The 57,671-nt window shown below is 37.0% G+C and carries 55 protein-coding genes, 1 tRNA gene, 2 pseudogenes and 1 riboswitch (1 of these 59 running past the window's edge); of the genes and pseudogenes, 30 read left to right on the top strand and 28 right to left on the bottom strand.

Features of this window, described 5'->3' with window-relative positions; all coding sequences use genetic code 11:
- From FE813_RS06550 to purE, 6 genes are all read right to left on the bottom strand, one after another.
- Positions 1 to 345: the beginning of a DUF4198 domain-containing protein gene (locus FE813_RS06550; RefSeq protein ID WP_139989940.1), read on the bottom strand. 492 nt of this gene lie to the left of the window's left edge; the window shows 345 of its 837 coding nt (coding positions 1-345); its start codon is at positions 343 to 345; its stop codon lies off the left edge, out of view.
- A 155-nt stretch (positions 346 to 500) separates the two neighbouring features.
- The gene (gene uspE / locus FE813_RS06545) at positions 501 to 1,430 is read right to left on the bottom strand and encodes a universal stress protein UspE (protein ID WP_139990034.1); all 930 of its coding nucleotides are present in this window, start codon (positions 1,428 to 1,430) and stop codon (positions 501 to 503) included.
- Positions 1,431 to 1,564: 134 nt separating this feature from the next.
- Positions 1,565 to 2,338, bottom strand: a complete 774-nt coding sequence (gene fnr / locus FE813_RS06540) for a fumarate/nitrate reduction transcriptional regulator Fnr (protein WP_048953226.1) — start codon at positions 2,336 to 2,338, stop codon at positions 1,565 to 1,567.
- A 256-nt stretch (positions 2,339 to 2,594) separates the two neighbouring features.
- On the bottom strand, positions 2,595 to 3,785 hold the full coding sequence (locus FE813_RS06535; RefSeq protein ID WP_139989939.1) for an amino acid aminotransferase: 1,191 nt from the start codon (positions 3,783 to 3,785) through the stop codon (positions 2,595 to 2,597).
- Between the two features lie 139 nt (positions 3,786 to 3,924).
- Positions 3,925 to 5,013, bottom strand: coding sequence for a 5-(carboxyamino)imidazole ribonucleotide synthase (gene purK, locus FE813_RS06530; protein WP_139989938.1), 1,089 nt, complete (start codon positions 5,011 to 5,013; stop codon positions 3,925 to 3,927).
- 69 nt (positions 5,014 to 5,082) lie between these two features.
- Positions 5,083 to 5,577: a 5-(carboxyamino)imidazole ribonucleotide mutase gene (purE, locus tag FE813_RS06525; protein WP_139989937.1), complete on the bottom strand. Its 495-nt coding sequence runs from the start codon at positions 5,575 to 5,577 to the stop codon at positions 5,083 to 5,085.
- A gap of 170 nt (positions 5,578 to 5,747) precedes the next feature.
- Here purE and FE813_RS06520 point away from each other — a divergent pair, with 170 nt between their 5' ends.
- The 6 genes from FE813_RS06520 to FE813_RS06495 all read left to right on the top strand — a co-directional run bounded on the left by FE813_RS06520 (position 5,748) and on the right by FE813_RS06495 (position 14,120).
- Positions 5,748 to 5,996: a type II toxin-antitoxin system HicA family toxin gene (locus FE813_RS06520; protein WP_005653200.1), complete on the top strand. Its 249-nt coding sequence runs from the start codon at positions 5,748 to 5,750 to the stop codon at positions 5,994 to 5,996.
- Positions 5,993 to 6,337 carry a type II toxin-antitoxin system HicB family antitoxin gene (locus FE813_RS06515; protein ID WP_065264798.1) on the top strand — a complete coding sequence of 115 codons (345 nt, stop codon included), beginning with the start codon at positions 5,993 to 5,995 and terminating at the stop codon, positions 6,335 to 6,337. Before FE813_RS06520 ends, FE813_RS06515 begins: the two co-directional genes overlap by 4 nt.
- A gap of 53 nt (positions 6,338 to 6,390) precedes the next feature.
- Positions 6,391 to 9,000 (top strand): aminopeptidase N, encoded by a 2,610-nt coding sequence (pepN, locus tag FE813_RS06510; RefSeq protein ID WP_139989936.1) that lies wholly within the window; start codon positions 6,391 to 6,393, stop codon positions 8,998 to 9,000.
- 198 nt (positions 9,001 to 9,198) lie between these two features.
- Positions 9,199 to 11,469, top strand: a complete 2,271-nt coding sequence (gene metE / locus FE813_RS06505; RefSeq protein ID WP_139989935.1) for a 5-methyltetrahydropteroyltriglutamate--homocysteine S-methyltransferase — start codon at positions 9,199 to 9,201, stop codon at positions 11,467 to 11,469.
- Positions 11,470 to 11,654: 185 nt separating this feature from the next.
- Positions 11,655 to 11,879 (top strand): ESPR domain-containing protein, encoded by a 225-nt coding sequence (locus FE813_RS06500; RefSeq protein WP_139989934.1) that lies wholly within the window; start codon positions 11,655 to 11,657, stop codon positions 11,877 to 11,879.
- Positions 11,880 to 11,930: 51 nt separating this feature from the next.
- Positions 11,931 to 14,120 carry a YadA family autotransporter adhesin gene (locus tag FE813_RS06495; protein ID WP_139989933.1) on the top strand — a complete coding sequence of 730 codons (2,190 nt, stop codon included), beginning with the start codon at positions 11,931 to 11,933 and terminating at the stop codon, positions 14,118 to 14,120.
- 330 nt (positions 14,121 to 14,450) lie between these two features.
- Here the strand turns inward: FE813_RS06495 and metF are convergent, their stop codons facing one another.
- Positions 14,451 to 15,332: a methylenetetrahydrofolate reductase gene (gene metF, locus FE813_RS06490; RefSeq protein WP_139989932.1), complete on the bottom strand. Its 882-nt coding sequence runs from the start codon at positions 15,330 to 15,332 to the stop codon at positions 14,451 to 14,453.
- Positions 15,333 to 15,642: 310 nt separating this feature from the next.
- Here metF and rplM point away from each other — a divergent pair, with 310 nt between their 5' ends.
- The 4 genes from rplM (at position 15,643) to FE813_RS06470 (ending at position 17,744) form a co-directional block, all read left to right on the top strand.
- Complete coding sequence (gene rplM, locus FE813_RS06485; protein WP_005628896.1) at positions 15,643 to 16,071, top strand: 50S ribosomal protein L13; 429 nt, start codon at positions 15,643 to 15,645, stop codon at positions 16,069 to 16,071.
- Positions 16,072 to 16,087: 16 nt separating this feature from the next.
- Positions 16,088 to 16,480 carry a 30S ribosomal protein S9 gene (gene rpsI, locus FE813_RS06480; protein WP_005631594.1) on the top strand — a complete coding sequence of 131 codons (393 nt, stop codon included), beginning with the start codon at positions 16,088 to 16,090 and terminating at the stop codon, positions 16,478 to 16,480.
- Positions 16,481 to 16,653: 173 nt separating this feature from the next.
- The gene (gene sspA / locus FE813_RS06475; RefSeq protein ID WP_005633569.1) at positions 16,654 to 17,292 is read left to right on the top strand and encodes a stringent starvation protein SspA; all 639 of its coding nucleotides are present in this window, start codon (positions 16,654 to 16,656) and stop codon (positions 17,290 to 17,292) included.
- Positions 17,292 to 17,744 carry a ClpXP protease specificity-enhancing factor gene (locus FE813_RS06470; protein ID WP_139989931.1) on the top strand — a complete coding sequence of 151 codons (453 nt, stop codon included), beginning with the start codon at positions 17,292 to 17,294 and terminating at the stop codon, positions 17,742 to 17,744. The genes sspA and FE813_RS06470 overlap by 1 nt, the downstream gene beginning before the upstream one ends.
- Before the next feature lie 35 nt (positions 17,745 to 17,779).
- On the opposite strand, the gene dxs is transcribed toward FE813_RS06470, so the two are convergent.
- From dxs to xseB, 3 genes are read right to left on the bottom strand one after another with little or no spacing between them, the layout of a single operon-like run.
- On the bottom strand, positions 17,780 to 19,657 hold the full coding sequence (gene dxs / locus FE813_RS06465) for a 1-deoxy-D-xylulose-5-phosphate synthase (RefSeq protein ID WP_139989930.1): 1,878 nt from the start codon (positions 19,655 to 19,657) through the stop codon (positions 17,780 to 17,782).
- A gap of 53 nt (positions 19,658 to 19,710) precedes the next feature.
- A complete protein-coding gene (gene ispA / locus FE813_RS06460) occupies positions 19,711 to 20,601 on the bottom strand; it encodes a (2E,6E)-farnesyl diphosphate synthase (protein ID WP_139989929.1) in 891 nt (296 codons plus the stop codon).
- Positions 20,601 to 20,840 (bottom strand): exodeoxyribonuclease VII small subunit, encoded by a 240-nt coding sequence (xseB, locus tag FE813_RS06455; RefSeq protein WP_005628882.1) that lies wholly within the window; start codon positions 20,838 to 20,840, stop codon positions 20,601 to 20,603. Before xseB ends, ispA begins: the two co-directional genes overlap by 1 nt.
- A gap of 157 nt (positions 20,841 to 20,997) precedes the next feature.
- Here xseB and thiI point away from each other — a divergent pair, with 157 nt between their 5' ends.
- From thiI to moaE, 5 genes are all read left to right on the top strand, one after another.
- On the top strand, positions 20,998 to 22,449 hold the full coding sequence (gene thiI / locus FE813_RS06450) for a tRNA uracil 4-sulfurtransferase ThiI (protein WP_139989928.1): 1,452 nt from the start codon (positions 20,998 to 21,000) through the stop codon (positions 22,447 to 22,449).
- A gap of 163 nt (positions 22,450 to 22,612) precedes the next feature.
- A riboswitch (molybdenum cofactor riboswitch) is annotated at positions 22,613 to 22,754 on the top strand.
- Positions 22,743 to 23,756 (top strand): GTP 3',8-cyclase MoaA, encoded by a 1,014-nt coding sequence (gene moaA / locus FE813_RS06445; RefSeq protein ID WP_139989927.1) that lies wholly within the window; start codon positions 22,743 to 22,745, stop codon positions 23,754 to 23,756. (Overlaps the previous riboswitch by 12 nt.)
- A 30-nt stretch (positions 23,757 to 23,786) precedes the next feature.
- Positions 23,787 to 24,269 (top strand): cyclic pyranopterin monophosphate synthase MoaC, encoded by a 483-nt coding sequence (moaC, locus tag FE813_RS06440; protein WP_111407402.1) that lies wholly within the window; start codon positions 23,787 to 23,789, stop codon positions 24,267 to 24,269.
- Between the two features lie 9 nt (positions 24,270 to 24,278).
- The gene (moaD, locus tag FE813_RS06435; RefSeq protein WP_048953209.1) at positions 24,279 to 24,524 is read left to right on the top strand and encodes a molybdopterin synthase sulfur carrier subunit; all 246 of its coding nucleotides are present in this window, start codon (positions 24,279 to 24,281) and stop codon (positions 24,522 to 24,524) included.
- Between the two features lies 1 nt (position 24,525).
- Entirely contained in the window at positions 24,526 to 24,978 is a 453-nt protein-coding gene (gene moaE, locus FE813_RS06430) for a molybdopterin synthase catalytic subunit MoaE (protein ID WP_139989926.1), read from the top strand.
- A gap of 42 nt (positions 24,979 to 25,020) precedes the next feature.
- Here the strand turns inward: moaE and trpA are convergent, their stop codons facing one another.
- The 4 genes from trpA to FE813_RS06410 all read right to left on the bottom strand — a co-directional run bounded on the left by trpA (position 25,021) and on the right by FE813_RS06410 (position 28,559).
- A complete protein-coding gene (gene trpA, locus FE813_RS06425) occupies positions 25,021 to 25,827 on the bottom strand; it encodes a tryptophan synthase subunit alpha (RefSeq protein ID WP_139989925.1) in 807 nt (268 codons plus the stop codon).
- The gene (gene trpB, locus FE813_RS06420) at positions 25,827 to 27,023 is read right to left on the bottom strand and encodes a tryptophan synthase subunit beta (RefSeq protein WP_139989924.1); all 1,197 of its coding nucleotides are present in this window, start codon (positions 27,021 to 27,023) and stop codon (positions 25,827 to 25,829) included. Before trpB ends, trpA begins: the two co-directional genes overlap by 1 nt.
- Before the next feature lie 17 nt (positions 27,024 to 27,040).
- The gene (locus FE813_RS06415) at positions 27,041 to 27,799 is read right to left on the bottom strand and encodes an SDR family oxidoreductase (protein WP_139989923.1); all 759 of its coding nucleotides are present in this window, start codon (positions 27,797 to 27,799) and stop codon (positions 27,041 to 27,043) included.
- A gap of 175 nt (positions 27,800 to 27,974) precedes the next feature.
- On the bottom strand, positions 27,975 to 28,559 hold the full coding sequence (locus tag FE813_RS06410; RefSeq protein WP_139989922.1) for an FMN-dependent NADH-azoreductase: 585 nt from the start codon (positions 28,557 to 28,559) through the stop codon (positions 27,975 to 27,977).
- A gap of 285 nt (positions 28,560 to 28,844) precedes the next feature.
- Here FE813_RS06410 and FE813_RS06405 point away from each other — a divergent pair.
- Positions 28,845 to 29,441, top strand: a pseudogene (locus FE813_RS06405) (TGS domain-containing protein); the annotation flags it as partial.
- Positions 29,442 to 29,514: 73 nt separating this feature from the next.
- Here FE813_RS06405 and FE813_RS06400 read toward each other — a convergent pair.
- Positions 29,515 to 32,295, bottom strand: a complete 2,781-nt coding sequence (locus FE813_RS06400) for a M16 family metallopeptidase (protein ID WP_139989921.1) — start codon at positions 32,293 to 32,295, stop codon at positions 29,515 to 29,517.
- A 104-nt stretch (positions 32,296 to 32,399) separates the two neighbouring features.
- Positions 32,400 to 34,721, bottom strand: a complete 2,322-nt coding sequence (locus FE813_RS06395) for a TonB-dependent receptor plug domain-containing protein (protein ID WP_235898356.1) — start codon at positions 34,719 to 34,721, stop codon at positions 32,400 to 32,402.
- A 450-nt stretch (positions 34,722 to 35,171) separates the two neighbouring features.
- Here FE813_RS06395 and thrS point away from each other — a divergent pair, with 450 nt between their 5' ends.
- From thrS to recD, 10 genes and pseudogenes are all read left to right on the top strand, one after another.
- Positions 35,172 to 37,103: a threonine--tRNA ligase gene (gene thrS / locus FE813_RS06390; protein ID WP_139989919.1), complete on the top strand. Its 1,932-nt coding sequence runs from the start codon at positions 35,172 to 35,174 to the stop codon at positions 37,101 to 37,103.
- Between the two features lie 61 nt (positions 37,104 to 37,164).
- Entirely contained in the window at positions 37,165 to 37,977 is an 813-nt protein-coding gene (locus tag FE813_RS06385) for a D-hexose-6-phosphate mutarotase (RefSeq protein WP_139989918.1), read from the top strand.
- A 129-nt stretch (positions 37,978 to 38,106) separates the two neighbouring features.
- Positions 38,107 to 38,652 carry a translation initiation factor IF-3 gene (gene infC, locus FE813_RS06380; RefSeq protein WP_444546724.1) on the top strand — a complete coding sequence of 182 codons (546 nt, stop codon included), beginning with the start codon at positions 38,107 to 38,109 and terminating at the stop codon, positions 38,650 to 38,652.
- A 210-nt stretch (positions 38,653 to 38,862) separates the two neighbouring features.
- Entirely contained in the window at positions 38,863 to 39,060 is a 198-nt protein-coding gene (gene rpmI, locus FE813_RS06375; RefSeq protein WP_005596065.1) for a 50S ribosomal protein L35, read from the top strand.
- A gap of 65 nt (positions 39,061 to 39,125) precedes the next feature.
- Complete coding sequence (gene rplT / locus FE813_RS06370) at positions 39,126 to 39,479, top strand: 50S ribosomal protein L20 (RefSeq protein ID WP_005596075.1); 354 nt, start codon at positions 39,126 to 39,128, stop codon at positions 39,477 to 39,479.
- 333 nt (positions 39,480 to 39,812) lie between these two features.
- A pseudogene (locus FE813_RS06365) lies at positions 39,813 to 40,097 on the top strand (tetratricopeptide repeat protein); the annotation flags it as partial.
- A gap of 58 nt (positions 40,098 to 40,155) precedes the next feature.
- The gene (locus FE813_RS06360) at positions 40,156 to 40,758 is read left to right on the top strand and encodes a hypothetical protein (RefSeq protein WP_118855048.1); all 603 of its coding nucleotides are present in this window, start codon (positions 40,156 to 40,158) and stop codon (positions 40,756 to 40,758) included.
- Between the two features lie 118 nt (positions 40,759 to 40,876).
- Complete coding sequence (locus FE813_RS06355) at positions 40,877 to 41,536, top strand: tetratricopeptide repeat protein (RefSeq protein WP_139989917.1); 660 nt, start codon at positions 40,877 to 40,879, stop codon at positions 41,534 to 41,536.
- Positions 41,537 to 41,630: 94 nt separating this feature from the next.
- Positions 41,631 to 45,266 (top strand): exodeoxyribonuclease V subunit beta, encoded by a 3,636-nt coding sequence (recB, locus tag FE813_RS06350; protein WP_139989916.1) that lies wholly within the window; start codon positions 41,631 to 41,633, stop codon positions 45,264 to 45,266.
- Positions 45,266 to 47,188: an exodeoxyribonuclease V subunit alpha gene (recD, locus tag FE813_RS06345; RefSeq protein ID WP_139989915.1), complete on the top strand. Its 1,923-nt coding sequence runs from the start codon at positions 45,266 to 45,268 to the stop codon at positions 47,186 to 47,188. The genes recB and recD overlap by 1 nt, the downstream gene beginning before the upstream one ends.
- A gap of 46 nt (positions 47,189 to 47,234) precedes the next feature.
- On the opposite strand, the gene ybaK is transcribed toward recD, so the two are convergent.
- Complete coding sequence (gene ybaK, locus FE813_RS06340; RefSeq protein ID WP_139989914.1) at positions 47,235 to 47,711, bottom strand: Cys-tRNA(Pro) deacylase; 477 nt, start codon at positions 47,709 to 47,711, stop codon at positions 47,235 to 47,237.
- 58 nt (positions 47,712 to 47,769) lie between these two features.
- Between ybaK and FE813_RS06335 the strand changes: the two genes are divergently transcribed.
- Both FE813_RS06335 and FE813_RS06330 read left to right on the top strand, forming a co-directional pair.
- The gene (locus FE813_RS06335) at positions 47,770 to 48,723 is read left to right on the top strand and encodes an oxidoreductase (RefSeq protein ID WP_118845285.1); all 954 of its coding nucleotides are present in this window, start codon (positions 47,770 to 47,772) and stop codon (positions 48,721 to 48,723) included.
- 25 nt (positions 48,724 to 48,748) lie between these two features.
- Positions 48,749 to 49,105, top strand: coding sequence for a DsrE/DsrF/TusD sulfur relay family protein (locus FE813_RS06330; protein WP_005631701.1), 357 nt, complete (start codon positions 48,749 to 48,751; stop codon positions 49,103 to 49,105).
- Between the two features lie 109 nt (positions 49,106 to 49,214).
- Here FE813_RS06330 and FE813_RS06325 read toward each other — a convergent pair.
- From FE813_RS06325 to ftnA (FE813_RS06315), 3 genes are all read right to left on the bottom strand, one after another.
- Positions 49,215 to 49,300 (bottom strand) — tRNA-Leu (locus FE813_RS06325).
- A gap of 147 nt (positions 49,301 to 49,447) precedes the next feature.
- A complete protein-coding gene (gene ftnA / locus FE813_RS06320; RefSeq protein ID WP_139989913.1) occupies positions 49,448 to 49,942 on the bottom strand; it encodes a non-heme ferritin in 495 nt (164 codons plus the stop codon).
- A gap of 15 nt (positions 49,943 to 49,957) precedes the next feature.
- Positions 49,958 to 50,446: a non-heme ferritin gene (ftnA, locus tag FE813_RS06315; RefSeq protein ID WP_048953195.1), complete on the bottom strand. Its 489-nt coding sequence runs from the start codon at positions 50,444 to 50,446 to the stop codon at positions 49,958 to 49,960.
- A gap of 635 nt (positions 50,447 to 51,081) precedes the next feature.
- On the opposite strand from ftnA (FE813_RS06315), the gene FE813_RS06310 reads away from it, so the two are divergent.
- Together FE813_RS06310 and FE813_RS06305 are read left to right on the top strand one after the other, a co-directional pair.
- Positions 51,082 to 51,432 (top strand): hypothetical protein, encoded by a 351-nt coding sequence (locus FE813_RS06310; RefSeq protein ID WP_053087830.1) that lies wholly within the window; start codon positions 51,082 to 51,084, stop codon positions 51,430 to 51,432.
- A 227-nt stretch (positions 51,433 to 51,659) separates the two neighbouring features.
- The gene (locus tag FE813_RS06305; protein ID WP_044231924.1) at positions 51,660 to 51,854 is read left to right on the top strand and encodes a hypothetical protein; all 195 of its coding nucleotides are present in this window, start codon (positions 51,660 to 51,662) and stop codon (positions 51,852 to 51,854) included.
- Between the two features lie 108 nt (positions 51,855 to 51,962).
- Here FE813_RS06305 and FE813_RS06300 read toward each other — a convergent pair whose 3' ends face one another.
- From FE813_RS06300 to FE813_RS06265, 8 genes are all read right to left on the bottom strand, one after another.
- The gene (locus tag FE813_RS06300; protein WP_139989912.1) at positions 51,963 to 53,099 is read right to left on the bottom strand and encodes a type II secretion system protein GspD; all 1,137 of its coding nucleotides are present in this window, start codon (positions 53,097 to 53,099) and stop codon (positions 51,963 to 51,965) included.
- Entirely contained in the window at positions 53,096 to 54,139 is a 1,044-nt protein-coding gene (locus FE813_RS06295) for a zonular occludens toxin domain-containing protein (protein ID WP_139989911.1), read from the bottom strand. The genes FE813_RS06300 and FE813_RS06295 overlap by 4 nt, the downstream gene beginning before the upstream one ends.
- An 8-nt stretch (positions 54,140 to 54,147) precedes the next feature.
- Positions 54,148 to 54,441: a DUF2523 family protein gene (locus FE813_RS06290; protein ID WP_005639346.1), complete on the bottom strand. Its 294-nt coding sequence runs from the start codon at positions 54,439 to 54,441 to the stop codon at positions 54,148 to 54,150.
- A gap of 9 nt (positions 54,442 to 54,450) precedes the next feature.
- Positions 54,451 to 56,187: a hypothetical protein gene (locus tag FE813_RS06285; protein ID WP_235898349.1), complete on the bottom strand. Its 1,737-nt coding sequence runs from the start codon at positions 56,185 to 56,187 to the stop codon at positions 54,451 to 54,453.
- Positions 56,141 to 56,371, bottom strand: a complete 231-nt coding sequence (locus tag FE813_RS06280) for a hypothetical protein (protein ID WP_102704450.1) — start codon at positions 56,369 to 56,371, stop codon at positions 56,141 to 56,143. The genes FE813_RS06285 and FE813_RS06280 overlap by 47 nt, the downstream gene beginning before the upstream one ends.
- A 34-nt stretch (positions 56,372 to 56,405) precedes the next feature.
- Positions 56,406 to 56,672 (bottom strand): hypothetical protein, encoded by a 267-nt coding sequence (locus FE813_RS06275; RefSeq protein ID WP_005639342.1) that lies wholly within the window; start codon positions 56,670 to 56,672, stop codon positions 56,406 to 56,408.
- Complete coding sequence (locus tag FE813_RS06270) at positions 56,669 to 56,998, bottom strand: DNA-binding protein (protein ID WP_005639340.1); 330 nt, start codon at positions 56,996 to 56,998, stop codon at positions 56,669 to 56,671. The genes FE813_RS06275 and FE813_RS06270 overlap by 4 nt, the downstream gene beginning before the upstream one ends.
- Positions 56,999 to 57,037: 39 nt before the next feature.
- The coding region (locus FE813_RS06265) for a phage/plasmid replication domain-containing protein (protein ID WP_258038688.1) at positions 57,038 to 57,671 on the bottom strand (634 nt) is incomplete at its 5' end.

Below are 57,671 nucleotides of genomic sequence, written 5' to 3'. Positions count from 1 at the left end.
ATTTTCCATTTTCCAACCTTCTGCATTTTGTGACCAGAATGTTGGTTTGTATGTTGCTGTTACCCAGTAAGAGCCATTAGTTAAAGGTTTACTTGATTGATATTGGTAATTTTCTCCTTTTTGAACCAGTATTTGTTTTTCGCCATCTTGACTGATAACTTCCATTGGCGCAAAAATTTTTAAACGAGCTTCAGGAATTTTTTCTACATAAGGATAGTGACCATATCCCATATTAGCCTTTAATATACTATCTGATGGAATTTGAGCAGGAACATCAACCCAAAGATCATGTGCTTGGGCGATACTTGCAAATGCAAGTAAGCTTGCAATAAGTGTTTTTTTCATTTTTTGTCCTTAAATTAAAAGGAGAGAGAAATAATTTTATGGATTCTAAATGAAAACAAATCTTATTTAAATGGATTGTGTAGAAAAAGTGTGGATTTGTGATCTAAATCACAAAAGTGCGGTAATATTTTCCGCACTTTTATGTGTGAGATGAATTATTCATCCTTTTTAGATGGTTTGATACCTAAGAGATTACAACTTAATTTACTTATAACATGTTCTGCAGTATTACCAAGTAAGGCGGCAGATAGTCCTGTACGACCCACAGTGCCAAGGATAACTAGCTCTGCTTCAATTTCTTTAGCTACAGCAGGGATAACCTCCTCAGGGAAACCTTCACGTACATGAGTATGATCTTCTGCTATACCAAATTGTTGTCGTAAGGCTTTCATATTAATAAGATGTTGGCCTCGAATACCATTTTCATAACCTGATGTGTTAAATTCAGGTAAGTCAATGGCCATGTTGATTGGTGTTGAAGGGTAGGCTGCAACTAAATGCACATTGCCACGATTTAAGTTTTCAGCTAATGACATACCAGTTTCAACAAGTTCTAGATTAAATTCATTTTGATATTCTTGTTCGCCTGAAACATTTACCGCTACTAAAATACGGCGTTGATGTTTCCAGTCGCCATCGCGTACCATTAATACAGGAATCGGGCATTTACGTAGTAATTGCCAATCAACTGGCGTGAAAATTAGAGAAGTAAAACTTTCTTGATCTTTTGTATATTTCACTACAAGATCATAATCATTATTTTCAACTTCTTCTTTTATCGCCTCTGCCTCATTACTGTGCCAAACAATGTGAGATTGTAATTCAATTTCTGGATCAGCATATTTATCTAAGTAATATTGTACAGCATGATGATGCTTTTCAATCACCTGACGATGCATTTCAGAACGTTCTTCTGAAGAAAGTAAGGCAGACATTTCATAAGACAAATCATATACAGATAAAAGGGCGGTAATTTTTACTTTTGTTTCATTTTTTTGTTCTTTCGCTAAACGAACAGCACGAGCAAGAGCATATTGTTTTTCGTTTTCAGGATTAAGAACAACTAGGATATTTTTAAATTTCATCATAACCTCCGAAGCTTTTCATAGAATAAAAAAGAATCTTTAGAATGGCAAGGTGTGAGAGATAAAAAGGTGATCTTATTCTAAGATTATTTTTATCTATGTAAAAAAGGCGTGAATTTGCACGCCTTTTTTCATTATTCAACCATTGTAATTTTGGTTTTATTTGTTCCAGTTAACTCAATCAAACCGTCAATATCATTAATAGTAATATATTTTCCTTGTACGGTGAGGATACCCAATTTTTGGAAACGACCTAATAAACGACTAATAGTTTCAACAGTTAAACCGAGATAATTTCCAATATCGCCTCGAGTCATGGTTAAACGGAATTCTTTAGCTGAAAAACCACGAGCAGAGTATCGTTTAGAAAGATTATGAATAAAAGCAGCCAAGCGTTCTTCCGCATTCATTTTAGACAGTAATAAAATCATTTCTTGATCACTTTTAATTTCATTACTCATTAAGCGTAAAATTTGTTGGCGTAATTTTGGCATTTTACCGGCTAAGTCATCCAAAATATCATAAGGAATTTCGCATACCATTGCAGTTTCTAATGCTTGAGCAAAACTTGGATGTTGCATTTGGGTAATTGCATCAAACCCCACTAAATCACCAGGTAAGTGAAAAGAGGTAATTTGTTCTTCACCAGATTCACTAATGGTATAGGTTTTTATGGTGCCAGAACGAATAGCGTAAATAGAATTGAGTGTGTCACCGGCTTTATAAAGTACTTGGGATTTTTGAATGGGTTTTTTTCGTTCGATAATATTATCAAGCTGATCTAATTCGTGTTCGTTCAGTGTAAAAGGGATACAAAGTTGGCTAATACTGCAATCCTGGCAATGAATAGCACAACCTCCCGATTGAATCCGGCGTCCTGCCTTGGTTTCTGCAACGAAATTCTTCATGTAAACCTCAAATATTTCGAGAAATTAGTGTAAAATTGATCTAACGCAAAAAAGTATACCACTAATTAGTCATATAAAGAAGAGTAAATCATCAATGCCTGCTGAGAAATTAACCAAAAAACGTTTGATTCAAATTTTGATTATGTTGTGCATTCTTATAATCGCATTTGTTTGTCGATATTTTTGACATTGAGGGATATTGGTAAAGAATAAGGGCTAAATTTTTTAAATTTTAGCCCTCTTAAACTCAAGATGATTAAAGCACTTTCACAATACTTTCACATAAATAACGAATATTGTCTTCAGTAATACCCGCTACATTGATTCGGCCAGAACGAACAGCGTAAATGGCGAACTCATCTTTTAAGCGGTCCACTTGTTCTGGTGATAAGCCGCTGAAAGAGAACATACCGTTTTGTTCCATGATAAAGCTGAAATCTTGTTCTGCACCATATTCTTTTAATAACTGAACGAATAAATGACGCATTTTTTTGATGCGTTCACGCATTTCAGTTAATTCATTTTCCCATTCTTGGCGAAGTTGTGGATCATTTAATACTGTTGCTACGGTCGCCCCACCGTGAGATGCCGGGTTAGAGTAGAGTGTGCGAATAATTGATTTCACCTGTGTTAATGCGGTCGATGCAATTTCTGTATTTTCTGCCACAAGGGTAAAGGCACCTACACGCTCATTGTATAAACCAAAGTTTTTCGAGAATGAACTTGCGACTAATAATTCTTTGTGGTTTGCCGCAAAAGCACGTAAACCGTAAGCATCTTCATCTAAGCCATTGGCTAAACCTTGATAAGCAAAGTCAAAGAGTGGCAACCAACCGTTTTTCTCTGAAAGTGCGGCTAATTCTTGCCATTGTTCAGGAGTTGGGTCAATACCAGTCGGATTATGGCAGCAACCGTGTAAAAGCACCACATCACCTTCGCTTGCTTGGCTTAAATCTTCGAGTAAATTTTCCCAATCAAGGGCTTTGCGTTCAGCATCATAATAGCGATATTCACGAATTGTCATGCCTACCGCATTGAAAATGGCATTGTGATTTGGCCATGTTGGGGTGCTGATCCAAACATTTTGTGCTTTGGTTTGACGTTTAATAAATTCAGCCGCAATGCGTAATGCGCCTGTTCCGCCTAAACTTTGTACTGTTCTTGCACGATTAGATTTGATTACTTCAGAATCTTTACCGAAAAGTAGTGCTTTTGTTCGTTCGTTATAATCCGCAATACCATCGATAGTCAGATAATTCTTCGTTTTTTCCTTATCAAATAAGCGTTTTTCGGCTTCTTTTACTGCACGCATAATCGGGGTTGTGCCTTGCGCATCTTTATAAACGCCAATGCCCAAATTGATTTTATTTTCGCGAGTTTCGGATTTGAATGCTTCGCCTAAGCCTAAGATTGGATCGGCTGGTGCCGCTTTGATATGTTCAAACATAGCTTTTCCTTATGTATGTGTTGTGTGGTGGATAATTTTATACTTCAGCCGTTTTATTTTATCAAGAAAGATTTTTATAAAAATTAACCGCACTTTGATATTTTTAAATATTCATCAAAAAGTGCGGTCATTTTTTACATTATTTTAGTTTTTCAATCGCCCAATTTAATCCCGATTGATAATCTTCTGGTAACTCAGTGCGAAGTTTTTCTAATTGTTGAATAATGACCGCTCTATTTGGATGAGAAAGATTGATATGCCCAACCTTACGCCCAGCTCTCACTTCTTTACCGTACCAATGAAGTTGTGCAAACGGTGTATTGAGCCATTTTGGATTATGGTGTGTGCCGATTAAATTCACCATTACACTTGGGGCGAATGTTTGTAATTCTGGCGTTGGCAAATCGAGCAGCGCACGTAAATGTAATTCAAATTGGCTAATCGAGCATCCTAGTTGTGTCCAATGCCCACTGTTATGTACGCGAGGCGCAAGTTCGTTAATCAGTAATTTGTCGCCTACAACAAAACATTCCATTGTCATCACACCAATATAGTCTAGCTTATCCATAATTTTGCTGAGCATGGCTTCCGCTTGTTTTTGTTGTGCGGATTGTTGAGGAAATGCACTATCAACCACACTGTAACGCAAAATACCGTTTTGTTGCAGATTATGTGTAACGGGATAAAAACGTTTTTCACCATTTTTAAATCTTGCGCCTACAATAGAAATCTCATAATCGAAAGGAATAAATTTTTCTGCGATCACTTCACCGAATAAGTCATCGGTGATGTCCGCTTTGTTTTCATCGCTGATAATCCATTGACCACGCCCATCATATCCGCCTGTTCTACGTTTGACGACGACTTTCTCGCCAACGGTTTGGAAAATATCATTCCATTGCGTTTTATCTTTTAATAAACACCAAGGCGAGGTCGAAAGATTCAGTTCATCTAGCAAGGATTTTTGAGTAAAACGATCGGCCAATAATCCAAATACATGTTGATTGACGAAGTTTTTATGATTGCCGAGTAATTCAGTCAAAGGCGTTTTTTCCCAGCGTTCAATTTCCGCCGTGATGATTGCATTTTCAGGTAAGTCAAAAACTGGCGCATTGAAGGCTAAAGGTTCAACATAAATATCTAAAGGTGCGCCTGCGTAACGTAACATTCTGCCGAGTTGTCCGTTGCCGAGTACATAAACGGTTGGATATAAGGTGGAGTTTTGCATAATATTTCTCGTTAAATTTACGAAAAAAACAACCGCACTCTAGAAGTGCGGTCAGATCTGAAGATATTTTTATGTGCGTGGATCGGGATTATCCAATACAGCATGAGTTTGGTTTTCACGGAAAGATTGCAAGCGTGAAAGTAATTCTGCATCCCAACTTGCTAGAATTTGTGCAGCCAACAATCCAGCATTTGCCGCACCCGCAGGGCCAATTGCTAATGTTCCGACAGGAATCCCTTTTGGCATTTGCACAATTGAATAAAGGCTATCTATGCCACTTAACATAGAACTTTTTACTGGTACACCCAGCACTGGTACGAGGGTTTTGGCTGCGATCATACCGGGTAAATGTGCCGCACCACCTGCACCAGCAATAATCACTTTGTAACCATTTTTTTGTGCATTTTCGGCAAATTCAAAAAGTTTATCAGGCGTACGATGAGCCGAGACGACTTCCACATGATAAGGTACTTTTAATTCATCTAAAATCTGAGTTGCCTCTTGCATGGTAGCCCAATCGCTTTTGGAACCCATTACAACGGCAATTTGTGCAGTTTTTGACATGCTATTTTCTCAATTTTTTAATTAAAAACGTGGCGTAGAATAGCATATCTTACATACATCAAGCAAACGTTTGCTATCTGCGTAGGTAGTATCTAGTCTTATTTTATAATTATTTGATTTTTAAATTTTAGTAACTATACTTGATACCAAATTAATGGGCGATAGTTTATATGGGACGAACTGAAAAATTATTAGATAAGCTCGCACAATCAAAATCTACATTTAATTGGAATGAATTAGTATCTTTGTTAGCTCAACAAGGTTATGAAAAGCGAGAAATGGCCGGTTCTCGAGTGAGATTTTATAATAGAACGCTCGAGCATACGATTTTGTTACACAAGCCTCACCCTGAAAATTATATTAAAGGCGGTGCTTTAAAGTCAGTGAAAGAATCATTAAAACAGGTAGGTATTCTATGAAGTTATTAAATTATAAAGGTTATGTAGGCACGATTGAGGCGGATTTAGAAAACAATATATTGTTTGGCAAACTTGCTTACATTCGTGATTTAGTGACTTACGAAGCAGAGTCATTATCTGAGCTAGAAAAAGAATTTCGTCAATCTGTTGATTTATATTTACAAGATTGTTTGGAATTAGGTAAAGAACCGAATAAGCCTTTTAAAGGTGTATTTAATGTACGAATTGGCGAGGAATTACATAGAGAAGCTACGATCATAGCAGGTGAGCGTTCGCTTAATGCTTTTGTGACGGAAGCGATTCAAGAAAAAATTTTTCGTGAAAAACCAAGTTTAAGATAACAAAACGTAACGATATCATATTCACATTTTCTTTCTTCAAAGTAGGGCAAATTATGTTAGCCAAAGCAAAATATAGAAAAGATTACAAACAACCTGATTTTACGGTCACAGACATTTATTTAGATTTTCAACTCGATCCTAAACATACTGTGGTGACGGCAACCACAAAATTCCAACGCTTAAATGATGAAGCGACTTCTTTACGTTTAGATGGGCATAGCTTCCAGTTTTCTTCTATTAAATTTAATGGTGAGCCATTTTCTGCCTATCAACAAGATGGCGAGAGTCTAACGCTCGATTTAAAAGGCAAAAGTGCGGAAGAATTTGAACTTGAAATTGTGACCTTCCTTATACCAGCCGAAAATACTTCATTACAAGGGTTATATCAGTCTGGTGAAGGCATTTGTACGCAATGTGAGGCGGAAGGTTTCCGTCAAATCACTTATATGCTTGACCGTCCTGATGTGTTAGCGCGTTATACAACTAAAATTACCGCAGATAAAGCCAAATATCCATTCTTACTTTCTAATGGTAATCGCATTGCAAGTGGTGAATTAGAAGATGGTCGCCATTGGGTAGAATGGAACGATCCATTCCCGAAACCAAGCTATTTATTTGCTTTAGTGGCGGGTGATTTTGATTTATTACAAGATAAATTTATTACTAAAAGTGGACGAGAAGTTGCATTAGAGCTTTATGTAGATCGCGGCAATCTTAACCGTGCAAACTGGGCAATGGAAAGTCTGAAAAAAGCGATGAAATGGGATGAGGATCGCTTTAATTTAGAATATGACCTCGATATTTACATGATCGTTGCTGTCGATTTTTTCAATATGGGCGCAATGGAAAATAAAGGGTTAAATATCTTTAACTCTAAATTTGTGTTAGCCAATCCACAAACGGCAACAGATGAGGATTATCTTGCCATTGAAAGTGTGATTGCACACGAATATTTCCATAACTGGACAGGCAATCGTGTGACTTGCCGAGATTGGTTCCAATTAAGTTTGAAAGAAGGTTTAACGGTTTTCCGCGATCAAGAATTTTCTTCAGATACGGGTTCTCGAGCAGTCAATCGCATTAATAATGTGAAATTTTTACGCACCGTGCAATTTGCCGAAGATTCAAGTCCAATGTCACACCCAATTCGCCCTGAAAAAGTGATTGAAATGAATAACTTTTATACCGTAACCGTATATGAAAAAGGGGCAGAAGTCATTCGTATGTTGCATACTTTATTAGGGGAGCAAGGCTTCCAAAAAGGGATGCAACTTTATATTGCTGAAAACGATGGCAAAGCGGCAACTTGTGAAGACTTTGTTTCTGCCATGGAACGGGCAAATGACCTCGATTTAAACCAATTCCGCCGTTGGTATAGCCAATCGGGTACACCAGAATTATTGATTAGCGATGCCTATGACGAAAAAACGCATACTTATCGTTTAACAGTTTCTCAATCCACACCGCCAACCGCCGATCAAATGGAAAAAGTGAATTTACATATTCCATTAAAAGTGGCGCTTTATGATGCTAACGGCACGAAACAAATGCTACAACATAATGGCGAATTGTTGAGTGATGTATTAAATGTTACTGAAAAAGACCAAGTCTTTGAGTTTCATGGCATTTATGGTCGCCCTGTTCCCGCATTGCTATGTGATTTTTCTGCGCCAGTAAAACTTGATTATGATTATAAAACGGAACAGTTATTAGGCTTGCTGAAATTTGCAGATAATCAATTTATCCGTTGGGATGCGGCTCAGATGTTATTTGCGCAAGAATTACGTCGTAATGTTGTGCGTTTCCAACAAGGCGAGGCGTTAGAAATTTCGTCTGAAATGTTGACCGCACTTTCTCATGTTCTCAACCATTATGAGAAAGATATTGAATTGGCAACCTTAATTCTCACGCTGCCAAAAGAAATGGAATTTGCCGAAGGTTTCAAAACCATCGATCCTGATGGCATTTCAGCCGCAAGAGCATTTATGCAAGCGCAAATTGCCGAGACTTTAAAAGATGATTTCTTGCGTGTTTATACCCATATTCGTCTTGATGATTATCAAGTTATGCAACAAGACATCGCCTTACGTGCAATGCGTAATCTTTGCTTAACTTATTTGGCTTACACCAATTTGGGCAACAATCTAGTACAAAAACACTACAATAATGCGAATAATATGACAGATACATTGGCTGCATTAAGTGTTGCGACTAAAGCGGCATTACCTTGCAGAGATGCGTTGTTAGCTGATTTTGAACAAAAATGGCAACACGATGGATTAGTCATGGATAAATGGTTTGCATTACAAGCCACTCGCCCAGATGAAAATGTATTGGAAATTATTCAGTTATTAATGGATCACCCAAGTTTTAACTTTAATAATCCAAACCGTTTACGTTCATTAGTAGGTAGCTTTGCAAATCACAACTTAAAAGCATTCCACAACGTAAGCGGATCAGGCTATCGTTTCTTAACGGATGTGTTAATCCGGTTAAATGAAAGTAACCCGCAAGTGGCAGCACGTTTAATCGAGCCATTAATTCGTTTTTCTCGCTTTGATGCTCAACGTCAAACGCTCATGAAACGAGCTTTAGAACGCCTAAGCATTGTAGAAAATCTTTCAAAAGATTTATTTGAAAAAATTGAGAAAGCGTTGCAGTAAAAGTGCGGTAAATTTTGCGATAGTTTTGGGGCATTTAGTATGCCCCTTTGTTTTATATGTGGTTTTAATATTAATTTATTTCATGCAAATCCTGAAAATAATAAGTTTGCATAATACACTGAGATGACGCATTCTATACCCGTACAGACGTTTAGCCGTCTAAATGATTAAGAAGATTACTTTAAAACGGGAGTTATTATGACAACATCACACATCTTAGGCTTTCCTCGTGTAGGGGCAAAACGTGAATTAAAATTTGCACAAGAACGTTATTGGCGTAAAGAATTAGCCGAGCAAGATTTATTAGATTTAGCAAAAGCATTGCGTGAAAAAAACTGGAAACATCAAGCCGCGGCGAATGCAGATTTCGTTGCCGTGGGCGATTTCACGTTCTACGATCATATTTTAGATTTACAAGTGGCAACAGGGGCAATTCCTGCTCGTTTTGGTTTTGATAGCCAAAATTTAACCCTTGATCAATATTTCCAACTTGCACGCGGTAACAAAGATCAATTCGCAATTGAAATGACCAAATGGTTTGATACGAACTATCACTATCTTGTGCCTGAGTTCCAAAAATCGACCGCTTTCAAAGCAAATCCAGCACATTATGTAAATCAAATCCGTGAAGCAAAAGCGTTAGGCTTAAACTTTAAACCTGTGATTGTTGGCCCATTAACATTCTTATGGTTAGGTAAAGAAAAGGGCGAAGCATTTAACCGTTTCGATTTATTAAATCAATTAGTGCCTGTTTATGTTGAAATCTTAAACGCATTAGTGGCTGAAGGAGCGGAGTGGATTCAAATTGATGAACCTGCATTAGCATTAGATTTACCTGCAGAATGGGTTGAAGCCTATAAATCTGTGTATGCTGAATTAAGCAAAGTGAACGCAAAATTATTATTAGCCACTTATTTTGGTTCCGTTGCACAACACGCTGAGTTATTAAAAGCCTTACCTATTGCAGGCTTGCATTTAGATTTAGTGCGTGCGCCAGAACAACTTGCAGCCTTTGAAGATTACAGCAAAGTGTTATCAGCTGGCGTGATTGAAGGTCGTAATATCTGGCGTGCAAACTTAAACAAAGTGTTAGATGTATTAGAGCCATTAAAAGCAAAATTAGGCGAGCGTTTATGGATTGCACCAAGCTGTTCATTATTGCACACCCCATTTGATTTAGAAGTGGAAGTACAATTAAAAGAAAAAAATACCGCACTTTATAGCTGGTTATCTTTCACGCTACAAAAAGTGGAAGAATTAAATGTATTAAAACAAGCCTTAAATAATGGCAGAGCCTCTGTTCAAGCGGCATTAGATGCAAGCCAAGCGGCAGCAGATGCACGCGCAACCTCAAAAGAAATTCATCGTCCTGAAGTGGCTGAGCGTTTAGCAAACTTGCCAAAAGGTGCGGATCAACGTAAATCGCCATTTGCAGAACGTATTGTTAAGCAAAATGCGTGGTTAAATTTACCGCTTCTACCAACTACAAACATTGGTTCATTCCCACAAACGACTGAAATTCGTCACGCCCGTGCAAGTTTCAAAAAAGGTGAATTATCCCTTGCAGATTACGAAGCGGCAATGAAAAAAGAGATCGAATATGTGGTACGTCGCCAAGAAGAATTAGACTTAGATGTGTTAGTTCACGGCGAAGCAGAACGCAACGACATGGTGGAATATTTTGGGGAATTATTAGACGGTTTCGCATTCACTAAATTTGGTTGGGTACAAAGCTATGGTTCACGTTGTGTAAAACCACCAGTGATTTACGGTGATGTAACCCGCCCAGAGCCAATGACAGTACGTTGGTCTCAATATGCACAAAGCCTCACAAACCGCGTAATGAAAGGGATGCTCACAGGCCCTGTGACTATTTTACAATGGTCATTCGTGCGTAACGATATTCCTCGTTCAACCGTATGTAAACAAATTGGTGTGGCATTATCTGATGAAGTGTTAGATTTAGAAGCAGCAGGCATTAAAGTTATCCAAATTGATGAGCCAGCCATTCGTGAAGGGCTACCACTTAAACGTGCAGATTGGGATGCATACTTACAATGGGCAGGCGAAGCATTCCGTTTAAGCTCAATGGGCGTGCAAGATGATACGCAAATTCACACTCACATGTGTTATTCCGAGTTTAACGACATCTTACCTGCCATTGCCGCATTAGATGCAGACGTAATTACCATCGAAACCTCTCGTTCAGATATGGAATTATTAGATGCCTTCGTGAAATTCAACTACCCGAATGACATCGGTCCAGGTGTGTATGATATCCACAGCCCTCGTGTACCAACCGCAAGTGAAATTGAACATTTATTACGCAAAGCGTTAAAAGTCATTCCAAAAGAACGCTTATGGGTAAACCCAGACTGCGGTTTAAAAACACGTGGTTGGACAGAAACTATCGATCAACTAAAAGTGATGGTGGATGTAACCAAAAAATTACGTGCGGAATTAGCGTAAATTTTAAGTTAATTACTTAACTGTAACTTAAGGACTGAGGTTGTATTTTACCATTTCAGTCCTTTATATTTATGGTGAAACATAAAATAGATGATTGTTATAATTATGTTGTTGTTGTTGTTGTTGTTGTTGTTGTGTATAATCCGTGCTCGATTTTTTACTGTTACTATTTAAAGAGGAAAATTATGAATAAAATTTTTAGAATTGTGTGGAACGAAGCAGCTCAAGCCTGGGTCGCCGTATCTGAACTGACTAAAAAACACAAAAAACGTGCTTCTGCAACCGCCGTTGCAGCTACTCTTGTTGCTGGCATGCTTTCTCCTTTCGCGCAGGCGAGTAATACGGACTCGGAGCCGGGCAGTAGTGAGCCTGGAGTTATAAGTGGGTATAATAAACCGCGAAATAATTAAAATTTAATTGTTCCACCAGATGATGAGCCAAATGCATCTCATTTTAATGGGTTGGGATTTGGTCTTGCTGTTGTTGATAAAGATAGACACAAGAAAGAGCCACAACCTAATTACGAGGATACAAACGATATTAATAGTAGTGTCACTATCTCTGTTGAGTCTGATCCAGATGGTAATGGAACTCCTCCTAAAAAAGCAACCAGTTATATTTATCTTCAAGAGGGTGATGGGATCAAAATTGATCAAGATGGTCGTTTAGCTAAATTTAGCGTAGACACCGTTAAACTTACCGTTGCAGACGGCAAGGTAAGCGACCCTAAAGAAGAGGATAAGAAAAAACTTGTTAATGCAGGAGATTTATCGAGCGCGTTAAATGAGTTGGGTTGGAAAGTTTCTGCAAATGGAGGTGCAGCTTCAACCGTAAAAAGTGGCGATGAAGTAGAATTTAAAGGCGAGGGCGGTGTTACCGTAACTAACACAACTGATGAGAATGGTAAGCACATAGTTACTATTAAAGCTGAACAACCACAAGGTGGTACTGCTGGTGAAAAAGGCCCTCGAGGCGACAAAGGTGAAACCGGCGACAAAGGCCCAACCGGCGACAAAGGCGCAACTGGTGACAAAGGCGCGACTGGTGACAAAGGTGCAACCGGTGACAAAGGTGAAAAAGGTGAAACCGGCGACAAAGGTTTGACTGGTGACAAAGGTGCAACTGGTGATAAAGGTGCAACCGGCGACAAAGGTGAAAAAGGTGAAACCGGTGATAAAGGCGCGACTGGTGACAAAGGTGCAACCGGTGACAAAGGTGAAAAAGGTGAAACCGGCGACAAAGGCGCAACTGGTGACAAAGGTGAAACCGGTGACAAAGGCGCAACTGGTGACAAAGGTGAAAAAGGTGAAACCGGTGACAAAGGTGCAACTGGTGACAAAGGTGCAACTGGTGACAAAGGTGAAACCGGCGACAAAGGTTTGACTGGTGACAAAGGTGAAACCGGCGACAAAGGCGCAACTGGTGACAAAGGTGAAACCGGTGACAAAGGCGCAACTGGTGACAAAGGTGAAACCGGTGACAAAGGCGCAACTGGTGACAAAGGTGAAACCGGCGACAAAGGTTTGACTGGTGACAAAGGTGAAACCGGTGACAAAGGCGCAACTGGTGACAAAGGTGAAACCGGTGACAAAGGTGAAACCGGTGACAAAGGCGCAACTGGTGACAAAGGTGAAACCGGCGACAAAGGCGCAACTGGTGACAAAGGTGAAACCGGTGACAAAGGTGCAACTGGTGACAAAGGTGAAACCGGCGACAAAGGCGCAACTGGTGACAAAGGTGAAACCGGCGACAAAGGCGCAACTGGTGACAAAGGTGAAACCGGTGACAAAGGTTTGACTGGTGACAAAGGTGAAACCGGTGACAAAGGCGCAACTGGTGACAAAGGCGCAACTGGTGACAAAGGCGCAACTGGTGACAAAGGCGCAACCGGCGATAAAGGCGCAACTGGTGACAAAGGTGCGACCGGCGACAAAGGTGAAAAAGGTGAAAAAGGTGAAAAAGGTGAAAAAGGTGATGCTGGCCGTCAAGTAATTGGGCGTAACGGTATTACTGCTACAGTAAATAGTGCGAATGATACATTAACGATTGAAGCAGAAACGGGTACGATTACAGCTGGAACGACCCCATCAGTTGCTACAGGAGATGAGAATAAACTGGCGAAAGCTGGCGAAGTAGCGGAAGCGATTAAGGCTGCGAAAACTGAAGTAGCTGCTGGTAATGGCATTAAAGTCGAGTCTACTGGCAATAAATACACTGTTTCTGCAGACTTACCGTTTACTAAAGATGCAGCAGATAAGTCAATTACCTTAAAGGATGAAGGTGTAATCCGTAATGTGGCTAATGGACGTGTTGCTAAAGACAGTAAAGATGCTGTGAATGGTAGTCAGTTACATGCTGTTGAAAGCCGTTTGAGTGGCAATATGGATAAGTTAAACCATCGCATTGATAAAATGGGCAAACGTGCAGATGCTGGTACGGCAAGTGCAATTGCTACGGCAAACTTGCTCCAATCTTATCGTCCTGGTTTGTCAGCTGCTACTGCTGCAGTAGGTCAATATCGTGGTCAATCTGCGGTTGCTGTTGGTTATAGTCGCCTTTCTGATAATGGAAAATATGGGGTTAAATTCTCACTAGGTGCTAATACACAAGGTAATGTTGGTGCCGGTGCTGGTGTAGCATACTTCTGGTAATAACCTGATTTTCCTTTAACTTTCTAATGAAAGGTTGATATTAAAATGTGATGATTACGTTGTGATCATCACATTTTTTATTATTTGCACATTATTCCTGTTCCTCGTAGAATACGAGCAATCTTACCTTTAAAGTGCGGTGAAAATTAACCGCACTTTCTTACAGTCAACTATCCCGAGAGATAAACGAGTATGTATCAATTATTCCGTCAAGGCATTTTCCAAAAGCTCGGTTTTTTTGATCATCATTTATCTAAGATAAAAATTGTAAAGAAAAAAGAACCCACGCTTTGAAAGAGCGTGGGTTTTGAATATTAAATAAGTCGTATATTAGCTAGGTCTTACACCTAACATATGACAAATTGCATAAGTTAATTCACTACGATTTAGTGTATAGAAATGGAAGTCATTCACTCCTTCGCGAGATAAAATTTTCACCATATCCATCGCAACACTTGCTGCTACAAGATTACGAGTAGTTTGATCATCGTCTAATCCTTCATAAGCGTTAACAAGCCATGCAGGAATTTTCACATTAGTGAAAGAAGCCATTTTTTGTAATTGCTTAAAGTTAGTTACAGGTAAAATGCCCGGTACGATTTCAGTATCAATACCAATTGATGCACAACGATCACGGAAACGTAGGTAGTTTTCAATATCAAAGAAAAATTGAGTGATAACATGATTTGCACCCGCATCAATTTTACGTTTTAAATTAATCAAGTCTGCTTGTGCTGATTTTGCTTCTGGATGAACTTCTGGATAAGCCGCTACAGAAATATCAAAATCAGCGACAGAGCGGAGTAATTCCACAAGATCTGACGCATAAAATGGTTTTTTAGCATATCCTTTGGGTTCGTCACCGCGTAACGCAACGATACGACGAATACCACTGTCCCAGTAATCTTTAGCAATTTGTTTTAATTCTTCAGGTGTGGCATCAATACCAGTTAAATGCGGAGCCGCTTCTAATCCGGTTTCTTGTTTGATTGCTTTTACAATGCTATGAGTGCGGTCACGTTCTCCAGAGTTTGCGCCATAAGTAACAGAAACGAATTTCGGTTTTAACACTTTTAAACGATGAATCGAATCCCATAAAAGCGTTTCCATTTTTTCATTTTTTGGTGGGAAAAATTCAAAAGAAACATTAATTTTTTTATTGAAGTCAGCGATGTGCTGATTAAGCGTATCAATTTCTTTAGCGTAGCTCATAAAAATTCCTATAACTAGTATGATGATATTTGAGTTAACAATAAAATAACTTTATGTATGAGTCAATTTTAATAAATTCATTAAAAATATTAATTTAGTTAATGTAAATAGGTTTCAGCAAAAATACTAAAATTTTGCATAAAAAATTAGCATTAATGAAATAAATATGTATAATACACCGACCCTGTAAATGTGCGAATTCCCATCGTACATTATTTTATCGAGATCTCACTCGAAGGGGTGGCGATTAAGATCAATGGTTGTGTTCGTAAGAACACTGGGTATCAAACTAATTTTTGGTAATTAATTAATGAAAACTTTTGTAGCAAAACCAGAAACGGTTAAACGCGACTGGTACGTAGTAGATGCGACAGGTAAAACTTTAGGTCGTTTAGCGACTGAATTAGCACGTCGTCTTCGTGGTAAACACAAGGCTGAGTACACTCCACACGTAGATACTGGTGATTACATCATCGTTATCAATGCAGACAAAGTGGCAGTAACTGGTCGTAAAGAAACAGATAAACTTTACTACTGGCACACTGGCTATGTAGGTGGTATTAAACAAGCGACTTTCAAAGAAATGATCGCTCGCCGTCCTGAAGCAGTGATTGAAATTGCGGTTAAAGGTATGTTGCCAAAAGGTCCATTAGGCCGTGCAATGTTCCGTAAATTGAAAGTGTACGCGGGTGCTGAACACCAACACGCTGCACAACAACCACAAGTATTAGATATTTAATCACGAGGTTTAGAAAATGGCAGAGAATCAAAACTACGGCACAGGTCGCCGCAAAAGCTCTTCAGCTCGTGTATTTATCAAACCGGGCAGTGGTAAAATCACTATCAATCAACGTGAATTAGACGTTTACTTCGGCCGTGAAACTGCGCGCATGGTAGTACGTCAACCATTAGAATTGGTTGAATTAACTGATAAATTAGACCTATACATTACTGTTAAAGGTGGTGGTATTTCTGGTCAAGCGGGTGCAATCCGTCACGGTATCACTCGTGCATTGATGGAATACGATGAAACATTACGCCCAGCACTTCGTGCAGCTGGTTTCGTTACTCGTGACGCACGTCGCGTTGAACGTAAAAAAGTGGGTTTACACAAAGCACGTCGTCGTCCACAATACTCAAAACGTTAATTTTTATTTTCGTTTCGAAAAAGAAAAGCAGAGAGAAATCTCTGCTTTTTTGTTATCTAACTTATTGATTATAAAACAATAAAAAAGAATTATTTGGCAAATGACTTACGCTTTGTGGTAGAATACACACCCCTTATAAAATATAGAATATTTTTGGATCTTCGGAGGAATAAATGTCCAGCGCATCAAGTAAACGTTCAGTAATGACCCTTTTTTCAAATAAAGATGATATTTACTGTCATCAGGTAAAAATTGTTTTAGCTGAAAAAGGTGTACTTTATGAGAACGAAGAAGTTGATTTGCAAGCATTACCAGAAGATTTAATGGAATTAAATCCGTATGCTACAGTGCCTACGTTAGTTGATCGTGATCTTGTTTTGTTTAGCTCGCGAATTATTATGGAATATCTTGATGAGCGTTTTCCGCATCCACCATTAATGCAAGTGTACCCAGTTTCTCGAGCAAAAGATCGTCTTTTGATGTTACGAATTGAACAAGATTGGTATCCAACTCTCAAGAAAGCAGAAAATGGTACAGAAAGTGAAAAAGCTGAAGCGCTCAAACAATTAAAAGAAGAACTTTTAGCAATCACACCAGTTTTCCAGCAAACACCTTATTTCATGAATGAAGAGTTTGGTTTAGTGGATTGTTACGTTGCGCCATTATTATGGAAATTAAAGCATTTAGGCGTAGAATTTACAGGTCCAGGTAGTAAACCGATTAAGGGATATATGGATCGTGTATTTAGCCGAGATTCATTCTTGCAGTCTGTAGGTGAAGCCGCACCAAAAAATTTGATGGATGATAAATAATGGAATACAAATCTTCCCCTAAGCGCCCTTATTTATTACGCGCCTATTATGATTGGCTAGTAGATAATAATTTCACGCCTTATTTAGTTGTTGATGCGACTTACTTAGGTGTGAATGTTCCTGTCGAATATGTAAAAGATGGGCAGATTGTATTGAACTTGTCTGCCAATGCTACGGGCAATTTACAACTGACAAATGATTTCATCCAGTTTAATGCTCGATTTAAAGGTGTCTCTCGTGAATTATATATTCCAATGGGAGCAGCGCTTGCGATCTATGCTCGTGAAAATGGTGATGGCGTGATGTTTGAGCCAGAAGAGGTTTACGATGAACTTAATTCTGAGCCAGATACTGAACAACCAACAGGTTTTCATGAGGCTGTAGATAGCCCTAGAAAACGAGAAGAAAAAAAGAAAACAAAATCAGTTTCCCATTTAAGAATTGTTGATTAAGAAAAAACGCGATGAAGTTATCATCGCGTTTATTTTTATAAATTACCTTGCTTTTCAATAAAGTGGAGAGTTTTTTCTTCAATTCCTTTTGAATCTAATCCTAAATCTTTCAATGCCTCTTGCTGTGTCGCTTGTGGAATAAAATAATCGGGCAAACCAAGCTGTAAAAGTGCGGTTGATTTTCCAGATGAATTTAGTACTTCAGCAACCGCAGAGCCAGCTCCACCTTGAATTGCGTTTTCTTCTAATGTAACCAGATAATCGTGAGTTTGTGCAAGCACATTAATCATTTCAATATCAATCGGTTTCACAAAACGCATATCGACAACTGTTGCATTGAGTTTTCCTGCAGCCTCTAAAGCGGATGGTAACAGGGTACCAAAATTTAAAATCGCAATTTTTTGCCCTTCTCGAATTAAACGAGATTTACCGATAGGAAGTATTTTTAAAGGTGTTAGTTCAACACCAATGGCATTTCCGCGAGGATAGCGCACTGCCGCTGGTTTTCCACATTGATAACCTGTATAGAGCATTTGACGGCATTCATTTTCATCACTTGGTGTCATGATAATCATATTTGGAATACAACGCATAAAGCTGAGATCAAATGCCCCTTGGTGTGTTGGGCCATCAGCGCCTACGATACCTGCGCGATCAATTGCAAATAATACAGGCAGATTTTGAATGGCAACATCGTGAATCAATTGGTCGTAAGCACGTTGTAGAAATGTCGAGTAAATCGCAACTACAGGTTTATATCCGCCAATAGCAAGTCCGGTGGCAAATGTGACGGCGTGTTGCTCTGCAATCGCTACATCAAAATATTGTTCTGGAAAACGTTGGGAAAACTCCACCATGCCAGAACCTTCACGCATTGCTGGTGTGATACCAATAATTTTGGAATCCTTTTCTGCCATTTCGCATAACCAATCACCAAAAATTTTCGAATAAGTTGGTTTAGTATTGTGTTTAGGTAATTCACCACTGATTGGGTCAAATTTTGGTACGCCGTGGAAACCAATTGGATCTTTTTCTGCAGGGGCGTATCCTTTACCTTTTTTCGTTTTTATATGTAAGAATTGTGGGCCTTTCAGATTACGCATATTCGTAAGTGTTGCCACTAATTCATCAATATTATGCCCATCCACCGGGCCAATATAATTAAAACCGAGTTCTTCAAATAATGTACTTTCTGGAGAAAACATCACTCCTTTCATATGTTCTTCGGTTTTTTTCATAAAGTTTTTTACAGGTGGAACTTTATCGAGAATTTTTTTACTTCCATCTCGTAATGTGGAGTAGATAGAACCAGAGAAAATACGAGCGAGGTGATTATTTAACGCGCCAACATTTTCTGAAATAGACATTTCATTGTCATTTAAAATGACCAACATATCAGTGTGAACAGAACCTGCGTGATTCAGCGCTTCAAAAGCCATTCCTGCAGTAATTGCACCGTCACCGATAACGCATACCGTTTTTCTACCTGCATTTTCTCGTTCTGCGGCGACAGCAATACCTAATCCAGCACTAATAGAAGTAGAGGAGTGGCCAACGCTTAATACGTCAAATTCACTTTCTTCACGCCAAGGGAAAGGATGAATACCGTCTTTTTGGCGAATTGTGGACATTTGATCTCGACGACCGGTTAAAATTTTGTGGGGATAAGCTTGATGTCCAACATCCCAAATTAACTGATCAAATGGTGTTTTATATACGTAATGTAGTGCAACAGTTAGCTCTACAGTGCCTAAACCTGACGCTAAATGCCCGCTAGTTTGACTAACCGATTCTAAAAGATAACCGCGTAATTCTTGGCAGAGTTGTGGTAGCTGTTCTTTATTTAAAAGACGCAAATCTTCTGGTGAATTAATCAAAGATAATAAGGGGTAATTGTTCATATTGTTAGTCATTTTAAAAACGTTATAATTTTAACCGCACTTTGTCAGCATTGATGCGGTTGGTATTAACTTTTTCTAGTAATAATGAATTCAGCTAATGCACGAAGTGCGGTCGTATCAAAAGGAATTTTTTCTAATTCAGACAAAGCACTTTGATATAGATCTTGCGCTTTTTGTTTTGCGCCGCTTAACCCAAGTAATTTGGGATATGTACTTTTATCTAAATCAAGATCGGCTCCAACTTGTTTGCCAATTTCTGCGCTATCACCCTCAATATCTAAAATATCATCTTGAACTTGAAAGGCTAAGCCAATGGCTTCCGCATATTGTGTTAAGGATTGTTCTAACCTTTTGTCGGCAAAATACGGAGAACAAATAAAACCTAATTTTAATGCAGCAATCAGCAATGCGCCCGTTTTGTTACGATGGATTAATTCTAATTCGCTTAAACTAATTTGTTTATGCTCAGAAATAAGATCTAAACTTTGCCCTAAGCACATCCCTTGTACGCCAGAGCCTTGCGCTAAAATTTGCACTAAAGCCAGTTTTTGTTCAGAAGAAATATTTGGCGTTTTAGTTAACATTTCAAAAGCAAAACTTTGCAGTGCATCGCCCGCAAGAATAGCCGTAGCTTCATCAAATTGGATATGACAAGTTGGATGCCCACGACGTAGATTGTCATCATCCATTGCAGGTAAATCATCGTGAATTAAGGAATAGGCATGAATGGCTTCAATAGCAGCGGCAGCGTAATCTAAGGTTTGTTTCTCTGCCCCAAGCATTTGACCTGTTGCGTAAACTAAAAAAGGTCTAACCCGTTTACCACCAAGTAATAATGCGTATTTCATCGCGTCAAGCAAAGGTGCATTATAACTTTCAATACCCTCAAATTGGGCTTCTAAAAAGCGATTGATACGAGTTTGAACCTGCTGTAATTCTTCAGAAAAGTTACCCATTAAGCATTCCCTTCATAATCATTCAGTGGGGCATCTTCAGTTTTTTGCAATAAGATCTGAATACGTTGTTCTGCTTGTTGTAAACGTTCTTGTCCTAACTTAGCGAGTTGCACACCTTGTTCAAATTCTTTTAACGCTTCTTCTAACGGTAGATCGCCATTTTCTAAATGTGTAACAATATTTTCTAACTGCGCTAACGTTGTTTCAAAATCTTGTGAAGATGCGGGTTTACGCGCCATGGAATTATCCTTTTTCACGGTAAAATTGCTTGCCATTGTACTGTATTTTACTTGAGTTGTTAAAAAATTATTTCAAGCTAGGACCAGTGGACTTTTCACTATCTTTGCGTAAAATACTCGCCACTTTAAATACCCAAGAAATACCTAAGCTATTTATATGAAATTTATCGTTAAACTTTTTCCTGAAATTATGATTAAGAGCGAAACTGTTCGTAAACGTTTCGCCAAAATTTTAACCTCTAATATCCGCAATATTTTACAGAAATATGACGAAGAAACCGCGGTTGTACGTCACTGGGATTACATTGAAGTGCGGTCAAAAAATGAAGAAAATCGTGAAGAATTAATCGCCTTGTTACAACGTATTCCTGGTATTCATCATTTTTTAGAAGTTGAAGAAAAACCGTTTACCGATTTACATCATATTTTTGAATTGACGCTTGCTGACGTCGCTCAACAACTTCAAGGCAAAACCTTTTGCGTTAGAGTAAAACGTAAGGGAAAACATAAATTTAGTTCGATTGAAGCAGAACGTTATATCGGAGGTGGATTAAATCAACATATTGAAAGCGCAAAAGTGCGGTTGAAAAATCCAGATGTTACAGTTCGTATTGATATTGAAGATGACAAAATGATGTTAGTTAAAGTACGTCACGCAGGGATTGGCGGTTATCCGATTGGGACGCAAGAGGATGTGCTTTCTTTGATTTCGGGGGGATTTGATTCAGGCGTATCGAGTTACATGTTGATTCGTCGTGGTTCCCGAGTTCATTATTGTTTCTTTAATCTTGGCGGCGCAGCTCATGAAATCGGCGTTAAACAAATGGCTTATCATATTTGGCAACGCTATAGCGCTTCACATAAAGTACGCTTTATTGCGATTAACTTTGAGGGGATTGTCGGTGAGATTTTAGAGAAAGTCGATAACGGCCAAATGGGCGTTGTATTAAAACGGATGATGGTGCGAGCCGCAAGTAAAGTCGCTCAACGTTTTAATATTGAAGCGATTGTGACAGGGGAGGCATTAGGGCAAGTTTCTAGCCAAACTTTAACCAATTTACGCTTGATTGATGAAGCTGCTGATGCCTTAGTATTACGCCCGTTAATTACGCACGATAAAGAACAAATTATCGCGATGGCGAAAGAAATTGGTACTGACGATATTGCAAAATCTATGCCAGAATTTTGTGGGGTTATTTCAAAAAATCCTACGATTAAAGCTGTTCGTGAAAAGATTCTAGAAGAAGAAGGGCATTTTAATTTTGAGATTCTAGAAAGTGCGGTACAAAATGCGAAATATTTAGATATTCGCCAGATCGCAGAAGAAACAGAAAAAGAAGTCGTAGAAGTCGAGGTAATTTCTGTATTAGGTGAAAATGAAGTGATTTTGGATATTCGTAGCCCAGAAGAAACGGATGAAAATCCATTTGAATCGGATACACATGAAGTCATTCAAATGCCGTTCTACAAACTTTCTTCTCAATTTGGTAGCCTTGATCAAAGTAAAAATTACGTGTTGTATTGTGAACGTGGTGTGATGAGCAAATTACAAGCCTTATATTTGAAAGAAAATGGTTTTTCAAATGTGCAAGTTTTCTCAAAAAAATAATGTTTAAATTTACTATATATTAGTAAGCGTATATGTTGTTTTAAAATACCATTATGTATTTTTTTATATAATTAATTTTTAAGAATTTATATAAATTTTGTTTTTCATCAAAATTAGTAATTGTGTTAGCGAAGTGAAATCTTTTAAAATCACGAGCAATAAATTTTACGCATAACTCCGAGCTTGTTGACCTACGTTTATATTCAAAATAGGGTCGCAATGCCAATAACGATGTTTGTTATTCAGGGATACGCTGGAAACGGTTTATCCTCTCCATATTAGAAAGGTGTCACATGCAATCAATTCCCATTAAAAACGTAGGGAACGTGGGATTAGTCGATGCGTTCCAGCGTGCCTATTATTATTTACGACTGTCAATAACTGATCAGTGTAACTTTCGTTGTAACTATTGTTTACCCGATGGTTATCAGCCTGAAGCAAACAAACCAAGTTTTCTTACCTTAAGTGAAATTGTTCGTGTCGCAGAAGCATTTGCTGCTATGGGGACAGAAAAGATTCGTTTAACTGGTGGAGAACCCACTTTACGTAAAGATTTTATTACGATTGCTGAAAATATAGCGAATGTAAGTGGCATTCGTCAGTTAGCTTTAACTACAAATGGCTATCGTATGGCAAAAGATGTAGATGCTTGGCAACGTGCGGGCATTACTTCCATTAATGTTAGTGTTGATAGCCTTGATCCTAAAATGTTTCATCAAATTACAGGAATTAATAAATTTGATGAGGTGATGAGAGGAATTGAGCGAGCCTTTGAGATTGGTTATAAAAAAGTTAAAGTCAATTCAGTATTGATGAAAAATTTAAATGATCATGAATTCAATCAATTTTTAGCTTGGGTAAAGAATCGACCAATCCAAATGCGCTTTATTGAGCTAATGCAAACGGGAGAAATGGATACTTTCTTTCATCATCACCATCTTTCAGGTGAAATTTTAGTCAAGAAATTATTAGAGCAAGGTTGGCTATTACAACAAAAAGCTATAACAGATGGTCCTGCAAAGGTATTTAAACATCCTGATTATATGGGTGAGATAGGATTGATCATGCCATATGAAAAGAATTTCTGTGCAAGTTGTAATCGTCTTCGTGTTTCAGCAAAAGGAAAATTACATCTTTGTTTATTTGGTGAAGAGGGGATTGAACTTCGCGATCTTTTACGTTCAGATGATCAGCAATCAATTTTACAGGCTCGGATTTTTTCTGCGCTTCAAGGTAAGCGTGAACACCATTACTTACACCAAGGCGACACTGGCATTCGTCAGCATTTAGCATCTATCGGTGGATAAATTTCTTAAAATTAACCTCACTTTTAAATTATGAAAACATTTACGCATATCAATAGCCAAGGTGAAGCCAATATGGTGGATGTTTCTGGCAAAATAGAAACCGTACGCGAAGCACGTGCAGAAGCTTTGGTGACAATGGCGCCTGAAACTTTAACTATGATTCTTAGTGGGCAGCATCATAAAGGTGATGTTTTTGCAACTGCGCGTATTGCAGGTATTCAAGCCGCTAAACGAACATGGGAATTAATTCCGCTTTGTCATCCTTTGCTACTTTCTAAAGTAGAGGTCAGTCTTGAACCTTTAGTGGAAAAACACCAAGTACGAATTGAGTCTTTATGTAAACTTTCGGGAAAAACTGGCGTAGAAATGGAAGCATTAACAGCGGTAAGTGTTGCTGCTTTAACTATTTATGACATGTGTAAGGCTGTTCAAAAAGATATGGTTATTGAATATGTACGTTTATTGGAAAAAAGTGGTGGAAAATCAGGTCACTTTGTTGCCCAATATAAATAGGGAAATAACATGCTAAAAGTATTATTTTTTGCTCAAACACGAGAATTAATTGGTGTAGATGAACTTTCTATTGAGGCAGAATTTACAACAGCTGATAAATTACGTGAACACTTAGCGCAAAAAGGTGATAAATGGGCATTAGCTTTAGAAAAAGAAAAACTGCTAGTTGCGATAAATCAAACCTTAATGCCTCTTGAAAGTGCGGTAAAATCAGGTGATGAAATTGCATTTTTTCCACCAGTAACAGGGGGATAAGATGAGTAATGTTCATATTTCAGTACAGGAAGCTGAGTTTGATCAAAATGCAGTTTATCATTGGCTTTCTGAATCTCACTCTGTTGGTGCAACAGTAATTTTTGTTGGAAAAGTTCGTGATCTTAATTTAGGTGATGATGTTTCGAGTCTATACTTAGAACATTATCCTGCAATGACCGAAAAAGCACTACAAGAAATTATTTCTGAAGCTCAATCCCGTTGGAATATCCAACGAGTTAGTGTGATTCATCGAGTAGGATTATTGCATACGGGAGATGAAATTGTATTAGTAGGAATAAGCTCTGCTCACCGTGGCGATGCCTATCATGCAAATGAATTTATTATGGATTATCTAAAATCTAAAGCACCTTTTTGGAAAAAAGAACAAACCAACAAAGGGGATCGCTGGATAGAGGCGAGAGATTCAGATAAAGAAGCATTAAAGAAATGGTAATAAAAAAGCGGTGGATTTCACCGCTTTTTGGTATTTTATAAGTTATTTTGTTGCTACTTTCATCGCTTGAACAAATTCAGCTAATTCAGCTAAACATTGCTCGTGATTATCCAGATTCAGCTCAATGATTTTCACCGTTGCCGAACCTGAAATTGCACCGGCTGCCCCCAAAGATAACGCTTCTTTAACTTGCTCTGGTTGAGCAATGCCGAAGCCTTGTAAAATTGGCGGAGCATTATGTGCCTTAAGCTGCTCTACAAGGGTATCTAAATTCGCTGCGTGGGCTTGATTTTCAGCACTTGTTACGCCTGCGCGTGAGACTAAATAAGTATATCCTTCGCTATTTTGTGCTACACCTTGGATCGTTTTCTCATCCGCATTTGGCGGGCAAATAAATACCGGTTGAATGCCGTGTTTTTTAGCTGCTTGTACATAATCTTCTTTTGCGAGTAATGGAATATCTGCTACAAGTACAGCATCAACACCGACTTCTGCACAACGTTGATAAAAAGTATCTAGTCCTTTGGCAAAAATTAAATTGGCACAAAGTAATAAGCTAATTGGAATCTCTGGATATTTTGACCGCACTTTTTCTAATAACTTAAAGCTATCTTCAGTACTATGGTCTGCAGTTAAAGCTCGATTATTCGCAGCTTGAATAACGGGGCCATCGAGTAGCGGATCGGAAAAAGGAAAACCAAGCTCTAAAGCATCTGCACCGTTGTCCACAAGCGTACAAATAATGTCAAAAGAGCGGTCAAAAGTAGGGTCACATAAGGTGACGAAAGGAACAAACGCCCCTTCATTTTTTGCTTTAAGAGCAGCAAATTGAGTTTCAAAACGGCTCATTATTTCATTCCTTTTTCTGTTAAAATTTTATCTACGGTGAAAATATCTTTATCGCCACGGCCAGATAGATTCACGACTAAAATTTGTTCTTTGTTAGGTTCTTGATGAATCATTTTTAAGGCTTGAGCAAGAGCATGTGAGCTTTCTAATGCAGGAATAATGCCTTCATGTTTAGCTAACTCTTGGAAAGCATTCAATGCTTCATCATCGGTAATACTTGGATATTCTGCACGTCCAATGCTTTGTAAATAAGCATGTTGAGGTCCAACAGAAGGGAAGTCTAACCCAGCTGAAACAGAGTAGGATTCCTCTACTTGACCATCTTCCGTTTGCATTAAAGGGGATTTCATCCCGAAATAAATGCCCACCTTTGCATGACCTAATGGCGCGCCATGTTCACCGCTTTCAATGCCTTTACCCGCAGGTTCAACGCCAATCAAACGCACATTTGGTTCATCAATAAAATCAGTAAACATACCAATTGCGTTAGAACCACCGCCAACAGCAGCAATCACTGCATCAGGTAAGCGACCTTCTCGTTCGAGAATTTGACGTTTCGTCTCAATCCCAATCATTTTTTGAAATTCTCTTACAATCGTTGGGAATGGGTGAGGGCCTGCCGCCGTTCCAAGTAAATAATGGGTGGTTTCATAGTTTGCTGACCAATCACGCATAGCTTCACAACAAGCGTCTTTTAAAGAGCAAGAGCCTTTTTGTACAGGAATCACTTCCGCACCCATTAAACGCATACGAAATACATTCGGCGATTGACGCTCAACATCTTTTGCGCCCATATAAACACGGCATGGCATATCTAACATGGCACAAGCAAGAGCAGTAGCAACACCATGCTGACCCGCACCTGTTTCCGCAATAATACGCGTTTTACCCATTCGTTTAGCTAATAAAATTTGTCCTAATACTTGGTTAGTTTTATGAGCGCCACCGTGTAATAAATCTTCACGTTTAAGATAGATTTTTGCTTTAGTGCCTTTTGTTAGGTTGCGACAAAGAGTAAGTGCGGTCGGTCTGCCTGCATAATTTTTAAGTAAATCTTGAAATTCACGTTGGAATTCAGGATCGTCTTTCGCTTCTACAAATGCTCTCTCAAGCTGTTTAAGCACTGGCACGAGTATTTCTGGTACATACATACCACCAAACTCGCCAAAATAGGGATTTAAAAGAGTCTCTGACATTGTGTTTCCTTATTGTTTTAATTTGAATTTCTTGCCACATTAAGCGGTGCAAAAGTTTGAGCAGTTGGCATCACTTCAATGCGATTAATATTAACATGTTCTGGTTGTTGATTGAGCCATAAAACCATATTTGCAATATCTTGTGGTGTAACATATTGCACATTTTCATAAACTTTTTCTGCTCGTTCATCATCACCCTTAAAGCGCACATTAGAAAATTCTGTTCCACCACAAAGGCCCGGCTCTAAGTTTGTTACACGAATATTTTTACCCGCGAGATCGGCTCTTAGATTTAAACTAAATTGCTTAACAAAAGCTTTCGTACCACCATATACATTACCACCCGGGTAAGCATAATTGCCTGCTATTGAACCAATATTTATAATATGACCTGTATTTCTTTCGACCATTTGAGGCAAAACGAATCGAGTAATATTCACCAATCCTTTAATATTGGTATCAATCATTTGTTCCCAATCATCAAGATTCGCTTTATCGGCAGATTCTAAACCAAGAGCCAATCCTGCGTTATTAACGAGTAAATCAATATTTTTCCATTGTGTAGGTAAAGATTTGATTGCTTCTTGAGTGGCTAGTCGATCAGATATATCGAAAGTAAGAGGAAGAAATTTTTCACCCAATTCAGCTTTTAGTGAAGTTAAACGTTCGGTACGACGGCCAGTACCAATTACAAAATATCCAGCTTGAATAAGCGTTCTACAGATTGCAGTACCAAATCCTGCAGTAGCACCAGTAATAAGGGCAATTTTAGACATCATTTTCTCCTTTCTTATGTAGAATATTTTTATACTACTACACTAGTACAAAAAAATATATAAATTTATGAAGAAAATGTAGGAATTTTATTTTCTATAAAAAAACTACACTAGAAGTATTTGAATCTATCTAGTGTAGTCATTTTATAAGTTTCAGATGAAATAAAATGAAGGCTTAAAGAGCGGTAATAATTTCATTAATTTTTGCTTTTGCTGATACTTGTGCTTTTTCAATGGCTTCAGCGCCTAATCCGATGCCTTTTGCATAGACAAATTTTACATCGGTGATACCAATAAAGCCCAAAATAGCTTTCATATACTGGGTCACCAAATTTTCTTCATCATACAACCCACCAAATGCACATAACACAATCGCTTTTTTACCTTTTAATAACCCTTCAGGGCCGTTTGCCGTATATTGGAAAGTAACACGTGGACGTGCGATAAAATCAAAATAAGTCTTTAATTGTGTTGGAATGCCAAGATTATACATTGGCGCACCAATAACCAAAGTATCTGCATTTTTTAATTCGGAGACTAATTCATCGGAAAGTGCAAGAAGTTGTTTTTCTTCATTATTTTTAGGTTCACCGCGTACAGCTGTTGCTGCTGTGGCATCAAAATATGGAAGTGGTTGTTGGGCTAGATCGCGTACGACAATGTGATTACCTTGTAATTTTTCGATAACATAATAAGCCAATTGATTGGTCTGGGCGTTATTTCCTGAAATGCTAGATTTTAATACTAATACGTTGCTCATTTTTATTCCTTAACTGGGTATTTAAAAAGTGCGGTTATTCTAGCCTTTATTTTTAGGATATAAAGCCCCTAGCTAGAAAAACATTATTTCCTTTCTGTAAAATATGTGCATTTATTTAACAATACGTCAAGAAAGTGATAGAACTTGCCACGCATTTTTTGCCTAATTTCGCTCGTTCAATGGTAGGAATGAAGCCAAGTAGGGAAAAAGTGCGGTTAATTTTTATAGAATTTTAAACGAACACGTCACCTTTCGTATGGGTGACCACTGTATAAGGAAAAAACAATGCCAATTATTACTTTACTTAATGGTTCCCAACGTCAATTCGATCATCCTGTTTCTGTTCTTGAAGTCGCACAAGATATTGGTGCGGGTCTTGCTAAAGCTACTATCGCAGTCCGTGTAAATGGTGAGCGTCGTGATGCATGCGATGTTATCGACCAAGATGCAACGCTTGAAATCATTACCGCTAAAGATGAAGATGGTTTAGAAATTATTCGCCACTCATGTGCACACTTGTTTGGTCACGCTATTAAACAATTATTCCCAGATGTAAAAATGGCAATCGGTCCAACTATTGAAAATGGTTTCTACTATGACATTGATTTAGACCGCTCTTTAACGCAAGAAGATTTAGATGCCATCGAAAAACGTATGTTGGAATTGGCAAAAACCAATTATGACGTCGTGAAAAAACGTGTTACTTGGCAAGAAGCGTGTGATACCTTTGAAAAACGTGGCGAGCCATACAAAATGGCAATTTTAGATGAAAACATTGAACGTACTGCAACGCCTGCGTTATATCATCATTTAGAATATATTGATATATGCCGTGGCCCACACGTGCCAAATATGCGTTTCTGTCAGCATTTCAAATTACAAAATTAACGGTGATTGTTTAATCGATCACCGTTATTTTTATCTGTTTCAGATCTATTGAGATTTCATTTATTTTCTAATCAGTAGTTGCTTTTAATACGCTGACAAATCTGCCTGATTTTTTTAGGGCTTTTTGCGCCAACGCGTCTATTGCAGATTTTGTCGCTAACTGATCTAAATGTTGATAGGTGTAAATAGTATTTGGATTATCTTGTTGCCAGTAACTTTCTTCAATAATCGAAGCAACTGAAACTAAAGAATCAAATTCGCGTCGAATCTGAGTATGTTGTTCTGCTAGTTTTTTACGTAATAAATTTTCATCAATGCCATTTTTTACAATATCATCTAGCACCTGATTTGTAATATGCGTAAGTTCTTCTACTCGCTTAGGATCGCAACTAAATTCAATTTTTCCCTCAATTTGTGGTGTATGAACATCTTGCATAAACCAACTATTTACAGAATAAACACCTGAAACTTTTTCACGTAGAATTAAGCGTAATTTTTCTTGCACAATATCCGCAAGAATATTGAATAAATATTTTTGTTCCGCTCGCCAAGTATTATCTGCGGTAAGGTATATTTCTACATCAGCTCTCGGTTCTTTCAAGCCATTCATAATAAATGATTGAGTTGGTGTATGAATAATAGTTGGGATAAAGTGACGTATCTGAGTTTTTGATTCAACAGAAGCTAAATAACGTTCTGCCAATTTCTTTACTTGATTAAGTTCAATATCACCAATAATAAAATAGGTAAAATCTGTTTTATCTAAAATATAACGTTGATAAGTGTTACTTAATTGGTTTTTATCAAATGCTAATTGCTGTGCTTGTTTTTGAGTATAGACAGTTTCAATATTTGGAAAGCGTAGTTTTGAAACGGCTTTCATAAATTGTGTTTCTAAATCAATCTGTTTGAAATAATCACGGGTTTCACGTCGATATTTTTCTAAGGCAAGATCAGATATAGGAGAAGAACGTAATTTTAAGCGAAACAATGTCAGTAAATTTTCCAAATCTTTAGGTTTAGATACACCAGTAAAACCTTGTTTATCATCATCAATCACAGTTGCAATTACCAATGGATCGCGCGAAAAAATTTGATTAACCGCAGAAAGAGAAAGTTCTCCAACACCTGTTTCATCAACTACACTAACGGCAGCACGTAATAAGTGATAGTCCTTATCTGGGATAGAACGTAAACCACCTTGAGTAACAGCACGAAAATGTACTTGATTTGGAGTTTTGTCACTATAGTGGTAGATCAATTTACTTCCATTACTTAACCGAAATTCATAAATATCGCCGCGATCCCAGTATTTTTCTTGAGAAAGTGAGCCTGTGTTAAATATTAAGTGCGGTAATTTTTCGAGTTGTTTTTCTTCATCCCATTGATGTTGTTGCATTTTCATTGCATTGTTCCAACGAGTTTCTATTTCTGCTATATCAAAAGGCAAGGCTTTTTGTGGCAAGGGTTGAGTGATTAATAATAATTTTGCTTTTAATGCTAAGGTTTGATTTAACGTGCGTTGTAAATCAGCTAATGTAATTTGGGATAAAAAACGTTTATTGAGTTCATAACGATCATTTACGCTCAATACTACTTGTTTATTTGCCACAGAAGTAATGAGATCATCGGCAATTTTTAAACTACCAGAACGAATATTTAATTGTTTTTCATTGAGTTGAGTTAAGCGCTTAATCTCGCCGTTTAATTCATTTTGAGTAAAACCTTGTTGTTTTATACTGGCAATAAAGGCAAATAATTTATCTATCGTTTTTGAATATTGTGTATCTATAAGCTGGAGAGAAAAAATGCTTTGTAGCGTTTCTTTACCTAAATGAGTACGATAAAAATTCGCAGAATCTACGCCATTTTCTGTTTCCTTTTCCCATTGCTGTAAACGTAAGTTAAGTAATCGAGTGGTAATTTGATGAATTAATTCTTGTTTATAACTCGCTAATGTATTGGTTTCAATTGTATTTTCAAAAAAACTTAATTCAATACTCGGAATTGTTGTGCCTTGTTCAGAAATAGAATCTAGTCGCCATTTGTTGATAAGAGGAATATTAAAATCAATTTTTTCCAATGTTGTTTTAGTAATTGGATTTTCTTGGGATAGGCTTTGTTTTAATAATTTTACTACTTGTTTTGTATCAATATCGCCTACAATAATTACTGACATATTATCTGGTCGATACCATTTGTGGTAAAAATCAGCTACGCGTTTAGCTGAAATTGTTTTAATAATATCCATATCTCCAATAGGATCACGCAACACATAACGAGAACCAGCCATTTCAATAGCACTTTTCTTATTGCCAATACGTAGCATTGGGCTTAAACGTCTCCGCCATTCTTCTTGTACTACGCCACGTTCGCCGTCCACATCTTTAGGCAAAAAAGTAATATTATTCATCCATTCATTGATGACATCAAAAGCCAACTCTAATTTTTGCTGATTGTTGCTATCTAAATTTAAAGTATAGACTGTATTTTCAAAATCGGTGAAAGCATTAATATCTCGTGCAAACTTCATTCCAAGTTTTTCTAACGCATTAATAATTTGATTTTCCGGATATTTCTTTGAGCCATTAAATGCCATATGCTCAACTAAATGAGCAATGCCTTTTTGATCGTCATCTTCATGCATTGACCCAGCATTGATCACTAATCGAATATAAACGCGTTCTTTGGGTTCAGTATTTTTTAATACAAAGTATTGCAGACCATTTGATAGTTTACCGTGCTGAATATTTGGATCAAAAGGTAAATCACTATTGGGTGATAGATTCAGTGATTGACAAGCAATTAACGAAAAGATAAGCAAAAAAAGTGCGGTTATTTTTTTCATTATTTTCACCTGATAAAAAAAGAAAACTCTACGCTAAGTAAAACGAGTGTAGAGTAGGGCTGGTGGATGTTTCAAAGCCCACAAGCCCTATACATTGAAGAATATTAGAATTGATAGCCAACTTCTAGCCAAAATTCACGCCCAGGCGTATAAACACCGTATTCATCGCTAGTGGAAAGAGTAGTGACTTTATTTTTACGTGTTTTATTGAGTACATTTAAAATATCTACTTGCAAATAGACACTATGTTTACCTAGAATGGTCGGCTGCCAACGAATGCTACTATCCCATTGTGTATGTCTGCCATAGTGATAGCTACGGAAGCGTGAAATGCCATTATCATTGCTCTCAAGTTCCTCATAGCTACGAATTGGGGCTTTCATATACACTTTATTAGACCAAGTGATATTGTAATCTGGCATCTCCATATCAATACCTAAACGAGCAATCCAATCTTCTGTACTGCTATTAACTTGTTGTAGCATTTGACTACGAGTCATTAATTTTCCGTCTAAATAGACGGGTTCATTTGGATCAAATTCATTACTTACATCTGCTCGTTTTGTATTTAGCCAATCAAAACCGAGTGATGTTGTCCAATAAGTTTTACCCAATTTCCAGGGTTCAATATTGTTAAGTTGAAAAGTATAAACATCAACACCAAAGTTATGACCATTAATATAAAAACTTTTTGTCGATTCTTTCTTCAACATAATACGATTCTTATTATCACGATGAATATAACCAAGTTTGAGTGCTAAATTACCTATATTCTGATCAAAGCTTAAGCTTAATTCATCTGCATAAGGCGTTTTAAGGGATGAAAAGTTCTGATGCTGACGTGTTGAATCATCGTTAATCTTTAAGATTCTATTGGCTAATTTTAAAGAAGCAAAAGAACGACCGTAATAACGATTTAAACCCAATGTAAATCCTGTATCATCCCAAGGGTGATAACGTGCAACAAAGCGCGGGGCAATATTATTGTTTTTTAAATAATCATCACGTTCAATACGAATACCAGGACGTAATTCAAATTTATTCCATTTTATTAGATCTTCAGCATAAGCCACAATATTCTGATAGGTAGTTTTAACCCGACCTTTTGATGTTGTGCTATCCGACAGGATCATTTCTGTTGGATTACTTCCATTTGCATCTAAAATCACTTGAACCACTTTTGAATGAACATCTTGTGGACGATAGAATTGATATTCTGTTGCCTGATAAATGCTTCCGATAGAAATGGAATGCTCGGTAGAACCTAAATGAAAAGGTTCCATTGCATATTCAGTAGAAAAATGTAAATTATCTTGAATTAATTGACTGTTGCCATATCCGCCTTTTTCATAGTCGTATGAAAGACCATTATCTAGTACAACACTTACAGAAGAAACATCTGCTGAAACTGATTTACGCTTATCCTTAAAACGATCATATGCTAAGGTATTTGTCCAAACGCCAGAGTCAAATGAATGTACCCAAGCAAGCGTTGCTCCTAGAGCTTGATGATAATCGCTTACGTTGTTATCTATATTTTCCTTGAAATATTTCAATTCTTTATAATTTGAATAACGTAAACCGAGTTCAATACGCTCTTTTTCTTGCGGTGTCCAATTGAAATTTAATAAAAGATTATCGGAAAGTCGTTGATGATTTTGCTTATCTAGTTGTGCTTCTGTGGTTGCTGTTTTGTAACCAATCAAACGATTTTGTTCAATAGACGATGTTCTACGACTATAGCCTAAAACCATCCCCATATTGTCACCTAGACTTTTTTCGGCTACAACACTGAATGTTTGTTTATCATATTTAGGTTGTAATTCTGCCACTCCGACATCATCTGGACGTACCAACTTCAGTATTTTTTGCGCTGCGCTATCTGCTTTCATTTTTGCCCAAGATGAACGCGTAGTGCGATATTTAAGTTTTATGCTATCAGTGCCACTATATTGCTTCGTTTTAGCGATAACGGCACCACCCATAAAGCCCCCCAAGCTAGCAGAAATATTACTATCTTGTACTTCCACTTTAGAAAGCATAGTAGCATCAAAAAAATAAGCTTGAGTGTGACTAATTCCTGGAACAACTTGCATAGAACCGTCAAAAATACTGTTATCAATAGCAAGATCATTATTTATACTGACATTATCAACAAAATAGGCGGTTTGATTTGGATCGGCACCGTTAATTGAAATATTTTCAGGTTTGATTTCACCACGTTGAAAACCATTTTGATCGCTATTTTCATAACGAATATGGGGGTTAGAACGAAGGTAATCAGTGATATTACCGTTTGATGTGGGCGTTTTACTTATCTCGGCAGAAGAGAGCGTTTTAATGGAAGAAAGCGATTTATTGTTGTCACCATACACAACAATTTCGGGCAATATATTTTTGTTGGTTGTTTCAACAGTTTGCCCCATAATAAATGGGCTAACAAATGTTGAGCAGAATAACAACATTAACGGTTTCTTTTGATGCATAGTATACTCCCTTACTAAATAAAATATAAATAATAACGATTATCATTATATTTTTATGTATTATTAAATGCAAGATGTACTTCAAAATAGGTGCTAGTGAAAGAGAAAGCATAAAAAAACCGCACTTTTAAAAGTGCGGTTATTCTAGCCTTTATTTTTAGGATATAAAGCCCCTAGCCAGAAAAACATTATTTCCTTTCTGTAAAATATGTGCATTTATTTAACAATACCTTAAGAAAGTGATAGAATTCGCCACGCATTTTTTGCCTAATTCCGCTCGTTCAATGGTAGGAATGAAGCCAAGTAGGGCAAAAATGCGGTTAATTTTTATAGAATTTTAAACGAACACGTCACCTTTCGTATGGGTGACCACTGTATAAGGAAAAAACAATGCCAATTATTACTTTACCTGACGGTTCCCAACGTCAATTCGATCATCCTGTTTCTGTTCTTGAAGTCGCACAAGATATTGGTGCGGGTCTTGCTAAAGCCACTATCGCAGGCCGTGTAAATGGTGAGCGCCGTGATGCATGCGATATGATTGAGCAAGATGCAACGCTTGAAATCATTACCGCTAAAGATGAAGATGGTTTAGAAATTATTCGCCACTCATGTGCCCACTTGTTTGGTCATGCCATTAAACAATTATTCCCAGATGTAAAAATGGCAATCGGTCCAACTATTGAAAACGGTTTCTACTATGACATTGATTTAGACCGCTCTTTAACGCAAGAAGATTTAGATGCCATCGAAAAACGTATGTTGGAATTGGCAAAAACCAATTATGACGTCGTGAAAAAACGTGTTACTTGGCAAGAAGCGCGTGATACCTTTGAAAAACGCGGCGAGCCATACAAAATGGCAATTTTAGATGAAAACATTGAACGTACTGCAACGCCTGCGTTATATCATCACTTAGAATATATTGATATGTGCCGTGGCCCACACGTGCCAAATATGCGTTTCTGTCAGCATTTTAAATTACAAAAAGTTGCTGGTGCGTACTGGCGTGGTGACAGTAAAAACAAAATGTTACAACGTATCTATGGTACGGCTTGGGCGGATAAAAAACAACTTGCTGAATACTTAACACGCTTAGAAGAAGCGGCAAAACGTGACCACCGTAAAATTGGTAAAGCATTAGATTTATATCATATGCAAGAAGAAGCACCTGGTATGGTGTTCTGGCACAATGATGGTTGGACAATTTTCCGTGAGCTTGAAACGTTTGTGCGTACTAAATTAAAACAATACGATTATCAAGAAGTAAAAGGTCCTTTTATGATGGATCGCGTGTTGTGGGAAAAAACTGGTCACTGGCAAAATTACGCAGATTTAATGTTTACCACTCAATCTGAAAACCGTGAATATGCAATTAAACCGATGAACTGTCCAGGACACGTTCAAATTTTTAATCAAGGTTTAAAATCTTACCGTGATTTACCAATCCGTATGGCGGAATTTGGTTCTTGTCATCGTAATGAACCATCAGGTTCTTTACACGGTTTAATGCGTGTTCGTGGCTTTACTCAAGATGATGCACATATTTTCTGTACTGAAGATCAAATTGAGAGCGAAGTAACTAGCTGTATCAAAATGGTGTACGACATTTATAGCACCTTTGGTTTCACTAATATCGCAGTAAAACTTTCTACTCGCCCTGAAAATCGTATCGGTTCAGATGAAATGTGGGATCGTGCGGAAGCAGGTCTTGCAGCTGCATTGGCGCACAACGGTCTTGAATATGAAATTCAAGAGGGTGAAGGCGCATTCTATGGTCCGAAAATTGAATTTGCATTACGTGATAGCATTGGCCGTGAATGGCAATGTGGTACCGTGCAATTAGACTTCGCATTACCAGGTCGTTTAGATGCAACTTATGTGGCAGAAGACAATAGTCGTAAAACCCCTGTAATGATTCACCGTGCAATTTTAGGTTCTATTGAGCGCTTTATTGGTATCATTACCGAAGAATATGCAGGTTTCTTCCCTGTATGGTTAGCACCAACCCAAGCGGTTGTGATGAATATCACTGATAGCCAAGCCGACTATGTACAGAAAGTAGCAAAACAACTTTCCGATGTAGGTTTACGCGTGAAAACTGATTTACGTAACGAAAAAGTGGGTTTCAAAATCCGTGAACATACTTTACGTCGCGTGCCTTATATGCTTGTTTGCGGTGATAAAGAAATCGCTGAAGGTAAAGTGGCTGTACGTACCCGTAAAGGTGCTGATTTAGGTACATTTACTGTGGAAGAATTTGCGGAAATCTTGAAAAATCAAGTAAGAAACCGTGAATTAAAATTACTTAATGAAGAATAAAAACTTTGAAAAAAGAGACCGCACTTTAGTGCGGTTTTTTCATCTCATATAGGGAATAAATATGAAGATTACTTTTCTTAAAACATTAACGCCAGAGCTAAACTTAGTTCAATATAATGACATCCCTGTTCTTCACCTAAAACATGCTGTTGGAGAGGCAAAAATTTCCCTACAAGGGGCACAGCTTATCAGTTGGAAACCGCAAAATGCGAAGCAAGATGTATTATGGTTAAGTGAAGTAGAACTATTCGAAAATGGCAATGCTATTCGTGGTGGTGTACCGATTTGTTATCCCTGGTTTGGTGGCGTAAAACAACCTGCGCACGGTACAGCTCGCATTCGTTTATGGCAGTTGAGTCATTACGATATTTCAGCGTATAAAGTGCGGTTAGAATTTGAGTTGTTTTCTGATTTAAATATTATCGAAGCTAAAATTGTAATGGTATTTACAGACAAATGTCATTTAACTTTCACGCATTATGGCGAAGAACCTGCACAAGCAGCGTTGCATACCTATTTCAATATTGGGGATATTAATCAAGTGGAAGTACAAGGTTTACCTGAAACTTGTTTTAATAGCTTAAACCAACAACAAGAAAACGTTCCGTCACCGCGTCACATTTCTGAAAATGTGGATTGCATTTATTCCGCAGAAAAAATGCAGAATCAAATCGTAGATAAAAGTTTCAATCGTACGATTGCACTGCATCATCATAATGCAAGTCAATTTGTCCTTTGGAATCCTTGGCATAAAAAGACGAGTGGAATGAGTGAAACTGGCTATCAAACGATGTTGTGCTTAGAAACTGCTCGCATTCATCACTTGCTTGAATTTGGCGAAAGTTTAAGCGTAGAAATTTCGCTTAAAGGCTAAATTTTGTTGCATAAGTAGTGTGAATACTATAGAATTCGCGGGATTTTGCTCGTTCCTTACGGGCAACAAATTTGAAATCTTTTATTTTTAGCGAAAAGATTTTTACTATTAACCAATAGAAGGAATACGATTATTAAAACCGTAAAAAAAGCGCCGGCAGTAAATCGCCCAAACCGTATCAATGAAGAGATTCGTGTAAAAGAAGTTCGTTTAATTGACCAAGATGGTGAACAAGCAGGAATTGTTTCTATTCAACAAGCCCTAGAAATGGCAGAGCAAGCAGAGCTTGATCTTGTTGAAATTAGCCCAAATGCAGAGCCGCCGGTTTGCCGCATTATGAACTACGGTAAATTCCTTTACGAAAAAAGTAAAACCGCTAAAGAACAAAAGAAAAAACAAAAAGTTGTGCAAGTTAAGGAAATTAAATTCCGCCCGGGCACAGACGAAGGTGACTATCAAGTTAAATTACGCAGCTTAATCCGTTTCTTAGAAGAAGGAGATAAAGCGAAAATTACTGTGCGTTTCCGCGGTCGTGAAATGGCTCACCAAGACATTGGTTTTGATGTGTTAGAGCGCGTAAAAAATGATTTAGCTGAAATTTCTGTCGTTGAATCTGCACCAGGTAAATTAGAAGGCCGTCAGGCTGTAATGGTGTTAGCACCGAAGAAAAAATAAGAATTTTGCTGAGAAATCTCAGCAAATCTTTTTGTTTAAGTCTGACTTAAATGAAAAGACAACTGCATGTTGGGCACACTACGCAGCCTAACTGCTTTTGAAAAGGCAATTTAATTTGCCTTATGATGGAAATGATCAGTGCTTCCAAGTAACTTTTTAAGTTCGCCTGATTATGTTGTTTTAAACGAAAAATGCGGAGTTATTTTAACAATGCCTAAAATCAAAACAGTACGCGGCGCAGCGAAGCGCTTCAAAAAAACTGCTTCTGGTGGTTTCAAGCGTAAACAATCTCACTTACGTCATATTTTGACTAAAAAAACAACTAAACGTAAACGTCATTTACGTCATAAATCAATGGTTGCGAAAGCAGACCAAGTTTTAGTAGTAGCTTGCTTACCATACGCATAAGCCGTTATTTAAGCAAAACGTACGATTAGTTCATTTTAGAAAAATATTACATAGGAGATTAAATAATGGCTCGTGTAAAACGTGGTGTTATTGCAAGAGCACGCCATAAGAAAGTTCTTAAGGCTGCTAAAGGTTATTATGGTGCACGTTCACGCGTGTATCGCGTTGCTTTCCAAGCGGTGATCAAAGCTGGTCAATACGCATATCGTGACCGTCGTCAACGTAAACGTCAATTCCGTCAATTATGGATTGCACGTATCAACGCTGCAGCGCGTCAAAATGGTTTATCTTACAGCAAATTCATCAACGGCTTGAAAAAAGCATCTGTTGAAATCGACCGTAAGATTCTTGCTGATATCGCTGTATTCGACAAAGTCGCGTTCGCTGCATTAGTTGAAAAAGCAAAATCTGCACTTTAATTTTTTAAAGTTTAGATAAAGAATTAGGACGCTGAAAAGCGTCCTTTTTTCATTATTATGATAGATAAGTCTATTTTTTCTATAAATTCTAAATTGATAATTTCGCTAAATTGTCCTCCTAAAACCAGTGTGTTTTTTAGCCTATTTCTATCATTTTAAATGATTAAATATAAATAAGAAAAAGGCACTTTTGTTAGTTATTTAAAGTTTAATTTTTAACCTTTTCGCACCCAGTATACTGGGTGTTGTTATCTCTTTACAGAGATAACAACAAAACATCTTGCTAAACAAAAAAGTTTGGTATTCCAATTAAGGTTAATTAATAGGTATGTTATGAAACTGACAAAAACACTTCTCACTAGCGCATTGTTAGCTACTTCAATTTTTTCTTTTCAATCTACTGCTTGGGCAGATACGCCAAAACAGCAGTTTCAACAAGCCGTTGAATCCTATAATAAACACGATTATCAAAAAGCCTTCAAACTTTGGCTGCCATTGGCTGAACAAGGCGATGTAGCTGCTCAAAATAATTTGGGTGTGATGTATAGCAATGGACAAGGCGTGAAACGTAATCTTTCTGAAGCTAAAGAATGGTTCCGTAAGGCTTGTATTAATGGTCGTATAACAGAGAGTTGTGAGAATTTTTACAATTTAAGCAAATAATGGAGATCATGTTATGAAAACTGAAGAAATGAAAAAAATAATCAAAAGCTATAAAGGGATTTTGACTGAATACCAATCGTTGCCAGAAGATATTCAAAAATATTTTGAATATCTTCCAGAACTTATCAAAGGTGACTACGAAATTGCTATTGCTTATTTGTTTTTTAAAATTGAACAAGGACAAAATAGATTACTTTATGGCGGTGCTGTAAAGTTATTTGCTGCAGATATAGAAGTTGCAAGAAATATCGTGAATTATCATCATTTAACACGTGATGGATTTAAACAAATTTATAAGAATATTTTTAATAAACCGTTACCAGATCGTATTATAAAACAATTAAAAGAAGCTGAAAAAACACGTGATAAAGTAGTACACGGAAAACAAGTAAAAGAAGATCAATTACGACAAGCTATTACTGATTGTTTAATATATGCCAAATTAGTTAATGAAGAAATAAAAAACATTGCAAGTTTTGAGCCTTTTGGTGATATGCGTGGGTTTAAAGGTCGTAAGGAGTCATTGTCTAAAGACGTGACTCATTTTTTATTAAAAGGATTGGGATTTAGTGGCTTTACTTTGTCTGAAAAGCAACAAGAAAATCGTGCTGAATAAAATTTGTTTTTGTCTCCGAGTTTTTTATCTGTACTGGGTGTGAATATCTCTGTACAAAGAAAATATCTTACTGGACAAAAATTTATCTTCTTTTATAAATCAATTTAGAGATTATTATATGAAACTAACAAAAACACTTCTCACTAGCGCATTATTAGCTACTTCAATTTTTTCTGTTCAATCTACTGCTTGGGCAGATACGCCAGAACAGCAATTTCAACAAGGACTTGAATCTGCAAATAAAGGTGATTATCAAACCGCTATAAAATTATGGAAACCATTAGCTGAACAAGGCTCTACATCAGCTCAATTTAATTTAGGGATAATGTATTCCAAGGGATATGGCGTAAAACAAGATGATGCCAAAGCGGCTAAATGGTATCGCAAAGCGGCTGAACAAGGTGATGCAGAGGCTCAATTTAGTTTGGGTTTGATATATAGCCTTGGAAAAGGCGTAAAAAAAGATCATTCTGAAGCGGCAAAATGGTATCGCAAAGCGGCTGAACAAGGAATGATTGATGCTCAAAATAAAATGGGGGAAGTATATCTTGATGGAAGAGGGGTCAAACAAAATGATGCAGAAGCGGTGAAATGGTTTCAAAAATCAGCTGAACAAGGCTCTGTATCGGCTCAATATGTTATGGGGCTTTTTTATAGTGGAACATACTCTGTTGATGTTATAAAAGAAGACCTTTCTAAAGCTAAAGAATGGTTCCGTAAGGCTTGTGATAACGGTGGTCAAGGTGCTTGTGATGCTTTAAGGAAGTTAGAAAAATAGTTTTGAAATTAGGACGCTGAAAAGCGTCCTTTTTTTGCATTTTTAACTGCAAATTTTGTAAAATAATGCCATTAGTTCTCATCTGTTAAAATCTATGGCCGAAAAAATCCCACTGAATCCTATCACGTTGCCTTTAAATCAAATTAGCTTAATCGAAGCATCCGCTGGTACAGGGAAAACATATACTATTGGTTCTTTATATCTCCGACTTTTATTAAAGGCGGGGGAAAATAACTTTTCTCGTCCGTTAAATGTGGAAGAAATTCTGGTGGTAACCTTTACAGATATGGCGACAGAAGAACTTAAGAAAAAAATTCGTGAGCGTATAACAGATGCGATTGATAAACTCACAGCCTTTGCAGAAACCCAAGATAAATCCGCATTTAAAAATGATGAATTTCTTACCGCACTTTGTGATAATTTAAACATTTTTGAGGCAATTCATCGCTTAAAATTAGCTGAGCAAAATATGGATTTGGCGGCGATTTATACCATTCACGGTTTTTGTCGCCGTATGTTGATGCAATATGCTTTCCATTCTGGCATTCACTTCAATTTAGAATTAATTAAAGATCAATCTGACTTGTTGGTTCGTTTTGCTAATGAATTTTGGCGAGAACATTTTTATCCGTTGGATTTTGAATCTGCGAATTTTATCGTGACAGAATTAGTATCGCCAGCAAATGTGTTGTCTTTGTTGAAAGCGGATTTAGGTAAAGATTTGCAGGTGGAGATTGAAAATAAACAGGCGTTATCTGTACCAATACAAATCTTTTTACCGCAATATCTTGGTGGTTATCAAAAGGCGTTGAATGAATTAAAGGCATTTTGGTTGGAAAGTGCGGATGAAATTTCAGCGATTATTACTAATGAACTGGAGAAAGATTATCCAAAAGATCAGTTGAAATCGTTAAATCGTAAAAAGTACCAAGTAAAGCGTTTAGGGGATTGGATTAATAAAATCAATCAATGGTCAAATAATCCTAGAGATTATCAAATTAATACCACATTGAAAGACTATTTCCTACAATCATCTATTGAGAAAAATTGCGAAGAATTAACGGATAAAAATAAAGATAAAAAACCCGCAACGCCTTTTTATTCCCCGATTTTTGCAGAGCTTGAAAAGCGCGTTAATGTCTTAATGACACCAGATTTACTAAGCAAACTCACTCTTTATCATTATCGCCAAGGCTTACAACAAAAACTTTTAGACTATAAACTTAATCACCAAGAAAAATCCTTTGATGATTTATTGCGTTTGCTTTGCGAAGCCTTGCAAGGTGCGCAAGGAGATGAATTAGCGGAAATGATTCGTTTCCAATATCCTTTCGCGATGATTGATGAATTTCAGGATACGGATTCACAACAATACGCTATTTTTTCAAAAATTTATCGTGATAATCCCGAAAAAAATACTGGTTTTATTATGATTGGTGATCCTAAGCAGGCGATTTATCGTTTCCGTGGCGCAGATATTTTTACTTATCTAAAAGCATCGGATGAAGCCCAATCTCGCTTTGAACTCACTAAAAATTATCGTTCAGAGAAGAATCTGGTTGATGGCGTAAATGCGTTGTTTGATTTTCCTCAATCGCCATTTATTTATCAAAATATTAACTTTACTGCTGTTGATTCTCGTGATGATCATCTGCGATTTTATTTAAATGGAAAAGCCGAACCAGCTTATCGTTTTTATTTAACTGAAAGTGACAAAGTGAATAAAGCTGAAATGGCAAAAATATGTGCTATTTCAATTCAACAATGGTTAAAAAGTGCGGCTGAAAATCAGGCAGTTTTTCAAAACGAAGATACCTATAAAACCTTACAAGCGGCGAATATTGCCGTATTGGTGCGTGATAAAAATGAAGCGGCTTTAGTAAAAAATGAATTGCAAAAATTGGGGATCGCGTCAGTTTATCTTTCTGATCAAAATAGCGTATTTGATAGCAATGTTGCGAAAGAATTAGCTTGGGTGCTTAAAGCCTGTTTGAATGTGGCTGAACGTCCAATTTTGAACGCAATTGCGAGCGCACTTTTCGGCTTAAATGCAGCGGATATTCATCAAATTCAGCAAAATGAGGCAGACTGGCAACGTTGGGCTGATAGCTTTGCTCAATACCAACAAACTTGGCAACGCCAAGGAATATTGGTCATGCTCCACCAAATTTTATTGGAACAAGGCATTTCAGAACGCTTATTAAGCCAAGCAACGGGCGAGCGAGATTTAACGGATTTCCTACATTTGGCAGAAATTTTACAACAAGCTGCCACGCTACACGAAAGTGAAGCAGCATTGCTCAGTTGGTTTGAAAAACAAATTCAAGGCGAAGGTCGTCAAGAGGCTCAAATTCGTTTAGAAAGTGAACGCCAGTTGGTAAAAATCGTGAGTATCCATAAATCTAAAGGCTTAGAATATGATTTAGTTTGGCTACCATTTTTAGCTGTGCCGAGCAAAGATCCAAGTAAAAAAGACATCAATATTTATTATTCTAAAGAGCGAGATGAAACCTTATGGGATATGGAAAATCGTAATTTAAACGCACTTTATGAAGAAACGTTTGCTGAAGAGTTACGTTTACTTTATGTGGCTTTAACGCGAGCTAAATATCAAATGGCATTCGCTTTGCCTGCACAATTTGATAAAAAATGGAATGCCTTGCATTATGTACTAAGCCAAGGTGAAATAGGCAAGGAAATAGCGTTATCAGCGACTAAAGATACCGAGACGTTGTTGCAAGCCTTTAAAGAAAAAATGCAAGATAATGTGGAAATCTGTACTAAGCCAAATCTAAAAGCTTTGCCGGCTTTATCAATCAATATAAAACATGATGAGCTTAAAGCCGCAGAATTTACGGGCAATATTGAGCAAGATTGGCGAATAACCAGTTTTACTTCAATTGAGCAAGGTCATCGCCGACAAAATTATTTCACTGAAAGTGCGGGTAAAAAACACGTAGTTTTTGATGATACAAAAGATTATGACAGCCAAAATTCGATTGAAATTTCGACCGCACTTTTAAACGAAAATGAATCAAACATTTTAGATTTACCACGAGGTAAACAAGTCGGGACGGCATTGCATCGCCATTTTGAAAATTGCTATTTTTCTGACTTGGCAAATACAGAAGAAATTGACAAATTAAGACAATCCTTACAGTTAGATGAAACCTTTACAGAACCGCTACAAAATTGGCTACAACAGATTTCACATACGCCACTTTCTAATGAAATAGGAATAGCATTAGCTGATTTGGCAAATAAAGATTGCATTAAAGAAATGCCATTTTATCTGGCTATTCGGGAACATTTTGATGTTGAAGCGTTTAATCGCGCGTTGAAAGCCCATCATCATTTGCCAAGCGAGCCACTTCAATTTGAACAAATTCAGGGCATGGTGAGAGGTTCAATTGACTTAGTTTTCCGCCATAATGGGAAATATTATCTTGTTGATTATAAATCTAATTTCTTAGGTTCAACCCTTGCTGATTACAACGAGGATGAATTGAAAAAAGAAATGTTACACAGTCACTATGATTGGCAATATTTAATTTATACGCTGGCATTACACCGTTATTTGCAAAGCGTTGTGCCTAAGTATGATTATGCGCGAGATTTCGGCGGGGTATTTTATCTTTTCTTGCGTGGAATGAATGGTGAGCCACAATCTGGCGTATTTTATGATCGTCCAAGCGTTGAATTAATCACAGAATTAGATGGGGTGTTTTAATGTTATCCGTATTACAAAAACTTAAAGAGCAGGGCATTCTTTCTCAAGGTGATTATTATTTTGCTAAATTGATAGCTGATAAACAATGCCATACGGATTATGCGGAACCAGTCAAAAATTTAGCCATATTATTAGCCGCACTTTGTAGCTGGCGTTATACGCAGGGAAATACTTGCAGCCAATTAGATCGCTATTTAGAACATAATTTATTTGGCTTGGCTTATCGTACAACGGAAGAAGATTATTTAGCTGAAATTCGTGAAAAGATTGGTTATTTAGCTGTGGAAGATTGGCAAAATGCGTTGTGCGGGCATATGGCATTTACGCAAGATCCCGTCAATCAAATTGCGCCAATGGCATTTCAATTTGGCGCATTGTATTTCTATCGCACTTGGCAAGATGAATACCGTATCGCACAATACATAAAAAACACTTTAAAAAAACACCGCACTTTAGCCTTTTCTTATGATGAAATTAGTCAAAAATTAGACAAATATTTTCCTAAAAAACAGGAAAAAACAGATTGGCAAAAAGTCGCGGTAGCGACAGCGATTAAAAGCCCATTTTCGATTATTACAGGCGGTCCAGGAACAGGAAAAACCACGACAGTTACGCGTTTATTGCTCGTTCTACAAGAATTATTTGATTGTAAATTACATATCAAATTAGTTGCTCCGACTGGTAAGGCTGCCTCTCGTTTGGAAGAGTCGATTAAAAATGCGTTAGGCTTTATGCAAGAAAAAATGAATTTATCCGATTCACTTTTCAATGCGATTCCGCAAAAAGCCAGTACTTTGCATAGTTTACTAGGTGTGAATGCCTTTAATGATTACACTCGGTATAACAGTCATAATCCTTTGCAGTTAGATGTGTTAGTTGTTGATGAAACATCAATGATTGATTTGCCGATGATGGCAAAACTTATCAATGCGTTAAAGCCTGAAACTCGATTAATTTTATTAGGCGATCAGGCGCAATTAGCCTCTGTTGAGGCGGGGGCTGTATTGGCAGAATTGGCACAATTTGTTAATCAACCTTATAGCGATGAACAAGCCGCATATTTGCAAGCGACGACAGGATACGAAGTGAATGGTGCTGATTGTTCAAATCCAATACGTGATTGTTTATGCCATCTAACAGAAAGTCGTCGTTTTGATAAAGATTCAGGCATTGGAAAATTGGCTGAATTCATTCAAAAAGGCAAAGCAGACGATAGCCTTGGGTTATTTGAACATTATCCGCAAGAATTGCACTTTAATGCCTTAAATGATGAAAGCGATGCGGTCAATCAAGTGGTGAAAAGTGCGGTGGAAAATTACCGCACTTTCTTAAAAATGTTGGACGATTTACGTAAACAAAAAATTGATCCTAACGCTAAAAATGAACAAGGCATTTCCTATGCCGAGGCTATTCAAGCACAATTTAATTCTGTGAGATTTTTAACCGCACTTCGTAATAACAATTTAGGAGTTGAAAACCTCAATAAAGAAATTGCGTTAGCGTTGCGAGAGGAAAAATTGCTTTGGTTCCGTAATGAACAAGATTGGTATATTGGCAAGCCAATTATGATTACTGAAAACGATCATAACGTTCGCCTTTATAACGGCGATATTGGACTTTGCTTGGCAAATGGTAAAGTATGGTTTGGCAATCGAGAAGTGCTGACAAGCCGAATTCCAGCACATGAGCCCGCTTTTATGATGACGATTCATAAATCTCAAGGTTCCGAATTTGAACACACTGTAATGGTTCTTCCAACAGAAGTGAATCCAGTACTGTCGCGAGAATTAGTTTTCACGGGCGTGACTCGTGCGAAAAAAGAACTCACTGTATTTGCCGATGAAAAAATATGGAAAACAGCAATTCGCCAGACAGTGAGACGCCAGAGCGGATTGGGGAAATTATTGGAAGAGTTGAATTAGTCAAAAAGGCGGAATGAATCCGCCTTTAAATTTATAAGTCCATCACTTATTCATCAACAATATCAGTAAATTCAGCACCTAATACCTTTGCTAAATCTTGTGGCGCAATTTCTACGCTTAGCCCACGTTTTCCGCCTGAAACATAAATCGTTTCAAACTCAAGTGCGGTGGAATTTATCACAGTTTTCACGCGTTTTTTTTGACCGAGCGGGCTAATTCCTCCTACAAGATAGCCTGTACTTTTCTGCGCCGCATCTTTATCTGCCATTTCCACTTTTTTAACACTGATAGATTTTGCTGCTTTCTTTAAATTCAGCATATTTGCCGTTGCAAGCACAAAACAAGCGAGTTTTTTCTGATCGCCATTTTCCGCTACAAGTAACGTTTTAAAAGAGCGGTTAGGATCAATGCCTAGTTTTTCTGCGGCTTCATCACCAAAATGTTGATTGTTTGGATCATGATCATAAGTGTGCAAGATAAAAGGAATTTTTTGTTTTTTAAGTAAATCAATTGCAGGTGTCATTATTTCGTTCCTGGTTTTGGTGTAAAATAATGCCGATTATTTTACAGCGGAGAGAAAAATGGACGCAACCTTAAATATTGCGATAGCAGCAGAATTTGAATTAAGTGAAAAAATTGTAGAGCGTTTAGAACAAAGTGCGCTTGAAATTAGCAGCGTTTCTATTGTTGAAATAACACCTTTTGAAGAAGAACAAAATATTCGTTTTCGCAATAAAGGCGTTGAACAACTTTCACCAAATAAAGTTGAGTGGGCTGATTTTAATTATGTCTTTTTTGCAGGAAAACTTGAGCAAGTTTCCCATATTGCGCAAGCAGCAGAGCAGGGCTGTATTGTCATTGATATGTTAGGCGTTTGTAGTACACTTTCTGATGTGCCCGTTGTTGTCCCAACGGTAAATGAATCACAATTATTTGAACTGAGACAACGTAACATTGTTAGTTTACCTGATCCACAAGTAAGTCAACTTGCTTTAACCCTTGCCCCGATTTTACAAGAAACTAATCTTAATCAAGTGTTTGTCACCTCTTTATTGCCGGCTTCTTATACGGATGCAGAAACCGTGACTAAACTTGCCGGACAAACAGCCCGTTTATTAAATGGCATTCCATTGGACGAAGAAGAAACGCGCTTAGCATTTGATGTCTATCCGCATCAAACATCTAATTTATCGAATCAATTACAACGAATTTTTCCGCAATTAGATCGTGCTACATTCCACGCAATCCAAGTGCCTGTATTTTATGGATTGGCACAAAAAGTCACCGCACTTTCAGATTATGATTTCGACTATCAGCCTCAAAATAGCGAGCTTGTCGCTTTAGAAGAAACCTTAATTACGCCTGTGCTTAATGGAGAACAAGAAAATGGAGAAGAATCAGTAAAACTTCATTTAAGTCAAATAAGTGCGGTAGAAAATGGTGTAGAATTTTGGTCTGTGGCAGATGAACAACGTTTTAATCTCGCCTTACTTTCAGTGAAATTGTTGGAAGGAATTTATCAGCAAGGTTATTAATACCAAGGAAATTAAGGAGAAAAGTATGCAAAATATTCTATTTATTATCCATTCATCCCCTTATGGTGACGAGCATTTTTTTAGTGCATTACGTTTGGCTTTACAGTTGCAAGAGCAGCATAAAAGTGCGGTTAATTTAAAAATATTTTTAATGTCTGATGCGGTAACTGGCGGTTTAGCAAAACAAAATCCAGCAGAAGGATATCATTTACAACAAATGTTGGAAATTTTAACGGCACAAGGGGCGACAATTAAACTTTGTAAAACCTGTACAAATGCTCGTGGTATTACTGAATTACCATTGGCGGAGGGCGTGGAAATCGGTACGTTAGCAGAGTTGGCAGACTGGACGATGGAAGCCGATAAAGTATTAAATTTTTAATCATTACAATAGATACATATACTCCCTCATAACTAATGAGGGAGTATATATTATAGTCATAAAGTCTGATAAAATAAAAATCCCTGCTCAAAGAGCAGGGATCTATATTTGGTGCCTAGGGTCGGACTCGAACCGACACGGTTATTCACCGGCGGATTTTGAATCCGCTGCGTCTACCAATTTCGCCACCCAGGCCATATTTACGAATCGAATTATACGGATATTTAGTCTATGAGCAAGAAAAAATTTAATAAAAAATCTTATTTGATTTATAAATAGTCAATATAATTTTTTTGAATAAAAAATACCTAGCTAAAAGCTAGGTATTTCAAAAAAGTAAATTTAAGCCGCTGCAAGATTACCTAAGTCTTTATCAACTAAGAATAAACCTTTACCATCGTCACCAAGAAGATTAAGTTTATCCAAAATACTACTGAATAATTTTTCTTCTTCATGCTGTTCAGCTACATACCATTGTAAGAAATTAAATGCAGAGTAGTCTTTTTCTTCAAAAGTTTTACCTACTAATTCATTGATTTTGCTGGTAATCAGTTTTTCGTGTTCATAAGTGATTTCGATCACTTCTTTTAATGATTTATACTCGTGTGATGGTGCTTCGATGGCAGAAATAATTGCTTGAGCACCGGTTTCATTCAAATAAGTGAATAATTTACGCATATGTTGCATTTCTTCTGCCGCATGTGCAGATAAAAATTTTGCAGCACCTTCAAAGCCTTGTTGCTCACACCATGCGCTCATTTGAAGATAAAGGTTAGAAGAATAAAATTCCAAATTCATTTGATCGTTTAACAGTTTGATTACGTTTTCTGATAACATTTTATTTCTCCTATATTATTCTAAAGTTGCTAAATCGCGATCGATAAAGAATAGAGCTTTTCCATCTTCACCAACAAGATTAAATTTATCAATAATACTACTAAATAATTTTTCTTCTTCGTGCTGTTCTGCTACGTACCATTGTAAGAAATTGAAAGTAGAGTAGTCCTTGTTTGCGAAAGTAACTTCAACTAATTCATTAATTTTTGATGTAACTAATTTTTCGTGTTCTAAAGTTATTTCAAACACCTCTTTTAATGAAGCATACTCATGTTTTGGTGCATCAATTTTACCTAAAAGTGGCATACCACTGGTTTCGCTTACATATTGGAACAATTTTTGCATATGTTCTAATTCTTCATCAGCGTGACGAAGCAAAAATGCGGCTGCACCTTCATAACCGTGTTTTGAACACCATGCGCTCATTTGTAGATAAACATTAGAAGAGTAGAACTCTAAATTGATTTGTTCATTGAGTTTGTTTGTGATGGCTTGATTAAGCATAACTAATTCCTTTCCATTTGATTGATAAAAATGCAATAAATCTCAATTTGCGATTCTCATTTTAGGTGTCTAAATGAGAATTTGCAAGTTTTTTCTTTGATTTTTTTTTATAACTTATTAATTTTAAAGAGTAAAATCAATAACAACTATTCTCATTTATGTTGAATTAATGTTCTGATTAATAATACAACGTCACATCTTAATTATCCCTGCAATAAAGTGCTCAGATTTTACGTAGCGCGATCTTATTTTTTGACTTCCATATTCTATTGAAAATAGCATCGGGCGGCCTGAAAAAAGCTTTGAAAGAAGAGTAAAGATCAATCCTATAAGCGTTACTTCATAATCAATTAATTTAACATAATATACATTATGCGAAATTAGTTATCAGGTTAGCGGAAACTACGGATTAAATAAATCACACAGTTATACACAAGTCACAGGTACTAGCAAAACAAGACAAAATAAGGCTGGATAACACGTTGTAACGTGCTATTTTATCGTTTTATTGAATGGTTAGGTTAAAATGTCAATGAAATGTAAAGATTATCTATGTTCAAGGCTGAGCTTGCAACTTGATAGAAAAACCTACATTTATATATAATTCCAACTTAGTTAGATAGAAAGGAGTCAGCATGACTGATAATAAAAATGAAATTATTAAATGCCCATTCTGTTTTACAGAGTCAGAAAGAGGTATTAAGGTTTGCAGAGGTTGCCAAGCTACCGTTAAGTATGGTGAAAGTTTAATGCCTTATTTCATCATCTCATTAATTATCAGCGTTATAGGTGCTTATTTCACCTTACGTTTCTTGGGTGAACATATTTTTACGTCTATACAAAATCTAAGTGGATCTGCAGGCTTTAGCCTTTTTGGCATTCTTGCATTTATTCTGTTTATTTTATCTATGTACATTTTGCTTATTTATGTCAGAAGCCCTGATGCAAGAAAAAAAGTGATGTTCTATAGAAAAATGCCTAAATAAAATATGTATTCGAGCGTTTCGCATTAAGTCCTGTAAGTAGTTAACTATCGCTTTGTTATTTACAGGGGCGAATTTAATGTGGTGATTTTTTGAAGAATAGCACGCGCAAGATGTTCATTTTTTCAAATCAATATCGCTGATACCGGCGCTGCAGCCGCTGCGCCTACCGTCAGGGGAAAATGCACAGCATTTCCCCCCAACACCCCCACCCTAACGGTGCTATAACAATGAATGCTGCTATAACCACTGAAATACTTAAAAAAACAGATTGCCAACTAAACTCTTCTCAATTAAAGCAATGTTCCGCAAATACTTCATATAGTAGATTATCTTTATCTGATAGGATTCAGAAAACTAAGCTTTCAAAATTGCCTGTTATTGATGAATGGGAGCAGTTAATACCTATTTTTGAAGAAATATAATGACTCTTGTCTAGCTAGTTCTTCAAGTAAAACATAATAAAGTAAAAGCCACAAAGCGCAGGAGTATAACTCCTTTACCCTTTGTGGCTTTTACTTTATGAAATTCAATTAAATCATTTTAACTTGCAATAAAATTACAATGTCTGTCTTAGTGTTTGATTTAGATTTTCCCGTCAAGAAGCCTTTCGGCAAGAATGAAAAATCTGTTTCACCCTCCGTTAATTTGTTTTCAGCCAGTCCGCCTAAAACCACAATATCACCACTTTTAAGCGTAACATCAGTAACAATATCGCGTTTAATCAGTGTTGGCGATTGATTTACGCCCGTATCCGTCTTCACAAAATTAGAAAGTTGTTGATTGATTTTTAAGTCTATTGCATTACTTTTAATCGTTGGTTGTATATCAAAGATCACACCAGAAGAACGATATTCAATCGATTGAATAGGTCTGCCGTCCTGATAGGTAACATTTGATAAAACAGGCACATCAGAACCTACTGAAAAATTCCCCTTTGAACCTGATTTTACACGCAACGTTGGGCTACTAACGACTTGAAAGCGTTCATCAGTGCGAAATAACTCAATCATTGCATCCAAATTCCCTGCATTAACCGTAATAAAATTTTCATAGTTTTGTTTGTAACCAATGTTGATACCCAGTTTTCCCGATAGCAATTTTGCCAATAAATTAATTCCGCTTCCTTCTTTGGCAATGTCCTGCACTTCAAAAACATAACCCGTTACAACGACTTCACGGCTTGGCGTATCAACCGATTTTAAAACTGATTTAATTCTTGCAATATCTTCCGCTGTTCCATAATAAACGAGCTTATCACCACTTGCCGAGACTTGCCCCTCTCCTTGTAAAAACTGCGCAAGATATTCTGTATCACGATGAACAGGATTATAAACAAAACTGTGTTTGATAATTTTTGGCGGTTTTGGCTCAATATGCGCAAGGTAAACTACGCCATTTTTCTCATAGGTTTTGATATTCATATTTTCAAAATAGCGTGTAATAAACTGATTAAAATCTTGGTCTTCCTTGGTATGAAAGCTGATTAACCGTGTATCTGCTGCTAATTTTGGATCAAGCATATAAGGCTTTTCTAAAACTTCATCATAGATCATTCCTACCGCTTTCGGTAACGGTACGGCTTCAAGCTTAAAATCAACATTTTTTGCCTGCGCCACACCAAACAAAAAACAGGAAAAAAAACATAAAATGTTACGTTGTAATTTCATTGTTTTACTCCAGAATAATAATTAACCCGTTGATTATCAATAATGCCTTCCAACATTCGCCCCGTAAAATTAAAGTTAGAACGTGGTTCTAACCGTAAATTACCTTGGTTATCAGCCAAAATCACAAAGGCTTTTCCTGATTTTTGTAACTCCCCTGTTATGCGCCATTGCGTTGATAACGGTAAAGTTACTTGAAGTTGTGGCTGATTATTTAATGTAATCGCTTCAATTTCCTTATTTTCGCTTAATGTCTGTTCAACTTTTGGCGTATCCTGTTCAGGTGGCGTAAAAAAGCTAATGAGCTTATATAACGAAAACCCGACAATCAATACGGCAAACACGGCAAAATATTTAATACTGGATTTATTCAGCGCGTTTTGCCGTTTATCTGTGACTAATTCCCGTCCATTATCGGTTTCATAGCTTTTATAAAGCGGAAAAATAGCCTTATCATACTTTTCTTGATAACTTGCCGTCTTTGCGGTTTTCCAACATTTATTACCCGAAAACACATCAACCCGATAACGACTTTTTAACCCTGCGGCAACCAATTTTGTCATTTTGAATGTCGTTTCAATTCGCTCCACAAGCTCTCTTTGTAAATTGGTTAAATCCTGATTCAATATGACAAAATCACAAGAAATGCCGTTACTATCCGTAAAATGTCGGTGTTCTGATAAAAATGAAAAGTGGTTATCATTGATTTTTTCTTTCTTTGGAAAAAATCGCCACGCTTCATCAATAATGATTAAATCTCCTGCTTTACAAAAGGTTTCCATATTATTATCTATTGCGTTCTTGTAAGGGTAAAAATCCACACCTAAGCATAAATCATTATCGACAACAACCAATTCACCTAAGTTATCAGGCGATAATTTTTTATCTTTTGATAAACAATATTCTTCTATTAATTGTTTGTTTAATCCGTAAATATTTGAAACAACCCGACGGCCCGAAGCAATGGCAGGAATGATGACCAATTTCACCACTTCATAAGATTTTCCGTGACCGGGTAAACCCACATAAGCCGAAATAGCCATAATGCCCCCTAGCCAATAATCGGTAAACGGCGAATAATAAAACGCGCCAACATAGCAGAAATAACCAATGTTATTCCTGTTGGAATTTGCAATATTGATAGAAAATACCAAATAGAATCAGGTAAACCACTAAATAACGCATTTAAATTTGGTATCTCTTTTGGCAAAAATAACTCAATCACCACGGGAATAAATTCCGTTGTAATAAAGAAAAGTGAGAAAAAAACAAAAAATTTTGCAACAATACCTTTAAAAGCAAACCCAAGAAAACCACTAAATAAACGTAAAATTAAGCTACCCATTGTTATTCCTTATGCACTCAATAAAATTCTTAATGCGACAATTCCCCAAATAAGCAGCATCAAGGAAGTAATCACGGCTTTATTTTGCTCTACATATTGGCAATGCTTATCTAATCGAACATCAATATTTAAATAATCAATATGCCCTTCCCACGTTGGACACTGCACAGCACGATCGGCTAAATGAAAATTCTTGAGCTGCGGAAAAAACTGATTAAATGGCTCTAAAATTTGCATTGCGGTAGGTGCTTCAAGTTCAGGATATTCAGGCTCCCCTTCAGCGTCATCGTCATCCTTATCAGGTCGTATATTAGGTGATGGATTAGGTAATGGTTTAGGAGAGGACATTGGAAAATCTATTTGATTTCCTTTACCTGCTTTAGTAAAAAGATCTGCATAAGTAGGAGTAATGCCAAGCTTATTTAAAACCTGTTGTACTTCAGCTGCTGTAATTGGATATGATGAGGCAAATGGAATGCCTGAATAATCAGGTTGCATCGCTGCTGACATTAATAATGCGTTATATAACTGTGCCAATTGTGTCGCTGTTAAAGGAGTAGTATAGAGATTTAAATCTAATTCACTAATTGAACCTAATTCTTTTTCTTTTAATGCCGTTGATGTATCACCAGTAAAATCATTATTAATTTCAATTGTAATAGATTTTGAATCTGTTCTTGTAAACTCCTCATAATCTGATGGCTTAGGTTGATTGAAAGAATAAATAGTGTTCGTTCCTGTGTTTCCTTCTAAAACAGGATTAAAATTTGAAGATAAAGATTTATAAGTCCATGTATTACGTACATCTGCGTAAATGGTATTCCCAATTACTTTATGTCTTAGATATTTATTTTCTACAATTGTTTGAGATTCTAGATAACTATATTTACTACCTTCAATGCTTATCTCTGTATATTTATCCTCACTTTTAACACTATAATCTTCTTGAACACCATATTCTGATAATAGCGAAATTGAATTTGATTGAGCATATTCCCCTGTTTTTAACTCGTAATAATATTTATAGTGATTATCTAATATATCGGATTTATGTATATCATCTTTACCCTCTGAAATCTGTACCTTATCTTTAGAATACTGATAAATTACAGGGGATTTGGAACTAGGCATGGCCTTTACAATTTTTGTTTCTCCATTAACATTTATTGCATAACGCCCATCTGATAAAAGAACAGCAGTGGGTTCAAAAGTGACCCCTATTTTACTATTGCTTTCTATGTTTAAATCACTAAGAGTAATCACCCCAGATGTTAAAGCCAAAGCAACCCAAGAAATATCTTTTGCATGACGCAATGTTGATGTAGCACTTATCGCAAATGTTGAATCATTTGCTGCAACAGTGCCTAATGCTCGATAAGTTTGTGCAGCGCGCATGCCTATTGCTGCCTCATTTGCTGCTAAAAAAGCAGCATCATTTGCGGCAGCTTCGCCCGCAATCGATACAGCTGCTCGTCTTGCTATAACACGTTCAAAAACTTGAGTAATAACTCGAGCAGCAAGTGCGGGATTCGCATACACCTGATAAGGGAAATACAAAATATTAAGAATCAAACTTAAAATAATTAATCGTTTAATCCAATTACCACAACCCAACCGCATATTACACCCAGTAGAAAATAAGCTAAATCCCATAACATACGAAATCCAAAGAAAAAAGGGGATATCAATCCCCTTATTATTATTTTCCAAATAGCCCCAAAATAAAGCGAATGCCCATTTTTGCAATACGTGGCCCAATTAATACACCGCCTGCTGCGATAATTCCAGCAATCACCGTTGAAAAATCAACTTGATTAAGCATACCAGAAACATCGATTTGTACTTTTTGTGCCGATTCACTACCAGCAAAAGCGCCAACGGAAGATCCCAAAGCTACAGCAGCAATGAGATATTTTTTTAAATCTGACATAAGAAACTCCTTATATTGAGTTAAAATGATGTGCTTATTTAAAAATTGCTATCACTGCCCCTACAGATTTAGCGATTAAGTAAAAAATAAGCACAATACCAAATGAAAAGCCAAAACTATCAGTATGATGAATAAAATCACCAACTGAAAAGCCTTGATTTTCATTTCCTGAAAGTGCCACGGATTGAAGTTTTACTGCCTCTATCTTTGGCACTTTCAAAATCACATCATTACAACCATCTCCACCGAAATTCATATAAGGGTGACAAAACTTAGTTGTAATTTCTATTTCATCGCTCATTGTTTTAATTCTTCAATAAGCGAACTTTCATCAAAATTATAAGTAATACCTTTACGGCCATTTTCCATAGCCCATTCACGAGGATAAACAAGCACCATTACCGTCTTATCCTTTAAGCGATTAATCGTATTTCTTAACGCATCATTCATAGAGCGATCATCAATCTTAATTTCTTGAATTGATGTGTTATAACCGCCATAACCATCAGGCTCTTGTAATTGAACCCCCATGTTATGACGATCTTTTACTTCTCCAGTCTCTCGATTAGTAAAAGATGAAGATTTATACCCTTTTAAAATACCTACAATATAAAATCCGGTACGCATAATTAATTTCTCCTAATTGATGATGAAAAAACTTATTTATTAAACAACAAAACGTAACTGAGGAGCGTTGCTTGGAAATTGATAAAAATCAGGGGCTTTAAATGGTCTTACAATGATATTTTCACAAGATATAACTCGAACAGCCTGAAATTTCTCAATATCACATGGAGTTGCAATATCAATTCCGATTTTTCTAAGATTTGCTCGATGACGCTTGAATGTTGCGGAAGACAAATTACTCAAATCTTCACCTGAAGACCAACGCATAGCATAAAAAGCTGATGTGTTAGCTTTTCTTAAAGAATCAACAACTCCATTTGATACTAATTGCTCTGCTATGGTTTCTAATTTAATTTCGCTAACATTTAATTTTTTATACATATCAATAAATCCTTGATGTATTGTTTCTAGCTTAGAAAAATCACTGATACCCCAATAACATAAATTTTCACGCTGTAAATATCTTGATTTTAATTTCTGCTCAAAACGTACTACGCCATTTTCTTTACAATATTCATAAACATTTTTGTAATATCTAAACTCTTGTGATTCTTCACCAAATTTACGCTTAATCTTGTCATAAGAATGAACTCGCATTTCTTCGTGTTTTATATAACAACTTGGATAAATTAAATTGGCATTTCCTTTTTCACTAAGCCAATCCGTGGTGCAA

The organism is Haemophilus seminalis, assembly GCF_006384255.1.
Lineage (GTDB): Bacteria > Pseudomonadota > Gammaproteobacteria > Enterobacterales > Pasteurellaceae > Haemophilus > Haemophilus seminalis.
Note: the sequence above shows the minus strand (reverse complement) of the source record. Positions and strands in the feature narration are given on the sequence as shown.

What these genes read in the sequence shown, in the direction of transcription:
- uspE (WP_139990034.1), bottom strand. Translation starts at nt 1,430, where the DNA reads ATGAAATTTAAAAATATCCTAGTTGTTCTTAATCCTGAAAACGAAAAA.
- fnr (WP_048953226.1), bottom strand. Translation starts at nt 2,338, where the DNA reads ATGAAGAATTTCGTTGCAGAAACCAAGGCAGGACGCCGGATTCAATCG.
- FE813_RS06535 (WP_139989939.1), bottom strand. Translation starts at nt 3,785, where the DNA reads ATGTTTGAACATATCAAAGCGGCACCAGCCGATCCAATCTTAGGCTTA.
- purK (WP_139989938.1), bottom strand. Translation starts at nt 5,013, where the DNA reads ATGCAAAACTCCACCTTATATCCAACCGTTTATGTACTCGGCAACGGA.
- purE (WP_139989937.1), bottom strand. Translation starts at nt 5,577, where the DNA reads ATGTCAAAAACTGCACAAATTGCCGTTGTAATGGGTTCCAAAAGCGAT.
- FE813_RS06520 (WP_005653200.1), top strand. Translation starts at nt 5,748, where the DNA reads ATGGGACGAACTGAAAAATTATTAGATAAGCTCGCACAATCAAAATCT.
- FE813_RS06515 (WP_065264798.1), top strand. Translation starts at nt 5,993, where the DNA reads ATGAAGTTATTAAATTATAAAGGTTATGTAGGCACGATTGAGGCGGAT.
- pepN (WP_139989936.1), top strand. Translation starts at nt 6,391, where the DNA reads ATGTTAGCCAAAGCAAAATATAGAAAAGATTACAAACAACCTGATTTT.
- metE (WP_139989935.1), top strand. Translation starts at nt 9,199, where the DNA reads ATGACAACATCACACATCTTAGGCTTTCCTCGTGTAGGGGCAAAACGT.
- FE813_RS06500 (WP_139989934.1), top strand. Translation starts at nt 11,655, where the DNA reads ATGAATAAAATTTTTAGAATTGTGTGGAACGAAGCAGCTCAAGCCTGG.
- metF (WP_139989932.1), bottom strand. Translation starts at nt 15,332, where the DNA reads ATGAGCTACGCTAAAGAAATTGATACGCTTAATCAGCACATCGCTGAC.
- rplM (WP_005628896.1), top strand. Translation starts at nt 15,643, where the DNA reads ATGAAAACTTTTGTAGCAAAACCAGAAACGGTTAAACGCGACTGGTAC.
- rpsI (WP_005631594.1), top strand. Translation starts at nt 16,088, where the DNA reads ATGGCAGAGAATCAAAACTACGGCACAGGTCGCCGCAAAAGCTCTTCA.
- sspA (WP_005633569.1), top strand. Translation starts at nt 16,654, where the DNA reads ATGTCCAGCGCATCAAGTAAACGTTCAGTAATGACCCTTTTTTCAAAT.
- FE813_RS06470 (WP_139989931.1), top strand. Translation starts at nt 17,292, where the DNA reads ATGGAATACAAATCTTCCCCTAAGCGCCCTTATTTATTACGCGCCTAT.
- dxs (WP_139989930.1), bottom strand. Translation starts at nt 19,657, where the DNA reads ATGACTAACAATATGAACAATTACCCCTTATTATCTTTGATTAATTCA.
- ispA (WP_139989929.1), bottom strand. Translation starts at nt 20,601, where the DNA reads ATGGGTAACTTTTCTGAAGAATTACAGCAGGTTCAAACTCGTATCAAT.
- xseB (WP_005628882.1), bottom strand. Translation starts at nt 20,840, where the DNA reads ATGGCGCGTAAACCCGCATCTTCACAAGATTTTGAAACAACGTTAGCG.
- thiI (WP_139989928.1), top strand. Translation starts at nt 20,998, where the DNA reads ATGAAATTTATCGTTAAACTTTTTCCTGAAATTATGATTAAGAGCGAA.
- moaA (WP_139989927.1), top strand. Translation starts at nt 22,743, where the DNA reads ATGCAATCAATTCCCATTAAAAACGTAGGGAACGTGGGATTAGTCGAT.
- moaC (WP_111407402.1), top strand. Translation starts at nt 23,787, where the DNA reads ATGAAAACATTTACGCATATCAATAGCCAAGGTGAAGCCAATATGGTG.
- moaD (WP_048953209.1), top strand. Translation starts at nt 24,279, where the DNA reads ATGCTAAAAGTATTATTTTTTGCTCAAACACGAGAATTAATTGGTGTA.
- moaE (WP_139989926.1), top strand. Translation starts at nt 24,526, where the DNA reads ATGAGTAATGTTCATATTTCAGTACAGGAAGCTGAGTTTGATCAAAAT.
- trpA (WP_139989925.1), bottom strand. Translation starts at nt 25,827, where the DNA reads ATGAGCCGTTTTGAAACTCAATTTGCTGCTCTTAAAGCAAAAAATGAA.
- trpB (WP_139989924.1), bottom strand. Translation starts at nt 27,023, where the DNA reads ATGTCAGAGACTCTTTTAAATCCCTATTTTGGCGAGTTTGGTGGTATG.
- FE813_RS06415 (WP_139989923.1), bottom strand. Translation starts at nt 27,799, where the DNA reads ATGTCTAAAATTGCCCTTATTACTGGTGCTACTGCAGGATTTGGTACT.
- FE813_RS06410 (WP_139989922.1), bottom strand. Translation starts at nt 28,559, where the DNA reads ATGAGCAACGTATTAGTATTAAAATCTAGCATTTCAGGAAATAACGCC.
- FE813_RS06400 (WP_139989921.1), bottom strand. Translation starts at nt 32,295, where the DNA reads ATGAAAAAAATAACCGCACTTTTTTTGCTTATCTTTTCGTTAATTGCT.
- FE813_RS06395 (WP_235898356.1), bottom strand. Translation starts at nt 34,721, where the DNA reads ATGGGGCAAACTGTTGAAACAACCAACAAAAATATATTGCCCGAAATT.
- thrS (WP_139989919.1), top strand. Translation starts at nt 35,172, where the DNA reads ATGCCAATTATTACTTTACCTGACGGTTCCCAACGTCAATTCGATCAT.
- FE813_RS06385 (WP_139989918.1), top strand. Translation starts at nt 37,165, where the DNA reads ATGAAGATTACTTTTCTTAAAACATTAACGCCAGAGCTAAACTTAGTT.
- rpmI (WP_005596065.1), top strand. Translation starts at nt 38,863, where the DNA reads ATGCCTAAAATCAAAACAGTACGCGGCGCAGCGAAGCGCTTCAAAAAA.
- rplT (WP_005596075.1), top strand. Translation starts at nt 39,126, where the DNA reads ATGGCTCGTGTAAAACGTGGTGTTATTGCAAGAGCACGCCATAAGAAA.
- FE813_RS06360 (WP_118855048.1), top strand. Translation starts at nt 40,156, where the DNA reads ATGAAAACTGAAGAAATGAAAAAAATAATCAAAAGCTATAAAGGGATT.
- FE813_RS06355 (WP_139989917.1), top strand. Translation starts at nt 40,877, where the DNA reads ATGAAACTAACAAAAACACTTCTCACTAGCGCATTATTAGCTACTTCA.
- recB (WP_139989916.1), top strand. Translation starts at nt 41,631, where the DNA reads ATGGCCGAAAAAATCCCACTGAATCCTATCACGTTGCCTTTAAATCAA.
- recD (WP_139989915.1), top strand. Translation starts at nt 45,266, where the DNA reads ATGTTATCCGTATTACAAAAACTTAAAGAGCAGGGCATTCTTTCTCAA.
- ybaK (WP_139989914.1), bottom strand. Translation starts at nt 47,711, where the DNA reads ATGACACCTGCAATTGATTTACTTAAAAAACAAAAAATTCCTTTTATC.
- FE813_RS06335 (WP_118845285.1), top strand. Translation starts at nt 47,770, where the DNA reads ATGGACGCAACCTTAAATATTGCGATAGCAGCAGAATTTGAATTAAGT.
- FE813_RS06330 (WP_005631701.1), top strand. Translation starts at nt 48,749, where the DNA reads ATGCAAAATATTCTATTTATTATCCATTCATCCCCTTATGGTGACGAG.
- ftnA (WP_139989913.1), bottom strand. Translation starts at nt 49,942, where the DNA reads ATGTTATCAGAAAACGTAATCAAACTGTTAAACGATCAAATGAATTTG.
- ftnA (WP_048953195.1), bottom strand. Translation starts at nt 50,446, where the DNA reads ATGCTTAATCAAGCCATCACAAACAAACTCAATGAACAAATCAATTTA.
- FE813_RS06310 (WP_053087830.1), top strand. Translation starts at nt 51,082, where the DNA reads ATGACTGATAATAAAAATGAAATTATTAAATGCCCATTCTGTTTTACA.
- FE813_RS06305 (WP_044231924.1), top strand. Translation starts at nt 51,660, where the DNA reads ATGAATGCTGCTATAACCACTGAAATACTTAAAAAAACAGATTGCCAA.
- FE813_RS06300 (WP_139989912.1), bottom strand. Translation starts at nt 53,099, where the DNA reads ATGAAATTACAACGTAACATTTTATGTTTTTTTTCCTGTTTTTTGTTT.
- FE813_RS06295 (WP_139989911.1), bottom strand. Translation starts at nt 54,139, where the DNA reads ATGGCTATTTCGGCTTATGTGGGTTTACCCGGTCACGGAAAATCTTAT.
- FE813_RS06290 (WP_005639346.1), bottom strand. Translation starts at nt 54,441, where the DNA reads ATGGGTAGCTTAATTTTACGTTTATTTAGTGGTTTTCTTGGGTTTGCT.
- FE813_RS06280 (WP_102704450.1), bottom strand. Translation starts at nt 56,371, where the DNA reads ATGTCAGATTTAAAAAAATATCTCATTGCTGCTGTAGCTTTGGGATCT.
- FE813_RS06275 (WP_005639342.1), bottom strand. Translation starts at nt 56,672, where the DNA reads ATGAGCGATGAAATAGAAATTACAACTAAGTTTTGTCACCCTTATATG.
- FE813_RS06270 (WP_005639340.1), bottom strand. Translation starts at nt 56,998, where the DNA reads ATGCGTACCGGATTTTATATTGTAGGTATTTTAAAAGGGTATAAATCT.